Annotated in this window: 57 protein-coding genes and 2 pseudogenes (1 of these 59 running past the window's edge); 34 read left to right on the top strand and 25 right to left on the bottom strand. The window is 69.6% G+C overall.

The features are described from left to right. The 3 genes and pseudogenes from FFK22_RS20535 to FFK22_RS20525 form a co-directional block, all read right to left on the bottom strand. Positions 1-191, bottom strand: a pseudogene (locus FFK22_RS20535) (type II toxin-antitoxin system RelE/ParE family toxin); its annotated part reaches 34 nt to the left of the window's first position; the annotation flags it as partial. Between the two features lie 80 nt (positions 192-271). Further along, entirely contained in the window at positions 272-544 is a 273-nt protein-coding gene (locus FFK22_RS20530) for a CopG family ribbon-helix-helix protein (protein WP_138889669.1), read from the bottom strand. A 64-nt stretch (positions 545-608) separates the two neighbouring features. After that, entirely contained in the window at positions 609-2,000 is a 1,392-nt protein-coding gene (locus tag FFK22_RS20525; protein WP_138889668.1) for an MFS transporter, read from the bottom strand. A 354-nt stretch (positions 2,001-2,354) separates the two neighbouring features. Here FFK22_RS20525 and FFK22_RS20520 point away from each other — a divergent pair, with 354 nt between their 5' ends. The 4 genes from FFK22_RS20520 to FFK22_RS20505 all read left to right on the top strand — a co-directional run bounded on the left by FFK22_RS20520 (position 2,355) and on the right by FFK22_RS20505 (position 7,315). After that, entirely contained in the window at positions 2,355-3,182 is an 828-nt protein-coding gene (locus FFK22_RS20520; RefSeq protein WP_138889667.1) for an FAD binding domain-containing protein, read from the top strand. Continuing rightward, complete coding sequence (locus tag FFK22_RS20515; protein WP_138889666.1) at positions 3,179-5,881, top strand: molybdopterin-dependent oxidoreductase; 2,703 nt, start codon at positions 3,179-3,181, stop codon at positions 5,879-5,881. The genes FFK22_RS20520 and FFK22_RS20515 overlap by 4 nt, the downstream gene beginning before the upstream one ends. Further along, a complete protein-coding gene (locus FFK22_RS20510; RefSeq protein ID WP_138889665.1) occupies positions 5,878-6,846 on the top strand; it encodes an antibiotic biosynthesis monooxygenase in 969 nt (322 codons plus the stop codon). Before FFK22_RS20515 ends, FFK22_RS20510 begins: the two co-directional genes overlap by 4 nt. Before the next feature lie 76 nt (positions 6,847-6,922). After that, complete coding sequence (locus FFK22_RS20505) at positions 6,923-7,315, top strand: hypothetical protein (RefSeq protein ID WP_138889664.1); 393 nt, start codon at positions 6,923-6,925, stop codon at positions 7,313-7,315. A 76-nt stretch (positions 7,316-7,391) separates the two neighbouring features. Here FFK22_RS20505 and FFK22_RS20500 read toward each other — a convergent pair whose 3' ends face one another. Next, entirely contained in the window at positions 7,392-7,826 is a 435-nt protein-coding gene (locus FFK22_RS20500; RefSeq protein ID WP_186002560.1) for a response regulator, read from the bottom strand. Between the two features lie 387 nt (positions 7,827-8,213). On the opposite strand from FFK22_RS20500, the gene FFK22_RS20495 reads away from it, so the two are divergent. From FFK22_RS20495 to FFK22_RS20485, 3 genes are all read left to right on the top strand, one after another. Beyond that, positions 8,214-8,702: an AAA family ATPase gene (locus FFK22_RS20495; RefSeq protein ID WP_138889662.1), complete on the top strand. Its 489-nt coding sequence runs from the start codon at positions 8,214-8,216 to the stop codon at positions 8,700-8,702. Between the two features lie 96 nt (positions 8,703-8,798). Further along, positions 8,799-9,329: a dihydrofolate reductase family protein gene (locus FFK22_RS20490; protein WP_138889661.1), complete on the top strand. Its 531-nt coding sequence runs from the start codon at positions 8,799-8,801 to the stop codon at positions 9,327-9,329. Between the two features lie 231 nt (positions 9,330-9,560). Continuing rightward, complete coding sequence (locus tag FFK22_RS20485; RefSeq protein WP_138889660.1) at positions 9,561-10,616, top strand: agmatinase; 1,056 nt, start codon at positions 9,561-9,563, stop codon at positions 10,614-10,616. Positions 10,617-10,897: 281 nt separating this feature from the next. On the opposite strand, the gene FFK22_RS20480 is transcribed toward FFK22_RS20485, so the two are convergent. The 4 genes from FFK22_RS20480 to FFK22_RS20465 form a co-directional block, all read right to left on the bottom strand. Further along, positions 10,898-11,146: a DUF2312 domain-containing protein gene (locus FFK22_RS20480; protein WP_034834984.1), complete on the bottom strand. Its 249-nt coding sequence runs from the start codon at positions 11,144-11,146 to the stop codon at positions 10,898-10,900. Positions 11,147-11,449: 303 nt separating this feature from the next. Continuing rightward, the gene (locus FFK22_RS20475) at positions 11,450-11,767 is read right to left on the bottom strand and encodes a DUF1244 domain-containing protein (RefSeq protein ID WP_138889659.1); all 318 of its coding nucleotides are present in this window, start codon (positions 11,765-11,767) and stop codon (positions 11,450-11,452) included. Positions 11,768-11,806: 39 nt separating this feature from the next. Then, on the bottom strand, positions 11,807-12,949 hold the full coding sequence (locus FFK22_RS20470) for a carboxylate-amine ligase (protein ID WP_138889658.1): 1,143 nt from the start codon (positions 12,947-12,949) through the stop codon (positions 11,807-11,809). Continuing rightward, positions 12,946-13,734 (bottom strand): N-formylglutamate amidohydrolase, encoded by a 789-nt coding sequence (locus tag FFK22_RS20465; RefSeq protein ID WP_221938729.1) that lies wholly within the window; start codon positions 13,732-13,734, stop codon positions 12,946-12,948. The genes FFK22_RS20470 and FFK22_RS20465 overlap by 4 nt, the downstream gene beginning before the upstream one ends. 127 nt (positions 13,735-13,861) lie before the next feature. Between FFK22_RS20465 and FFK22_RS20460 the strand changes: the two genes are divergently transcribed. Beyond that, positions 13,862-14,647: an SDR family NAD(P)-dependent oxidoreductase gene (locus FFK22_RS20460; protein WP_138889656.1), complete on the top strand. Its 786-nt coding sequence runs from the start codon at positions 13,862-13,864 to the stop codon at positions 14,645-14,647. Between the two features lie 41 nt (positions 14,648-14,688). Here FFK22_RS20460 and FFK22_RS20455 read toward each other — a convergent pair whose 3' ends face one another. After that, positions 14,689-15,588, bottom strand: a complete 900-nt coding sequence (locus FFK22_RS20455; protein WP_138889655.1) for an alpha/beta fold hydrolase — start codon at positions 15,586-15,588, stop codon at positions 14,689-14,691. A 102-nt stretch (positions 15,589-15,690) separates the two neighbouring features. Next, on the bottom strand, positions 15,691-16,623 hold the full coding sequence (locus FFK22_RS20450) for a DUF6454 family protein (protein ID WP_138889654.1): 933 nt from the start codon (positions 16,621-16,623) through the stop codon (positions 15,691-15,693). 131 nt (positions 16,624-16,754) lie between these two features. On the opposite strand from FFK22_RS20450, the gene FFK22_RS20445 reads away from it, so the two are divergent. The 5 genes from FFK22_RS20445 (at position 16,755) to FFK22_RS20425 (ending at position 20,636) form a co-directional block, all read left to right on the top strand. Further along, complete coding sequence (locus tag FFK22_RS20445) at positions 16,755-17,243, top strand: cupin domain-containing protein (RefSeq protein ID WP_138889653.1); 489 nt, start codon at positions 16,755-16,757, stop codon at positions 17,241-17,243. A gap of 82 nt (positions 17,244-17,325) precedes the next feature. Next, positions 17,326-18,210 (top strand): DMT family transporter, encoded by an 885-nt coding sequence (locus FFK22_RS20440; protein WP_138889652.1) that lies wholly within the window; start codon positions 17,326-17,328, stop codon positions 18,208-18,210. Further along, positions 18,210-18,599, top strand: coding sequence for an ACT domain-containing protein (locus tag FFK22_RS20435; protein WP_138889651.1), 390 nt, complete (start codon positions 18,210-18,212; stop codon positions 18,597-18,599). Before FFK22_RS20440 ends, FFK22_RS20435 begins: the two co-directional genes overlap by 1 nt. Before the next feature lie 197 nt (positions 18,600-18,796). Further along, the gene (gene pyk, locus FFK22_RS20430) at positions 18,797-20,236 is read left to right on the top strand and encodes a pyruvate kinase (protein ID WP_138889650.1); all 1,440 of its coding nucleotides are present in this window, start codon (positions 18,797-18,799) and stop codon (positions 20,234-20,236) included. A 10-nt stretch (positions 20,237-20,246) separates the two neighbouring features. Continuing rightward, positions 20,247-20,636, top strand: a complete 390-nt coding sequence (locus FFK22_RS20425; protein WP_138889649.1) for a nuclear transport factor 2 family protein — start codon at positions 20,247-20,249, stop codon at positions 20,634-20,636. Positions 20,637-20,658: 22 nt separating this feature from the next. Here the strand turns inward: FFK22_RS20425 and FFK22_RS44480 are convergent, their stop codons facing one another. The 7 genes and pseudogenes from FFK22_RS44480 to FFK22_RS20395 form a co-directional block, all read right to left on the bottom strand. Next, entirely contained in the window at positions 20,659-21,654 is a 996-nt protein-coding gene (locus FFK22_RS44480; RefSeq protein WP_306770141.1) for a xanthine dehydrogenase family protein molybdopterin-binding subunit, read from the bottom strand. After that, complete coding sequence (locus tag FFK22_RS44475) at positions 21,543-22,856, bottom strand: xanthine dehydrogenase family protein molybdopterin-binding subunit (RefSeq protein WP_306770140.1); 1,314 nt, start codon at positions 22,854-22,856, stop codon at positions 21,543-21,545. Before FFK22_RS44475 ends, FFK22_RS44480 begins: the two co-directional genes overlap by 112 nt. A 7-nt stretch (positions 22,857-22,863) precedes the next feature. Further along, positions 22,864-23,846: pseudogene (locus tag FFK22_RS20415) on the bottom strand (xanthine dehydrogenase family protein subunit M). A 3-nt stretch (positions 23,847-23,849) separates the two neighbouring features. Next, entirely contained in the window at positions 23,850-24,473 is a 624-nt protein-coding gene (locus FFK22_RS20410; RefSeq protein ID WP_138889648.1) for a 2Fe-2S iron-sulfur cluster-binding protein, read from the bottom strand. Between the two features lie 105 nt (positions 24,474-24,578). Then, positions 24,579-25,313, bottom strand: a complete 735-nt coding sequence (locus FFK22_RS20405) for a helix-turn-helix domain-containing protein (protein WP_138889647.1) — start codon at positions 25,311-25,313, stop codon at positions 24,579-24,581. Positions 25,314-25,408: 95 nt separating this feature from the next. After that, positions 25,409-25,966, bottom strand: a complete 558-nt coding sequence (locus FFK22_RS20400; protein ID WP_138889646.1) for a tetratricopeptide repeat protein — start codon at positions 25,964-25,966, stop codon at positions 25,409-25,411. 40 nt (positions 25,967-26,006) lie between these two features. After that, on the bottom strand, positions 26,007-26,570 hold the full coding sequence (locus tag FFK22_RS20395; protein ID WP_186002559.1) for a tetratricopeptide repeat protein: 564 nt from the start codon (positions 26,568-26,570) through the stop codon (positions 26,007-26,009). 250 nt (positions 26,571-26,820) lie between these two features. Here FFK22_RS20395 and FFK22_RS20390 point away from each other — a divergent pair, with 250 nt between their 5' ends. From FFK22_RS20390 to FFK22_RS20365, 6 genes are read left to right on the top strand one after another with little or no spacing between them, the layout of a single operon-like run. Next, positions 26,821-28,779: a glycoside hydrolase family 15 protein gene (locus FFK22_RS20390; RefSeq protein ID WP_138889644.1), complete on the top strand. Its 1,959-nt coding sequence runs from the start codon at positions 26,821-26,823 to the stop codon at positions 28,777-28,779. A gap of 52 nt (positions 28,780-28,831) precedes the next feature. Next, on the top strand, positions 28,832-30,115 hold the full coding sequence (locus tag FFK22_RS20385) for a glutamate-5-semialdehyde dehydrogenase (protein WP_138889643.1): 1,284 nt from the start codon (positions 28,832-28,834) through the stop codon (positions 30,113-30,115). Between the two features lie 38 nt (positions 30,116-30,153). Further along, entirely contained in the window at positions 30,154-30,819 is a 666-nt protein-coding gene (locus tag FFK22_RS20380; RefSeq protein WP_138889642.1) for a nicotinate-nucleotide adenylyltransferase, read from the top strand. After that, positions 30,800-31,249: a ribosome silencing factor gene (gene rsfS / locus FFK22_RS20375; RefSeq protein ID WP_306770139.1), complete on the top strand. Its 450-nt coding sequence runs from the start codon at positions 30,800-30,802 to the stop codon at positions 31,247-31,249. The genes FFK22_RS20380 and rsfS overlap by 20 nt, the downstream gene beginning before the upstream one ends. Before the next feature lie 21 nt (positions 31,250-31,270). Beyond that, on the top strand, positions 31,271-31,729 hold the full coding sequence (rlmH, locus tag FFK22_RS20370) for a 23S rRNA (pseudouridine(1915)-N(3))-methyltransferase RlmH (RefSeq protein ID WP_138889641.1): 459 nt from the start codon (positions 31,271-31,273) through the stop codon (positions 31,727-31,729). A gap of 26 nt (positions 31,730-31,755) precedes the next feature. Next, a complete protein-coding gene (locus tag FFK22_RS20365; protein ID WP_138889640.1) occupies positions 31,756-32,166 on the top strand; it encodes a DUF2306 domain-containing protein in 411 nt (136 codons plus the stop codon). 5 nt (positions 32,167-32,171) lie between these two features. On the opposite strand, the gene FFK22_RS20360 is transcribed toward FFK22_RS20365, so the two are convergent. Next, on the bottom strand, positions 32,172-32,648 hold the full coding sequence (locus FFK22_RS20360) for a hypothetical protein (RefSeq protein ID WP_138889639.1): 477 nt from the start codon (positions 32,646-32,648) through the stop codon (positions 32,172-32,174). Between the two features lie 27 nt (positions 32,649-32,675). Continuing rightward, positions 32,676-33,077 carry a hypothetical protein gene (locus tag FFK22_RS20355; protein WP_138889638.1) on the bottom strand — a complete coding sequence of 134 codons (402 nt, stop codon included), beginning with the start codon at positions 33,075-33,077 and terminating at the stop codon, positions 32,676-32,678. A 92-nt stretch (positions 33,078-33,169) separates the two neighbouring features. Between FFK22_RS20355 and gpmI the strand changes: the two genes are divergently transcribed. The 4 genes from gpmI to FFK22_RS20335 all read left to right on the top strand — a co-directional run bounded on the left by gpmI (position 33,170) and on the right by FFK22_RS20335 (position 37,207). Further along, a complete protein-coding gene (gpmI, locus tag FFK22_RS20350) occupies positions 33,170-34,717 on the top strand; it encodes a 2,3-bisphosphoglycerate-independent phosphoglycerate mutase (protein WP_138889637.1) in 1,548 nt (515 codons plus the stop codon). Between the two features lie 190 nt (positions 34,718-34,907). Then, complete coding sequence (locus FFK22_RS20345) at positions 34,908-36,335, top strand: S41 family peptidase (protein ID WP_138889636.1); 1,428 nt, start codon at positions 34,908-34,910, stop codon at positions 36,333-36,335. 12 nt (positions 36,336-36,347) lie between these two features. Beyond that, positions 36,348-36,836: an RNA pyrophosphohydrolase gene (locus FFK22_RS20340; protein ID WP_138889635.1), complete on the top strand. Its 489-nt coding sequence runs from the start codon at positions 36,348-36,350 to the stop codon at positions 36,834-36,836. After that, a complete protein-coding gene (locus tag FFK22_RS20335; RefSeq protein WP_138889634.1) occupies positions 36,833-37,207 on the top strand; it encodes a VOC family protein in 375 nt (124 codons plus the stop codon). Before FFK22_RS20340 ends, FFK22_RS20335 begins: the two co-directional genes overlap by 4 nt. A 10-nt stretch (positions 37,208-37,217) precedes the next feature. Here the strand turns inward: FFK22_RS20335 and FFK22_RS20330 are convergent, their stop codons facing one another. The 3 genes from FFK22_RS20330 to FFK22_RS20320 all read right to left on the bottom strand — a co-directional run bounded on the left by FFK22_RS20330 (position 37,218) and on the right by FFK22_RS20320 (position 40,050). Then, a complete protein-coding gene (locus FFK22_RS20330) occupies positions 37,218-37,496 on the bottom strand; it encodes a type II toxin-antitoxin system RelE/ParE family toxin (RefSeq protein ID WP_138889633.1) in 279 nt (92 codons plus the stop codon). Then, positions 37,493-37,753, bottom strand: coding sequence for a CopG family ribbon-helix-helix protein (locus FFK22_RS20325; RefSeq protein ID WP_138889632.1), 261 nt, complete (start codon positions 37,751-37,753; stop codon positions 37,493-37,495). The genes FFK22_RS20330 and FFK22_RS20325 overlap by 4 nt, the downstream gene beginning before the upstream one ends. A 77-nt stretch (positions 37,754-37,830) precedes the next feature. After that, positions 37,831-40,050 carry a primosomal protein N' gene (locus tag FFK22_RS20320; protein WP_138889631.1) on the bottom strand — a complete coding sequence of 740 codons (2,220 nt, stop codon included), beginning with the start codon at positions 40,048-40,050 and terminating at the stop codon, positions 37,831-37,833. A 79-nt stretch (positions 40,051-40,129) separates the two neighbouring features. Here FFK22_RS20320 and fsa point away from each other — a divergent pair, with 79 nt between their 5' ends. The 3 genes from fsa to FFK22_RS20305 all read left to right on the top strand — a co-directional run bounded on the left by fsa (position 40,130) and on the right by FFK22_RS20305 (position 42,781). After that, a complete protein-coding gene (gene fsa / locus FFK22_RS20315) occupies positions 40,130-40,822 on the top strand; it encodes a fructose-6-phosphate aldolase (RefSeq protein WP_138889630.1) in 693 nt (230 codons plus the stop codon). 10 nt (positions 40,823-40,832) lie between these two features. Continuing rightward, positions 40,833-41,543 carry a DUF484 family protein gene (locus FFK22_RS20310; protein WP_138889629.1) on the top strand — a complete coding sequence of 237 codons (711 nt, stop codon included), beginning with the start codon at positions 40,833-40,835 and terminating at the stop codon, positions 41,541-41,543. A gap of 275 nt (positions 41,544-41,818) precedes the next feature. Further along, a complete protein-coding gene (locus FFK22_RS20305; RefSeq protein ID WP_138889628.1) occupies positions 41,819-42,781 on the top strand; it encodes a tyrosine recombinase XerC in 963 nt (320 codons plus the stop codon). 197 nt (positions 42,782-42,978) lie between these two features. Here FFK22_RS20305 and glyA read toward each other — a convergent pair whose 3' ends face one another. After that, on the bottom strand, positions 42,979-44,337 hold the full coding sequence (gene glyA, locus FFK22_RS20300; RefSeq protein ID WP_138889627.1) for a serine hydroxymethyltransferase: 1,359 nt from the start codon (positions 44,335-44,337) through the stop codon (positions 42,979-42,981). A 114-nt stretch (positions 44,338-44,451) separates the two neighbouring features. Here glyA and FFK22_RS20295 point away from each other — a divergent pair, with 114 nt between their 5' ends. Further along, positions 44,452-44,949, top strand: a complete 498-nt coding sequence (locus FFK22_RS20295) for an Lrp/AsnC family transcriptional regulator (protein ID WP_138889626.1) — start codon at positions 44,452-44,454, stop codon at positions 44,947-44,949. Positions 44,950-44,953: 4 nt separating this feature from the next. Here FFK22_RS20295 and FFK22_RS20290 read toward each other — a convergent pair whose 3' ends face one another. Together FFK22_RS20290 and FFK22_RS43090 are read right to left on the bottom strand one after the other, a co-directional pair. After that, complete coding sequence (locus FFK22_RS20290) at positions 44,954-45,205, bottom strand: TetR/AcrR family transcriptional regulator C-terminal domain-containing protein (protein WP_306770142.1); 252 nt, start codon at positions 45,203-45,205, stop codon at positions 44,954-44,956. A 342-nt stretch (positions 45,206-45,547) separates the two neighbouring features. Then, positions 45,548-45,718: a hypothetical protein gene (locus FFK22_RS43090; protein WP_186002558.1), complete on the bottom strand. Its 171-nt coding sequence runs from the start codon at positions 45,716-45,718 to the stop codon at positions 45,548-45,550. A gap of 381 nt (positions 45,719-46,099) precedes the next feature. Between FFK22_RS43090 and FFK22_RS20285 the strand changes: the two genes are divergently transcribed. The 7 genes from FFK22_RS20285 to FFK22_RS20255 all read left to right on the top strand — a co-directional run bounded on the left by FFK22_RS20285 (position 46,100) and on the right by FFK22_RS20255 (position 53,849). Further along, positions 46,100-46,447 carry a hypothetical protein gene (locus FFK22_RS20285; protein WP_138889624.1) on the top strand — a complete coding sequence of 116 codons (348 nt, stop codon included), beginning with the start codon at positions 46,100-46,102 and terminating at the stop codon, positions 46,445-46,447. A gap of 88 nt (positions 46,448-46,535) precedes the next feature. Beyond that, entirely contained in the window at positions 46,536-47,351 is an 816-nt protein-coding gene (locus FFK22_RS20280) for a hypothetical protein (protein ID WP_138889623.1), read from the top strand. A 71-nt stretch (positions 47,352-47,422) separates the two neighbouring features. After that, positions 47,423-48,073 carry a hypothetical protein gene (locus FFK22_RS20275; RefSeq protein WP_221938728.1) on the top strand — a complete coding sequence of 217 codons (651 nt, stop codon included), beginning with the start codon at positions 47,423-47,425 and terminating at the stop codon, positions 48,071-48,073. Between the two features lie 132 nt (positions 48,074-48,205). Beyond that, positions 48,206-50,374: a DUF3604 domain-containing protein gene (locus tag FFK22_RS20270; RefSeq protein ID WP_221938727.1), complete on the top strand. Its 2,169-nt coding sequence runs from the start codon at positions 48,206-48,208 to the stop codon at positions 50,372-50,374. Further along, the gene (locus FFK22_RS20265) at positions 50,371-51,360 is read left to right on the top strand and encodes a peptidyl-prolyl cis-trans isomerase (RefSeq protein WP_138889621.1); all 990 of its coding nucleotides are present in this window, start codon (positions 50,371-50,373) and stop codon (positions 51,358-51,360) included. The genes FFK22_RS20270 and FFK22_RS20265 overlap by 4 nt, the downstream gene beginning before the upstream one ends. After that, complete coding sequence (locus FFK22_RS20260) at positions 51,357-52,376, top strand: HupE/UreJ family protein (RefSeq protein ID WP_221938726.1); 1,020 nt, start codon at positions 51,357-51,359, stop codon at positions 52,374-52,376. The genes FFK22_RS20265 and FFK22_RS20260 overlap by 4 nt, the downstream gene beginning before the upstream one ends. A gap of 363 nt (positions 52,377-52,739) precedes the next feature. Next, entirely contained in the window at positions 52,740-53,849 is a 1,110-nt protein-coding gene (locus tag FFK22_RS20255; RefSeq protein ID WP_138889620.1) for an HlyD family secretion protein, read from the top strand. Positions 53,850-54,113 lie beyond the last annotated feature (264 nt).

Genomic DNA, 54,113 nt, shown 5'->3' with positions numbered 1-54,113 from the left:
GCCCCGTGGATCACATGCAGGATGGTCACCACCTCACCGCCCGCCGGGTACGGGCCGATGGCGTAGGCGATGATGTAGGGCAATCCGGTCACGACCTTCTCATAGGTCCCGACGATGCGTCCTCGGCGGCCGGTCGGCAGTCGACCGAGCCGCAGCGCAGCCGCATCCAGCCGCTCCGCGACTGAGTCCGCGGCGAAAGGGTCGTCCTAGGAGATGTATCGCATGATGTCGAGATAGTCGCGACGGGCGGCGTCCGACCAGACGACAGTCCTCACCCGCGCCCGGCCTTCCTCGCCGCCTTTGCGGCATCGATGATGGCACGGCCCTCCGCCATGACCTGCTCATGCGGCACGACCCGGCCGGCCTCCATATCAGCGAGGCCGCGCCGAATACCCTCGATGATCTTCAGCTCACGGTCGACGAAGGCGGCGACGGCCTCCGCCGCCAGGAACGACCGGCTGCGGCGGGTGTCCCGGGCGATCCGGCCCAGCTTTTCCTTGACCTCGGGATCGAGCCGAATGGTCATGGTGGTGCTCTCGGCCATCATTCGCTCCTGTGTGCGATTGTGTACATCCTAGCAGAGAAGCCGCATCGCATCGAAGCCCGCCTCACCGCCCCCCCGGCCGCACCCCGAAGCTGGCCAGGAACCCGAGCGTTCCCAGCAGTGCTGCGATGCCGAACACCCAGGTGGCGGCGTGGACGATCGCGTCCGGCGCCAGCGCCGCGGCCATGCCGGCCTCGTTGGCGATCAGACCGGCCACCGCGGCGCCGACGGCATAGCCGCCGGACTGCAGCGTCGGCAGCAGGGCCGAGGCGGAATCGCGCTCGCCCGGCCGCGCCGCCTCCATCACCGCCTGACTCAGGAAGGCCCAGGAGATGCCGAAGCCGGCGCCGATCAGCACCTGGCACAGCATCAGGAGCCAGGGCTGGCCCGTCGCCAGCGCCGCCATCACCCCGAGCAGGCCGAGCGCCAGCAGGAAGGGCCCGATCCGGATCAGCCGGCGCTGCATCTCCGGCCGGACGGTGCCGGCGACCAGCACGGCCGAGCCGCTCCAGGACAGCGCCATCAGCGCGCTGACATAGCCGGCCATGGTCGGGCCGTAGCCCCAGAGATGCTGGACGGTGATGTTGAGATAGACCGTGGTCGCGGCCTGGGCCACCGGCATCAGCAGCACCACCCAGAGCCCCGCCCCCACCGTCGAGCCGAAGGTGAAGGCGTCGGACGGGAACAGCCGGTCGCGGCTGCGCCGGTCGGCCAGCACCACCGCCGCCAGGACCAGCATCGCAATCGCGACGCACAGCCCCGCCTGCCAGCTCTCCGGCACGATGCCGGCGACCGAGACCAGCATGATGCCGGCGGCGCAGCCGAGCAGGCGCAGCACCGGCACCGTGCCGCCGCCGCCGCGGCTGCCCTCGGCCGGTACCACGACCCCGACCAGCAGGGCGAAGATCGCGATCAGCGGCACATTGATCAGGAAGGCGGCACGCCAGGACACGGTCTCGGTCAGCACGCCGGACAGGAGCGGCCCGCCGAAGGCGGCGGCGGCCCAGACGATCGCCTCGGCCCCGAACACCTTGGGGATCAGCCGCGACGGGAACATCTCCGGGATCAGCGCGTAGCAGACCGCGGCGATCACCCCTTCCCCCGCACCCTGGGCCAGGCGGCCGACCAGCACCATCGGCATCGATGTGGCGAAGCCGCAGACCAGCGTGCCGGCCAGGAAGGCCAGCGCCGCCAGCAGCAGCGCCGGGCGGGTGCCGAACCGCTGCTTCAGCGTCGCCGCGGCGGCGCCGCCGACGATGGCGGCGACGAGGAAGACGGTGAAGGCCCAGCTGATCAGCCCGACGCCGCCGAGCTCGACCACCGCGGTGGGCAGCGAGGTCGAGACCAGGAAGGCGTTGAGCGCGTACAGCGCCACGCCCAGGCACAGCGTGGCGACGGTCGCAGCATAGCGCCGGCCCAGCAGCTCGCCCCACCTTCCGTCGATCGTTTCCTCCATGACCCATCCTTTTTTACAAGTTATCTCTTGCTATATCGGTGCCATTAAAAAAGCAACGGCTTTGAAAATCGACGCCCGCTTCTGCTCCCGCATCCTCAAGCCGCGACCCGGCATCGGGCAAGGGCCGACGCAAACGGGTCAGGATACAAGCATAACTAGCCATGCGGGCCCGATCCGTGCAGGATCCCGTTATTGACCGACGACACTATTCGTCTCGAACAGCCGAAGGGAAACCACAGACCGGCACCGCGTTTCCAAGACACCGACCGCGTTTCATAAAATAGTATTCAGGGAGAGTTCAGTGTTTGCGGCAAGAAACCGGCGCCCGGGCGCCGCGCTGGTCTGAGGCGCGCCATGGATATCGGCACCATCACCACCATCCGCCGGCCACAGACGGCCGGGGAGATCGCCGGGTGGCGGCCCTCCTGGGCCTGGCTCGCCGGCGGCACCTGGCTGTTCTCCGAACCGCAGCCGGACACCGACACGCTGATCGACCTGCATGGCCTCGGCTGGCCGGAGCTGGAGGCCGGGCCCGACGGGCTGACCATCGGCGCCACCTGCCGCATCGCCACACTGTACCGCTTCGCGGCGCCCGCGGGCTGGGCCGCGGCGCCGCTGTTCCGGTCCTGCTGCGAGGCCTTCCTGGCCGGGTTCAAGATCTGGAACGTCTCTACCGTCGGCGGCAATCTCTGCATGTCGCTGCCGGCCGGGCCGATGATCTCGCTGACCGCGGCGCTCGACGGCATCTGCACGCTGTGGCCGCGCGACGGCGCCCCGCGGCAGGTGGCGGTCAGCGACTTCGTCACCGGCAACCACGCCAATGTGCTGCGGCCCGGCGAGCTGCTGCGCAGCATCCACCTGCCGGCGGCGGCGCTGGCGCGGCGGGCGGCGATGCGGGTGATGTCGCTGACCAAGCTCGGCCGCTCCGCCGCCCTGGTGATCGGCACCAGCGGCGATGGCGGCGACCTGCATCTCTGCCTCACCGCCGCCACCGACCGCCCGGTCCATCTCCGCTTCGCCGCGATGCCCGACGCCGCCGCGCTGCAGGCAGCGCTCGATAAGCAGATCCCCGAGGCCCGCTGGTTCGGCGACGTCCACGGCTCCGCCCCCTACAAGCGCCACGTCGCCCGGCACCTCGCCGAGGAGGTGCGCCGCGAGCTCGCCGAAGGAGGCCGGGCATGAGCTGCATCATCGACGGACATCCGGTCGACGCTGCGTCGCTTCCGGGCCAATGCCTGCGCACCTTCCTGCGCGACCAGGGCGCCTTCGGCGTCAAGAAGGGCTGCGACGCCGGCGATTGCGGCGCTTGCACGGTGTGGCTGGACGGGGAGCCGGTGCATTCCTGCCTGCTGCCCGCCTTCCGCGCCGAGGGCCGCACGGTCACCACCATCCAGGGCCTGGCCGAGGGCGAGGCGCTGCACCCGGTGCAGCAGGCCTTCCTCGACTCCGCCGGCTTCCAGTGCGGCTTCTGCACCGCCGGGATGATCATGACCGTCGCCGCGCTGGACGAGCACCAGCGCGCCGACCTGCCCCACTCCCTGAAGAACAACCTGTGCCGCTGCACCGGCTACCGCGCCATCGCCGACGCCATCCACGGCGTCCCGGCGGCGGAGGAGGACGTCGCCGGCGAAGCCTGCGGCGCCAGCCTGCGCAACCCGTTCGGCCGCGACATCGTCACCGGCCACGCCGCCTACACCATGGATGTGGCGATGGACGGGCTGCTGCATCTGAAGGTGCTGCGTTCGCCCCACGCCCATGCCCGGATCCGCGGCATCGACCGCAGTGCCGCCGCCGCCATGCCTGGCGTGGTCGCGATCTTCACCTGGGAGGACGTGCCGCGCCGGCTGTTCAGCACGGCGACGCATGAGGACCATCTGGTCGACCCCGACGACACCTATATGCTCGACGACGTCGTCCGCTTCGTCGGCCAGCGCGTCGCCGCGGTGGTGGCGGAGAGCGAGGCGATCGCCGCCGCCGCCTGCCGCGCTTTGGTGGTCGACTACGAGCCCCTGCCCGCCGTGTTCGACCCCGAGGCGGCGATGCGGCCCGACGCGCCGGTGCTGCACGACCGCGGCGTCACCGGCGGCAGCAATGTCTATGCCCGCATCAAGGGCGAGGTCGGCAGCGTCGCCGAGGGCTTCGCCGAGGCGGATGTGGTGCAGGAGGCGACCTATTCCACCTCGCGCGTCCAGCATGCCCATCTCGAGACCCATGGCTCGATCGCCTGGCAGGATGCGGATGGCCGGGTGCATGTCCGCACCAGCTCGCAGGCGCCGTTCATCGTGCGGCAGAAGCTGAGCCATGTCTTTGCCCTGCCGGTACAGGACCTGCATGTCTTCACCGGCCGCGTCGGCGGTGGCTTCGGCGGCAAGCAGGAGATGATCACCGAGGACCTGTGCGTCCTCGCCGCGCTGCGCACCGGCCGGCCGGTGAAGTGGGAGTACACGCGCGAGGAGCAGTTCACCGCCGCCACCACGCGCCACCAGATGACCACCCGGGTGAAGCTGGGCGCCCGGCGCGACGGCACGCTGACCGCGATCGAGCTGCGCGTCGTCTCCAACACCGGCGCCTATGGCGGCCATGCCGGCGAGACGCTGGCGGCGGCGCTGGGCACCCCGATCTCGGCCTATCGCCCGGCCCATAAGAAGGCCGACGGCGCCGTGGTCTACACCAACATCGTCCCGGCCGGCGGCTTCCGCGGCTATGGCGCCTCGCAGACCACCTTCGCGGTGGAATCGGCGATCGACGACCTCGCCCGCAGCCTGCGCCTCGACCCGTTCGCGATGCGCCGCCGCAACATGATCCGCCCGACCGACTGGATCGAATCGATCTGGTCGGAGACGTCCGACGTGGATTTCGGCAGCTACGGCCTCGACCAGTGCCTCGACCTGGTCGAGCAGGCCCTTTCCAGCGGCCGCGGGGCGCCCCGCCCCGACAGTCCGGACTGGGCCGAGGGCACCGGCGTCGCCATGGCGATGCTGGAATGCGGCCCGCCGACCGAGCACCGGTCGGGCGCGGAGATGAGCCTGACGGCGGCCGGCGGCTACCACCTCGCCGTCGGCTCCACCGAGATGGGCAACGGCTCGGCCACCGCCCACCGCCAGATCGCCGCCGGGCTGCTGCAGTGCCGGGCCGGCCAGATCGGCATCGCCATCGCCGACACCGACCGCACGCCCTACGACACCGGCACCTTCGCCAGCACCGGCACCGTGGTCGCCGGCCAGGCCGTGGCCCTGACCGCCGCGACGCTGCGCGACTCGATCCTCGACTATGCCGGCCGGCACCTGCAGATGGATCGCGCCGACTGCCGGCTGGAGGCCGATGCCGTGGTCTGCGGCAACCACCGGATCGCGCTGGCCGATCTCCACGCCGCCGGCACCGCCGACGGCCACCGCTTCGTCGCCCGGCGCAAGGCCTATCTGTCGCCGCGCAGCGTCGCCTTCAACGTCCAGGGCATCCGCCTCGCCGTCCATCGCGCCACCGGCGAGGTCCGCATCCTGCACAGCGTCCACGCCGCGGATATCGGCCGGCCGATCAACCCGATGCAGTGCCGCGGCCAGATCGACGGTGCCATCGGCATGGCGATCGGCTGGGCGCTCTGCGAGAACATGGTCCATGACGGCGCCGGCCGGGTGGTCAACCCCAGCCTGCGCAACTACCGCATCCCGTCCTTCGCCGACATCCCGGCCAGCGAGGTGATGTTCGCCGACACCTATGACCGGATCGGCCCGCTGGGCGCCAAGTCGCAGGGCGAATGCGCGATCAACCCGGTGGCGCCGGCCATCGCCAACGCCCTGGCCGACGCCACCGGCGTGCGCTTCGCCCATCTGCCGCTGACGCCGGACCGGATCTACGACCGGCTGGGGGGCGCCGCCCGATGACCGCCGCCGCCGCGGCCGAGGCCGACGCCCCGGTCACCCTGATGGTGCAGACCCGCATCCGCGACGGGCAGGAGGATGCGTTCGGCCGCTGGCAGGCGCGGATCAGCGCCGCGGCGGCCGGGCAGCCGGGCTTCCTGGAGCAGTCGGTGATGCCGCCCAACCCGCCAGCCCAGCCGGACTGGGTGATCCTGCAGCGCTTCAGCAGCCAGTCGGGCGCGGTGGCCTGGCTGCGGTCGGACCGGCGCCAGGCCCTGGTGGCCGAGGCACAGGGCCTGTTGGCCGGGCTGGACGACGTGCATCTGGTGCCCGACGGCGCCGGCGGCGCCCTGCCCGCCCCGGCCTCGGCGGTGATCGCCACCAAGGTCAAGCCGGGGCAGGAGGCCGCGTTCCGGCGCTGGGAGCAGCGCATCGCCGCCGCCCAGGCCCGCGCCCCCGGCTTCCAGGGCTACCGGTTCCAGCCGCCGGTGCCGGGGGTGCAGGAGGATTGGCTGGCGATCCTGCGCTTCGACAGCGACCGCACGCTGCAGGGCTGGATGGAGAGCCCGGAGCGTCAGGCGCTGCTGGCCGAATCCGCCGCCTTCACCGAGGCGTTCCACGCCCGCATCGTCCGCACCGGCTTCGAGCCCTGGTTCGCGAGCGCCGGCGGCGCCGGCCCCGCGGTGCCGCCGGCGTGGAAGCAGAACATGGTGGTGATCGCGCTCCTGTACCCGGTCGTGTTCCTGTTCGGCGCCGCGGTGCAGACCCCGTTCCTGATGCAATACGAGGGCCTGCCCTTCTGGCTGGCGCTGTTCATCGCCAATGTCGTCAGCGTGCTGCTGCTGGCCCGGCTGGTGCCCTGGTTCGGCAAGCTGCTGGGCTGGTGGCTGACGCCAGGCGGGCGAAGGGACTGGCGCCGGGACGTTGCGGGCGCAGGCTTGATGATCGGGATCTATGCGGCGTGCCTGCTGGTGTTCTCGCAGCTGTAGGGAAGCCGCGGCTCCCGCCACCCCCGCGAGGAGTCCATGAAATGAGGGAACCGGCTTCGGCACCCTGATGTAGAGTATGCGCCGGTCGCTGCTGTTGGACCAATTTCGGTCGCAAGACATCTGCCAGGCGGCGTTGCGGAGGAGCGTGATGAGCTCGGAGAGATATGCTTACCAACGGAATATCGACAACTTCCATTCTCGCCTCCTGATGGAAGAACACACCGATATTCGCAGCGTCCTGCTCCGCCTGCTCATAGAGGAGGAAAACAAATTTGGCAGCAAACGGGAACAGATCGATCTCGTAAAAAACAAGATTGAGAAAAGCAAAATATTGATCGAAAAACAAAGAAACATTGTTGACAATCTTATCAGAGAAAACGGCAATCTGGTTTACGCCGACAGGATGCTGAAGAACTTCATCGAGACTCAGAACGTCCTGCTGCAGCGCCTTGCCGTGCTCGAAAAGTAGCTGGGGCATCGTATGCGCGACAGGCGCGGTCGACCGGGCCTGGCAGCCCGCATCGACCGCGGCCAGCAGCCGGAGCCTAGGCCTCGAGAAGTATGCTGATGGCAGAGTGAAGAGCGCCCAATGAAACCGGCTTGTGGAAGACAGCAGCCGCCGGCATTGCACTGATCCGGTCCTCACCAAAGGCGGTCAAGAAGCAGAACGGTATTCGCCTACGCCATAGAATCTCGACCACCGGAAAGATCCGGAGGCCGCGCTGCAAGCGAATATCGAGCAGGGCTCCGTGCAGAGTCTCCGACGTTGCAAGCTCGATCGCAGCCTCCAGATTGCCGACCGGGCCGACCACCTCCAGTCCTCTGGCGCGGATGGCATCCCTCATCTGGTCCGCCTGCACCAGTTCGTCCTCCACCAGCAGGATGCGAGCCCGCAAGGCTGCCGTCGGCACAAGGATCGCCCGGCCAGGCAACAGGGGCCCACCAGACTCGAGTGCGAGATGCCTTGCCTGCGCGGCCATATTCCGACAAGCCTCGGAGAGTGATGAACGAGAATAGCACGAATACAATAAAAAACACGGCATGAATTTTACGGAGCCTGGATCCAGGACGCCGAAGATTGACCAAGATCAGTCCGACTGAAAGAACATACACCTATTAAAGAAGCAAAGCATCCTGCCTTCGGCTACGGCTCACCCACTTTGACTGTTCTCGCTCAACCGAACCAGGGAGGTGGAGAAGCCTGTCGCGATCTGGCTCACATCCGGAGCCAGATCGGCAATGTAATCGAAGCGGCCTGCCATGATCAGCGCCCGCCGCCCGCTCTCGATTGCCTGACACCGGACGAGCGGCTTTACTGTCCTGCCCGCCCGGCCTGGCGCATCGCGCCAGCCAGTACGGAGACTTTGATGGGCGTCAGGAATTATCTGATCGAAGGTGTCTCCGGCACCGGCAAGACCTCGGTCTGCAACGAACTGCGACGACGCGGCTACCATTCCATCAATGGCGACAGGGAGTTCGCCTATCAGGGCGATCCGGAAACCGGTGCGGCCCTGGATGGCTTCGCCCACGAGCATCATATCTGGGATGTCGGGAGGGTCAGGGCCTTGGTGGCCAACCGCAGTCATCCGGCATCATTCTTTTGCGGCGGCTCCCGGAATTTCGACCGCTTCATCGATCTGTTCGATGGCGTTTTCATACTCGAGGTGGATCCGGACACGTTGAACCGGCGCCTTGCAGCCCGGCCTGCGAACGAGTGGGGTGGACGGCCAAGCGAACGGGACTTCATTGCCCGGCTATACGCAACGAAGGAAGATCTCCCCAAGATTGGTGTCGTGATCGATGCCACAGCGCCGATCGCCCGTATCGTCGACGAGATTCTAAGACAATGCGCGTAGGTCGCCGACAATGCGGCGCGCAGATCGTGCCCAACCGCACTTCTGCGCGACGGCGGTTCAAGCTATTCTGCAGAAGCTGGAATGGAGATTTGCAGCATGGCGAAGCTCGTCTTCGGAATGAACCAGTCCCTGGACGGCTACGTCGACCACCAGGAATTTCAGACCGGCCCCGCGCTGTTTCATCACTGGATCGAGCACGTGCGCGACCTGACCGGCAGTGTGTACGGTCGCCGCATGTACGAGATCATGCGCTATTGGGATGAAGACGACCCCAAATGGGACGCGGAGCGACGCGACTTCGCGGCGGCGTGGCGGAGCCAGCCGAAATGGGTCGTGTCGCGCTCGTTGAAGTCCGTCGGCCCCAACGCCACGCTTGTCGAGGATGACCTCGAGACGGTGGTCCGTGGGCTGAAGGCTCGGCTCGCTGGGGAGATTGCAGTCTCCGGACCGGACCTGGCGCAAAGCCTGACCGACCTTGGCCTCATCGATGAGTATCGACTCTATCTACACCCCGTCGTGCTGGGTCGCGGCACGCCATTCTTCGCCGGCTCGCGGTCGTCGCTCCGCCTTGTGGCCAGCGATCTGCTTGGCGAGGACGTCATCAGGCTGACCTACGTTCCTGCCTGATCGCGCCGCTCGCCCGACGGGCTGCGCCGACACGCCGGGTCCGCGGAGGGTCGCACGCGGCCAGCGGATCTGCTGGCCGCGCTGGCCCGGACGCTGCCGTCGGATGACGCGGACCGGCGGTCGCCGGGGAAGTCAGAAAACCATCGACCCGACCGTATCTCGATCGCGTTCCATGAAGCTGTCGGCGCCGGACGTGCGATCCTCGACCCGAAGCGCCGACAGGAGGACAGGATGGGCACACGGAAGCTCGAGGCCCTGCGCACCCGTTACGGCTCCGCCGGTGGCGCGGACCTGGACGACCCGGATTTCCGCAAGGCGGCGTCGCTGCAATTCGGCGATGGCGACCGGCGCAGGCTGCCCTTCGCCGACCCGTCGACCCTGCTCGACGCGCCCTTCCGGCCGGATGCCGCGAAAGCCGGCTTCGATGGGATCGATGTCGCCCTGATCGGCGTGCCGATGGATCTCGGCGTCACCAACCGGGCCGGTGCGCGCCTCGGCCCGCGGGCGGTGCGCGGGATCGAACGCATCGGGCCCTACGAGCATGTGCTGCGCATGACGCCGATGGCCGATTGCCGTGTCGCCGACATCGGCGACGTGCCGTTCCGCAGCCGCTTCAGCCTGGAGGAGTGCCATGCCGACATCGAAGCCTTCTTCACCAGGGTCGTGGCGGCGGGCGTCATCCCGCTCGCCGTGGGCGGCGACCATTCGATCAGCCGCGCGATCCTGGCGGCGGTCGGCCGCGATCGGCCGGTCGGCATGATCCACATCGATGCGCATTGCGATACCGGCGGCAGCTTCGAAGGCGCCAAGTTCCACCATGGCGGCCCGTTCCGGCATGCGGTCCTGGAGGGCACGCTGGACCCGGACCGGACGATCCAGATCGGCATCCGCGGCGGCGCCGAATATCTCTGGGAGTTCTCCTACGCCTCCGGCATGACCGTGATCCATGCCGAGGAGGTGCCGAAGCTCGGCCTGCCCGCGGTGATCGCCCGGGCGCGGGAGGTGGTCGGCGACGGCCCCACCTATGTTTCCTTCGACGTCGATGGCCTGGACCCCGGCTTCGCCCCCGGCACCGGCACGCCCGAGGTCGGCGGCCTCCAACCGCGCGAGGTGCTGGACCTGCTGCGGGGCCTGGCCGGCATCGATTTCGTCGGCGGCGACGTGGTCGAAGTGGCGCCGCAATACGACGCAACCACCAACACCGCCCAGTGCGGAGCCCAGGTGCTGTTCGAGTTGCTGTGCCTGGCGGTCAAGTCGAGGTCGGACGCGGCCGCAGGAACCCGGTGACGGAATTTGGTTTTAGCGGTCTTCCGCCCGCTGCTGGCCGTGCCAATGGGCAGTTGCCCTCGCGCTTCAGCCGATCTGGAACGCGAGGGTCTGGAGCCAAAGCCGTCTTCCGCCAGCCCGGCCGGCGCCAGCACGCTCGGGTAATAGTAGCGGTGGACCTCTGGATCGGCGTTGATCGCCGAAAACCCGCCCGATCGCGGCCCTCCCAGGGACGCAGCAGCAGCCGGGGGGTCGAGCCGGATGATCCGTCGCTCCGCCCGGCCGGAGACCAGGGCGGCCTCTTACTCGAGCATGCCGAGAGCCTGCTTGTAGAGATCGAGCAGCTCTTCCTGCTCGCGGCGGTCGTCCTGCTCCATCTTCCGCAGACGGATGATCTGGCGGATGATCTTGGCGTCGAAGCCGGTGCCCTTGGCTTCGGCGTAGACATCCTTGATGTCGCCCGCGATCCCCGCCTTCTCCTCCTCGAGCCGCTCGATGCGCTCGATGAACGACTTCAGGCGATCCGCGGCGATACCACCGACATCCGACATGGCTGGTCCTCAACAGGGTCTTTCAGGGCGCGGGACCATAAAGCGGCCGGGCCGGCCCGGCAAGCAGGCTGTCCCGGCCCAGCACCGGCGCGGGAGTCCGGCCGGCGGCGAGTGCGTTCGGCCGGCCCGATTCGGCCATGGGCGACTTGTCTCGCGTTGCCTCTCCCGCCTGGCGGGAGAGGTCGACAGCGCGCAGCGCTGGCGGGTGAGGGCTGGTCCCGGCCTCGACGTCCTCCCCTCACCCGGAGCCGCTTCGCGCCTCCGACCTCTCCCGTAAACGGGAGAGGCAAAAGGAAACGATCCTCAGTGCTTGTTGGCGGCGTCGAACGCCTTCTTCTGGCCGGCCGAGGCCTCCTTCTGGTGCTTGGCCTTCCAGCTGTCATAGGGCTCGCCATAGACGACCTCGCGCGCCTCGGCATCCGGCAGCGGGATGCCGCGCTGCTCCGCCGCCTCACGGTACCAGCGCGACAGGCAGTTGCGGCAGAAGCCGGCGAGATTCATCAGGTCGATGTTCTGCACGTCGGTGCGCTGGCGCAGATGCTCGACCAGGGTGCGGAAGGCGGCGGCCTCCAGCTCCGTGCGGGTCTTGGCGTCGATTTCAGTCTTGGGGGGCTCGGTCATGACGGTGTCCACGGGTTCCGGAACTCGGGATGTGGTGTCTCAGGACGAGGGCTGCAGCCCCTCCTTGGTCTCCAGGATCAGCCGGTCGACCACGCGGCGCAGCGCCTCGGCCTCGTCGGCGCCCCCGGCCAGGGCCTGGTAATAGGCGGCGAGCTGGCGGTGGGCCGAGGTGCCTTGCGCCAGGATATTGCGCGTATGGGCGATCTCCGCCTCGCAGCCCAGCGCCGCCGCGTCCTCCGCCACCATGGCCAGCACCTCCTCCAGCAGCTCGGCATAGGGCACCAGCTTGCCCTTGCCCCAGTCGATCAGCCCTTCCTCGAAGCCGTAGCGCATGGCGCGCCAGCGGTTCTCCTCGATCAGCACGCTGCGGTAGCGGCGCCAGGCGATGTTCTGGGCGCGCAGGCGCCACAGCATCCGCAGCAGGCACTGGTACAGCGCGGCGACGGCCAGCCCGTCCTCGACCCGGGTGCAGACGTCGATGACCCGCATCTCCAGCGTCGGGAAGCGGGCGGAGGGGCGGATGTCCCACCAGATCTTGCTGCCGTCCTCGATCACCCCGGCCTGGACCAGCGCCGCCAGCGCCGCCTCGTATTCGCCATAGCTCTGGAACTCCTCCGGCATGCCGGTGCGCGGCAGCTCGGAGAACACGGCCAGGCGGTAGGATTTCAGCTTGGTGTCGGTGCCCTGCCAGAACGGCGAGGAGGTGGTCAGGGACAAGAGATGCGGCAGGAAGTAACGTACCTGCCGCATCAGGTCGATGCGCAGATTCGGATCCTCGATCCCGGCATGGACATGGGTGCCGCAGATCAGCAGGCGCCGCACCGGCACGCCGAGGTCGCGCGCCAGCTGGTCGTAGCGGCTGCGGTCGGTGTGCTTCTGCGGCCGCCAGGTGCCGAAGGGATGGGTCGAGGCGGCGATCAGCGCCAGGCCGTGCCGCTCCGCCTCCTCCACCACCGACCGGCGCAGCCGGGTCAGCTCGGCCCGCGCCTCGGCGATGCTGCGGCAGACCGGGGTGCCGACCTCGACCTGGCAGCGGAAGAACTCGCGGGCGACGGCGCCCTCGTGCCGGTGCTCCAGCGCCTCGACCAGCTCGGCCGGCGGGTCGGGCACCAGGTCGCGGCTGACCGGGTCGACCAGCAGGTACTCTTCCTCGATGCCGAGGGTCAGCGCGGGTTCGGTCATGCGACGGCCTGCAGGGGCTGGTACAGGGCCGGGTCGGCCAGGATCGGGGCGAACAGCTCGGCCATCCGGTCGGCCCAGGCCTCGGCCGCGGCGTCGACCGCGATCAGGTCCTGCCGCATCTCGATCAGCACATGCGGCAGGCCGCGCGGCTCGGCGTGGTGGTGGATGGTGTAGCCATGCTCGTTGCGGCCGGAATAGGGCTGGTTGTCGCCGACCGTGATCTCCGGGTCGCGGCGCAGCGCCTCCATCAGCGGCAGCGGGATGCGGCCGTCGTCGCGCCACAGCACCCCGACCTGCCAGGGCCGGGCGAAGCCGCGCATCACTGGCGTGAAGCTGTGCAGCGACAGCAGCGCCGGGGCCGGGCAGCGCGCCGCGATCCGGTCCATCTGTGCCGCGACCGCGTCGTGATAGGGGTGGAAGAAGGCGGCGGCCCGCGCCGCCTCGTCCTCCCGCGTCAGCTTGGCATTGCCGGGCACGATCACGCCGTCGCTGATGGCGCAGATCGAGGTCGGGTCGTCGAGCTGCCGGTTCGGATCCAGGATCAGCCGCGAATAGCGGTGCAGCACCAGCGTCGCGTCCAGCCGCTCGGCCAGGCGGCGCGAGAAGGCCGCGATGCCGATGTCGTAGGCGACATGGCGGTCGAGCGCCCCCATGTCGACACTGAGCGTGCCGAGGGATTTCGGGAAGGCGCGGCCGGCATGGTCCGCGACCAGCAGGGCGCAGGCCTTGCCGTCGGGGTTCACCAGCTCGAAGGGCGGCGGGTCGTCGGGTCCGAGAAGCGTCATCGCCGAGACCCTAGCAGGGCGCCGCGGCGCTGTGGAGGGCGCGACGCAACGCCAGGTGCGTGCGGCGAACTTGTCGGACATGATAGGACCGAGACGATCGACCGATCACGCCATTCGAGGTGAGACCATGACCAGCCCCCTGCCCGTCTTCCCGGATCTCGCCGGCAAGGCCGTCCTGATCACCGGCGCCAGCACCGGCATCGGCGCCGCCGCCGCTCGCGCCTTCGGCCAGAACAAGGCCAGGGTGGCGGTGAACTACAACTCCAGCCGCGAGGCCGCCGAGGCGGTGGTCGCCGACATCAAGGCCGCCGGCGGCGAGGCGATCCTCGCGGCCGGCGACGTCACCAAGCCGGAGACGGCGCAGGCCCTGATCGAGCAGACCGTGGCCGCCTTCGGCCGGCTGGATGTGCTGATCAACAATGCCGGCGCGCTGGTCAAGCGCACCCCGATCGCCGAGTACAGCGACGACTTCGTCGACGCGGTGCTGGACGTCAATGTCCGCCACGTCATCCGCTTCATGCGCGAGGGCTCGGCCCAGATGCGTCGGCAGGGCGGCGGCGGGGCGATCATCAATCTCAGCTCGATCGCCGCGCGCAGCGGCGGCGGCCCCGGCTCGGTGATCTACGCCGCGGCCAAGGGCTTCGTCGCCGTCGCCACCCGCGGCTGGGCCAAGGAGCTGGTGAAGGATGGGATCCGGGTCAACGCCGTCTCGCCCGGCGTCATCACCACCCCGTTCCACGAGCGCTTCTCGACCCCGGAGCAGCTGGCGGCGATGCAGGCGACGATCCCGATGAACCGGCTGGGCGCGTCCGAGGACTGCGCCGCCGCCTTCCTCTATCTCGCCTCCGAGGCCGCCAGCGGCTACGTGACCGGCCAGATGGTCGAGATCAACGGCGGCCAGTCGATGCCGTAAGGCACCAGGGAGGCCATCCGCCGGATGGCCTCCCGCCCCCGTCACTTCCAGTCGGTGCTGCTGCTCTCGCCGTTCAGGAAAGGCATCACCGTTGCCGGCAGCTGCGGCGACAGGAAGATGTCGTAATGGGTCGCGCCGGGCAGGATGGCCAGGCGGTTCTGCGACATGTGCTCGCGCTGCCAGCCGGCGTCGCGCAGCCCGCCGCCGAGCAGCTGGTAGAACTTCACCACATGCTCCGGCCGGTACATGTCGCTGTCGCCGAAGACCAGCATCACCGGCATGGTCAGCTTCGGCACATCCCCCGAGAAGTCGTAGGGCTTGCGCATCAGCGCGCCCATGGCGTCGAGCAGCCGCGGGAAGTCCTCCGGCTTCGGCGCCACCGCGACATACGACGTGTACATCGGCGTGCCCTTCATCATCTCGGCCATGCCGGCGCCGACCGCGGCCTGCTGCGGCAGCATCTCCGGATAGAAGCCGTCCGACGCGTAGCCGGCCGAGACCAGGGCCAGGCGCCGCACCATCTCCGGATGCTGCACCGCCAGCTGGAAGGCGACGCCGCCGCCCAGCGAATAGCCCAGCACATCCGCCTTCTGGACGCCGAGCTGCTGCAGGATCGTCGCCATGTCGGCGCCCATCGCCACCAGGTCGATCGGCCGGTCGCCCAGCGGCGTGCGGCCATGGCCCTGCAGGTCGACGGCGATGACCTGGCGCTTCGCCGCCAGCGTCGGCAGCAGCGGCGCGAACATGTCGATCGAGCCGAGGCCGCCATGCAGCAGCAGCAGCGGTTCGCCCTGGCCGCGGACCTCGTAATAATAGCTGATGCCGCCGGCCTCGGCATGGCCGCTGCGGACGGCCGAGGCCGGGGTCTGGGTCTGGGCGGCGGCGGGCACGGCGGCCAGCGTGGCGGCCGTGAGAACACCGGTCAGGATCGTCTTCAGCATGTCGGGCTCCATCCCCTGGCTGGCGGCTCGCTGTCCGCCATGATGCGATGGCCCAAGGACGCCGCCGCCCGGACGGCCCCGACATCCTGCCCCGAAAAAGATTCAGGGAGTCTCGTAGACGAAGATCCGCGACTGGCCATCCTCCGGCATCGCGGTCAGACGCAGGCCGCCCTGCGTCGCCTCGACCAGCACCGGGTTGCGGGTCATGGCGGTGCCGTCCTCGGTCCACAGCAGCACCGGCACCTGGAAGGTCGGCCGGCCGCTGACGAGGTCGACGATCTCGATCCCGCCCAGGCCGAACACCGGCGCATCCGGCGTGCGGCGGAACTCGGTGATGCCGGTGCAGATGGCACGGCCGACCGGCAGATAGGCGCAGTCCTGGTAGTCGAGATAATGCTCCGGGTTCGGCGTCACCACCGGCGGGACGGAGGCGTCGACCTTGCCGTCGGCGTCCAGGCGCCAGGTGTAGAAGCGGCGCGAGCCCCAGCTGACGCCGTGCAGCGTGTTGTGGTCGGTGTCGTGCACCAGGCCGCCGATATGGTCGTCGACGCGGCCGACCGCGACCGCCTCCAGCGTCTGCGGATCGACCCGGTACAGGATCGAATGGCTGTTCGGCCGGTACTCGGCGACCGGCACCCACAGCCAGCGCCCGTCGAAGTCGATGCCGCCGGGATGATAGATCGAGTCCTCGCCCAGGGTGACGTGGCCGATCTGCCGGCCCCGGGCGTCGAGCTTGAACAGATGGCCGGTGCCCTGGCCGGCGTCGCGGTCCATGCCGTCCTGCGGCTGGGCATAGCGCTTGGTCGGCGCGGTGATCTCGACCGAGGAGGCGAAGATCGCGTCGCCGGCCCGGGCGAAGCCCTGCGGGTGATAGGTGTCGAACGGCACCGGGATGGTCTCGACCAGCCGCCACGGGGTCGAGCGCGACAGCCCCTCGATCCGCTGGCCCAGATCGTCCGGGCCGGCCGCGACGGCGGCGCTGGAGACGGTGGCGGCCAGGAGGATCCCGGCGACCGGAGCGGCGAAGCGATGCATGGCGAATCTCCCGGTTGCGGCGCGCGCATCCTGCCGCCGCGCCGTGACGGTTTGATGATGGCGCCCATTGACCGGAGCCGGCCAGGCACCCAATAGTAAATCATACGGTAAACCAATCCACGCGACCCGCCATGGCCACGCCGCCGCTCGAGCTTCCTGCCCTCGATCCCGCCACCGTCGCGCCGTCGCGGGGCGACCCCGACTATCCGAAGCAGTTCTGGTCGGCGGTGATCGGGGGCGACCGCCGGCGCCTGGGCGACGCGCTGGGCCTGACCAATTTCGGCGTCAACCTGGTGCGGATGCCGCCCGGCCTGCAGACCGCGCTGCGCCATTGGCACACGAAGCAGGATGAGTTCGTCTTCGTCCTGTCGGGCGAGGTGACCGTGATCTCCGACGCCGGGCCGCAGCTTCTGACCGCCGGCATGGCCGCGGGCTTCCCCGCCGGCAAGCCGGACGGCCACCACATCGTCAATCTGAGCGACAGCGACGCCGTGATCCTGGAGATCGGCGACCGCGCCCCTGCCGACGAGGGCGAGTTCCCGGATGTCGATATGGTCTGGCGCAATGTCGACGGCGACCAGCGCTACATCTATCTGCACAAGGACGGCACGCCCTACTGACGGTCCCGCGCGGCGCGCCGGTCTCCCCTGCGCCGCCCGCCATGGCCCGCGAAGGGCCGGCCAGATTAAGCTCCGGCCCATTATGAGCGAGGCCGTCCTGTCCCCCTCTCCCGCCCAGCGCCTGGCGCTGCCCGCCCTGATCCTGGGCGGGCTGGCGATCGGCAGCTCGCCGATCTTCGTGCGGCTGTCGGAGGTGGGGCCGATCGCGACGGCGGTCTGGCGCGTGGCGCTGGCGCTACCGATCCTGTTCCTCTGGTACCGGGCCGAGCAGGCGAAGGGCGCGGCGGCACGGCCACGGAGCTTGGCCGATTGCGCCGCCCTGGCCCTGCCCGGCCTGTTCATCGCCGCCGACCTGATGGCCTGGCACTGGGCGCTGGCCATCACCTCGGTCGCCAATGCCACGCTCTTGGCCAATCTGGCGCCGATCTTCGTCACCCTCGGCGCCTTCGTCCTGTTCCGCACCCCGATCCGCCCGGTCTTCGCGGCGGGGCTTGCGGTGGCCATCGCCGGCGTCGTGGTGCTGAAGGGCGGCGACTTCGGCGACGGCGCGTTGGCCGGCGACGCCTTGGCCGCCCTCGCGGCCGTGTTCTATGGCGGCTACATCCTGGCGGTCGGCCGGCTGCGCGACCGCTTCTCCGTCGCCACGGTGATGCTGTGGACCAGCGCCGTCGCCGCCGCGGCGACGCTGCCGCTGGCGCTGCTGATGGAACCCTCCCTGCTGCCGCCGACCCTCTATGGCTGGGCCATCCTGATCGGCCTGTCCTGGGTCTCGCAGGTCGCCGGGCAGAGCCTGATCACCTATGCGCTGGCCTGGCTGCCGCCGGCCTTCTCCTCCCTCACCCTGCTGATCCAGCCGGTCGCGGCCGCGGCCCTGGCCTGGATCGTCCTGGCCGAGCCGCTGGGCCCGGCCCAGGGCCTGGGCGGCGCCCTGGTGCTGGCCGGCATCCTCTTGGCCCGGAGGGCCTGATGACCGAGGCCCGCCTCACCCTCAGCCTGCTGCCGGAGACGCTGGCCGTTGCCCGGCTGCCGGCGGCAACGGCGCTGCCCGGCTGGGTCGACTGGTCCGATCCCTTCGTTACCGTCAGCCGCACCCGCGACGAGCTGTCGGTCGTCTGCCCCGAGGCGCGGCTGCCCGCGGACGCGCAGGCCGAGCGCGGCTGGCGTGGCTTCAAGGTCGATGGTCCGCTCGACTTCGCCGTGACCGGCATCCTGGCCCGACTCGCGGCGCCGCTGGCCGAGGCCGGCATCAGCATCTTCGCGATTTCGACCTACGACACCGACTACCTGCTGGTCCGCGCGGCCGAGCTGGACGCCGCGACCACGGTGCTGCGGCGGGAAAACACGGTGCGTGTCTGACCCGCCACACCGGTCCCGAAGGCCGGCATTTCCGCGGCAATCCGGGCCAAAACGGAATATTAAGTCCGCGTAATATCCGAATCTCCGCGCACATTCGACGTTGGCGAAGCGCCGCGGATGTGATTTCTTCCCGCCCGTCGGCGTAGTCGGGTCTGCCTGGGCTCAGCGATGCCGGCACGTGATACGGGAGTCCAGCCATGCCCAAGAAGCGCCCGTCGTTCCGCCGCACGCGCCAGACCAAGATCGTCGCCACGCTGGGCCCCGCCACCAGCTCGGCCGAGGCGATCCGCAAGCTGTTCGAGGCGGGCGTCGACGTCTTCCGCCTGAACTTCAGCCACGGCAAGCAGGAGGACCATGCCGCCCGGCTGGCCCTGATCCGTGAGGTCGAGCGCGACTTCGACCATCCGATCGCGGTGATGGCCGACCTGCAGGGGCCGAAGCTGCGCCTCGGCACCTTCGGCGACGGCCCGGTGAAGCTGACCGAGGGCCAGAGCTTCCGCCTGTCGCTGCAGCAGCGCCCGGGCGACGCCACCGGCGTCACCCTGCCGCATCCCGAGATCTTCGCCGCGATCGAGCCCGGGCAGGCCCTGCTGCTGGATGACGGCAAGGTGCGGCTCAAGGTCGTCGATTGCGGCCCGGACTTCGCCGACACCGTGGTCGAGGCCGGGTCGCGCCTGTCCGACCGCAAGGGCGTCAACGTGCCGAACGCGGTGCTGCCGCTGTCACCCCTGACCGACAAGGACCGCGACGACCTGCGCTTCGCCCTCGACATCGACGTCGACTGGGTGGCGCTGTCCTTCGTGCAGCGGCCGGAGGACATCGCCGAGGCGCGCAGGCTGATCGCCGGCCGCGCCCAGGTGATCGTGAAGCTGGAGAAGCCGGCGGCGATCCAGCATCTGGACGAGCTGGTCGAGCTGACCGATGCGGTGATGGTCGCCCGCGGCGACCTCGGCGTCGAGATGCCGGCCGAGGACGTGCCGTCGCTGCAGAAGCGGATCATCCGGGCCTCGCGCCAGGCCGGCAAGCCGGTGATCGTGGCGACCCAGATGCTGGAAAGCATGATCATGGCCCCGACCCCGACCCGGGCCGAGGCCTCCGACGTCGCCACCGCGGTGTTCGACGGCGCCGACGCGGTGATGCTGTCGGCCGAGACCGCCTCGGGCGAATACCCGGTCGAGGCGGTGACGATGATGGACCGCATCGCCCGCCGGGTGGAGCAGGACCCGATCTACCGCACCATCCTCGACGCCGTGCATTACGATCCGGAGAACACTGCGGCCGACGCCATCACCGCGGCGGCGCGGCAGGTGGCGCACACCATCGGCGCGGTGGCGATCGCGACCTACACCACCTCGGGCTCGACCACGCTGCGCGCCGCGCGCGAGCGCCCGGAAGTGCCGATCCTGTGCCTGACCTCGAACCTGCAGACCGCGCGCCGCATGGGGCTGTGCTGGGGCGTGCACGCGGTCCACACCGAGGACGTCAACAACTTCACCGAGATGGTCGGCAAGGCCTGCCGCCTGGCCAAGCATGACGGCTTCGGCGGCTCCGGGCAGCGCATCGTGGTCACGGCCGGCGTGCCCTTCGGCACCCCCGGCAACACCAATGTGCTGCGCATCGCCTGGATCGAGGATTGACCCGCCGCCGATGACCAATTCCCCGATCGCCGCCAACCAGGCCTTCTACGCCGCCCTGGCGCAGGGCGACGCGGCCGCCATGGACGCGCTGTGGTCGCGCCGCCAGCCGGTCGCCTGTATCCATCCCGGTTGGCCGATGCTGGCCGGGCGCGAGGCGGTGATGAAGAGCTGGGCGGCGATCCTGCGCGACCCGCCGCGGATCGCGGCCGAGGCGGCCCGGGTGCTGGATTACGGCGACACCGCCATCGTGCTGTGCATCGAGAAGATCGGCGACAACCGGCTCGCGGCCACCAACGTGTTCAGCCGCGAGCCCGAGGGCTGGCGCCTGGTGCACCACCAGGCCGGCCCGACCCGCGAGACCGCCCCCGCCCCTGCCAAGCCGACCGGCACCATCCACTGACGGGCGGCCGGCCCACGGCCGGTCACACATCCGCCAGGGGCAGGCCAGGCAGCAGCTTGTCGAGGGTGATCGGGAAGTCGCGCACGCGCACGCCGGTGGCGTTGTGGACGGCGTTGGCGACCGCGGCGCCGGCGCCGCAGACGCCGAGCTCGCCCAGGCCCTTGGCGCCGAGCGGGTTCGCGCGTTCGTCGGGCTGCCCCAGGAACACGACCTCGAGCTCCGGCACATCGGCATGGACCGGGACGTGGTATTCGGCGAGGTCGCGGTTGACGAAGCGGCCGTGGCGCGGATCGAGATGCGTCTCCTCCATCAGCGCCGCGCCGAGGCCCCAGGTCATGCCCCCGATCACCTGCGAACGCGCGGTCTTGGCGTTGAGCAGGCGGCCGGCATCGATCACCGCCAGCATGCGGCGCAGCCGGACCTCGCCGGTGTCGATGTCGACCGCGACCTCGGCGAATTGGGCACCGTGGGAGTGCTGGGAATAGGCCTTGTAGTCGGGATTCGCGGTCATCGCACCGACCGAACCCTCGGCCTCGAGCCCGTCGGGAGCGATGCGGGCGAGGAGATCGGCCGACAGCGTGCCGTCGCCTGTCCCTGCGGCTTCGGCGATCCTCGCTCGGAGAGCGAGGCAGGCCTGGTGCACGGCGGAGCCGGAGCTCGCTGCACCCCAGGACCCGCCGGATCCCGCGGTGCGCGGGAAACGACTGTCGCCGAGCTCGACCGTCACCGCCGACAGCTGCACGCCGAGCCGTTCCGCCGCGATCTGGGCCAGGATCGTGTAGGTGCCGGTGCCGATATCGGTCATATCGAGTTGCACGGTCACCCGGGCGCGGGCGTCGATCGCCACCCGGGCGGTGGCGGCGCCGAGATAGTTGGGCCGGATCGCCGCCGCCACGCCCATGCCGATCAGCTTGCGGCCCTCGCGGCGCTGCCCCGGCAGGGCGCTGCGGCGTCCCCAGCCGAAGCGGCGTGCGCCCTCGCGCAGGCAGCCGACCAGGTTGCGGCTGGCGAAGGGCACGCCGCTTCGGGATCCTCGGCCGGTTCGTTGCGGATGCGCAGCTCGATCGGGTCGAGGCCGAGCCGTTCGGCCAGCTCGTCCATGCCGCATTCGAAGGCCATCAGCCCCGGCGCCTCGCCGGGCGAGCGCATCCATTCGCCGCGGCGAAGGTCGACCGGCACCAGACGGTGCCGGGTCAGCCGGTTCGGGGCGGCGTAGAGCGACCGGGTGACGACCGCGGTCTGCTCGCAATACTCCTCGAAGCGGCAGGTGGCCGAGCAGACATCGTGCCCGAGCGCGGTCAGCCGCCCGTCCCGATCCGCGCCGAGGCGCACCAGATGCATCATCTCCGCCCGATGCCCGGCATTGCCGAACATCTGCTGCCGGGTCAGCGCGATCTTGACCGGTCGCCGCAGCACCCGCGCGGCCAGGGCGGCCAGCACCGTGTCGGCATGCACCGTCAGCTTGGCGCCGAAGCCGCCGCCGGTGAAGGGGCTGACGATCCGGACGTTCTCCGGCGGGATGCCCAAGGTGTTGGCGATGCCGGCCCGGAAATTCGCCAGGGTCTGCGCCCCGGTGCGGATCGTCACTGTGTCGCCGGACCATTCGGCCAGCGTGGCGTGCGGCTCCATCGGGTTGTGGTGCTCATAGGGCGTCCGGTAGAGGGCCTCGACCTTGACCGGCGCGGCGGCGAAGGCGCCGTCGAAATCGCCGACGGCGCTGTCCGTCTGCAGCCCGGCATTCGCCCGCGGCGGCGCATAGGCCTCGGCCAGCCGGCCGGCGAGAACGAAGGCTCCGGCCTGTTCCTCATAGCGGACCCGGATCAGGCCGGCGGCGGCGCGGGCGGCCTCGAAGCTCTCGGCCACCACCAGCGCCACCGGCTCGTCGTGGAAACGCACCCGGTCGTCGGCGAGCATGGGCCGGGCCCGGGAGAACACCTCGGGCGGCGTCGGCGTGACCGGAGGGCCGAAGGCGGCCTGGGCCGGCGCGTTGCGATGCGTCATCACATGCAGCACGCCCGGCGCCCGCTCCGCCTCCGCCGTGTCGGTCGCGGCGATCCGCCCACGGGCGATGGCCGCCCCGAGGATGACTCCGTAGGCCGGCGCCTCGTCCGGCACATGCTCATAGGCGTAGGTTGCACGGCCGGTGACCTTGAGCGGGCCGTCGACCCGGTCTACCGGCTTGCCGATCACGGCCCCGTCTCCCGCGATATCGTTTGCCATCGTTTCCTCATGCGCGCTCGACGGCCGCGGCCAGGGTGTGCCGCAGCGTCCGTTGGGCCAGCTGGATCTTGAACGCGTTCCCGGGCCGCCCCCGCGCATCGGCCAGGGCAGCCGCGGCGGCATCGCGATAGCTGTCGTCGCCTGCAGCCGCGCCGGCCAGGTCCCGCTCCGCGGCCTCCGCTCGCCAGGGCTTCGGCGCCACCCCGCCGAGGGCGATGCGGGCGTCCCGAATGCGGCCGCCCTCTACCTCGACGATGGCGGCGACCGAGACCAGGGCGAAGGCATAGGAGGCCCGGTCCCGCACCTTCCGGTAGAGCTGCCGGCCCGGCGGCGGCGGGGGCAGGACCACCGCCGTGATCATCTCACCGGCATCGAGCGCGGTCTCGACATCCGGGGTCGTGCCGGCCGGTGCAGCCCACCGACCGGGATCGCGCGCGTCCCGCCGTCAGGCTGGATGGTCTCGACCCGGGCATCGAGCGCGGCCAGGGCCACAGCCATGTCGGAGGGATGGACGGCGATGCAGTCGTCGCCCGCTCCAAGCACGGCGTGCATGCGGTTGAAGCCGTCCAGCGCGGAGCAGCCGGAACCCGGGCTGCGCTTGTTGCAGGGCAGCGCAAGGTCCTGAAAGTATGGGCAGCGGGTGCGCTGCAGCAGGTTGCCGCCGGTCGACGCCTTGTTGCGGATCTGGCCCGACGCCCCCGCCAGCAGCGCCTGCGCCAGCAGCGGGTAGCGCTGCCGCACCGTCGGGTCGGCCGCGAGATCGCTGTTCCGCACCTGCGCCCCGATGCGCAGGCCGCCCTCGGGCGTCGGCTCGACCCGGCCGAGCGGCAGCCAGCTGATGTCGACCAGATGGGTCGGCCGCTCGACCCCCAGCTTCATCAGGTCGAGCAGGTTGGTGCCGCCGGCGATGAAGCGCGCCCCGGGCCGGGCCGCCACCGCCGCGGCCGCCCCCCGCACATCCGCCGCGCGCTCATAGGTGAAGGGCTGCATCGGTCAGGCCTCCGCCACGTCGCGGATCGCTGCGACGATGTTGGGATAGGCGGCGCAGCGGCAGATGTTGCCGCTCATGCGCTCGCGGATCTCAGCGTCGCTGAGCTCGGCGAAGCTGGCGACGTCGGCGCCGGCGTGGCTCGGCCAGCCGGCCGCGGCCTCGCCCAGCATGCCGACGGCGGAGCAGATCTGCCCCGGCGTGCAGTAGCCGCACTGGAAGGCGTCGCGGGCGACGAACGCGGCCTGCATCGGGTGCAGCGCGTCACCCTGCGCCAAGCCCTCGACGGTGGTGATCTCGTCGCCCTCATGCATCACCGCGAGGGTCAGGCAGGCATTGATGCGCCGGCCGTTCACCAGCACGGTGCAGGCACCGCACTGGCCATGGTCGCAGCCCTTCTTCGACCCGGTGAGGCCGAGCGTGTTGCGCAGCGCGTCGAGCAGCGTCGTCCGCGTGTCCAGCTCGACCGCCCGCTCCTGCCCGTTGATCGACAGGCGCAGCGCCGCCGTTGGGATCGGCGCAGGTTGCGCTGCGGCGGGCGCGGCGGCGGTGAAGACCAGGCCGGCCGCGGCGCCAGCCTCCAGCACGGAACGGCGCGTCGGCCCGGTGTTGCCGTCAGCTGCGGCCATGGGACATCTCCGTCTGCGGGACGAGGCGGCCGAAGCCGGTCCCCATCGATGACGGAGAGTTGGGGGCGCTGGCGTCCGGCCGCTGTCAGGAAGCCGGCCGGACTGTCAGGATTCGGGAAGTATCCGCATCCGGTAGGCCCGGGGGCTGGTGCCGCGGAGGCGCCGGAAGGTCGCGGTGAAGTGGCTCTGGCTCGAGAAGCCGAGGCGGATGGCGATGGTCCCGATCGGCAGGGTGGCGTCGGCGATATGGGCGTCGACATAATCCCGGATTCGGGCCAGGGTGCAGCGGCCGAGCCGCCCGTGCGACGACGACGGCGGCAGGGCGTGATCCAGCGCCGCCAGCCGGAATCCCAGCAGGGCCACCAGATGCTCGACATAGGCGGCGTCGGGGCGGCAGCCGAGCGCGATCTCGGCCTGCAGCGCGCCGATCAGCGCGCCGATCACGGCGTCGCTGCGGTTCACCAGGATCGGCAGATCGGCCAGGCGGTCGGCGCGATCCCAGGCAGGGTCGATCCACAGGGCGGAATAGGAGAGGTCGGCATCGCGGTAGACGCCGGTGCGCTCGGCGCCGGCCGGGACGAAGGTGAAGACGCCCGGGCGGTCGGGACCGTCGAACAGCAGCCTGCCGTTGGCCTGGACGCGGGTGCCGGCGGTCCGGCCGGCATCGGTCAGGACCAGGAGGTGCCGCGGCGCGGCCCATCGCATCTCGACCTCGCGGCACACCCACCGCCGGTGGTCGAACAGCACCTGGGAGTCGAACCACGAGGCCCGGTGCAGCAGGACCGTCGCGTCCCCGCAGGCCCGGAGCTGCCCGTCGCCGAAGATGGGGCGGATCGACATCGCGGCTGGATCTCCCATGGCGGCGCGGATCTTCCCGATGTGGGGGCCGCGGCCACAGGTTGCACCGGTCGCGTCGGATCGCCGCGCCGGGCGGCTCAGATCGGATCCCCGGCCTGGAGCTTCTTCAACTGCTCTATCTGGGCGTGGGCGGTGGCCATCTGCGGGTCGATCGCCAGCACCCGCTGATAGGCCTCGATCGCGCCCTTGGTGTCGCCGAGCTTGATCCGGCACAGTCCGAGGCCCGACAGCGCGCCGAAATGGCGGGGCTCGCGCGCCAGCACCTGGTCGATATCGGCGATCGAGCCCTGGATGTTGCCGCGCAGGTAGCGCACCGTGGCCCGGCGGTTCCAGCCCTCGGCATAGGCCGGGTCGTTCTCGATCACCGCGGTGAACGCGGCCTCGGCCACGGCGTAGTCGTCGGTCGCCATCGCGGTGTTGCCGCGCTCCATCAACCCCGGAACGTCCGCGTTCTTGCCGTCATAGGCGAACCAGAGCTGCCAGATCTGGATCTGCAGCCCCGGCTCCTCCTCCGGCGCCGCGATCTTCAGCTGGGCGAACAGCGCATCCAGCTGCGCCGCCCGGTCCTGGGCCACGGCCGGGCCGGCCAGGACGAACAGCAGCATCATCAGCAGCAGGGCGAGGATGCGGCGCATGAGATGAAGATCGGTCCGGCCCGGCCGCTCGGCAAGTGGCTCAGAGGGGGTAGCCGGCGAGATACTTGCGCATCAGCGCCGCCTGGCTTTGGGCCGGGGCGTAATGCGGGTCCAGCGCCAGCACCCGCTCGAAGGCATTCAACGCGGCCTGATGGTCGCCCTGCACGGTCCGGCACAGGCCGAGGCCGAACAACGCCCCGAAATGTCGCGGCTCCAGCGCCAAAGTGCGGTCGATGTCCTGGACCGCGCCGTCGCAATCGCCGCGCAGGAAACGCACCACCGCCCGGCGGTCCCAGCCCTCGGCGAAATCCGGCGCACGCTCCACGACCGCGGTGAAGGCGGCTTCCGCCACGGCGTAGTCGCGCTGCAGCAGGGCGGCGTTGCCGCGTTGCAGCAGGTCCGGCACCAGCGGGTCGGCCCCCTCGTAGTTCAGCCACCGGGTCCAGATCTGCCGCTCCAGCCGCTGCGCCTCCGCCGCGTCCTCGGTGGTCCGGAGCTGGTCCAGGAGAGTGTCGAGACGAATCGGCGCGTCCGCCGCCGAGAGGGTCCCGCACGGCGCCGCGAGAACGGCCATGACCACGGCCAGGATGCGCAACGCCTTCATAATCAGAAGATTGGGACCCGTTCCTGAGAAGACAACATCAAAGATTGCAATAACCGGGAGGCGGCTGCGCGTCCGATGCAAGGAGTCGGGCGGTGCATTATTCGACATCGCGATCGGGACCGCTATGGTGATCGGCTCGTCGTAGTCGGCCGGGCGCGCGGCGTTCCGTCGCGGTGTATGGTAACAGCGCAGCGGAACAAACCGGCCGTCTCCACCCTTCCCCGGCATGACGACACCAGCGGAGATCGACATGGCGTCACTGACAGGGCATCCGGACGCAGTGCCCACCCCCGCCGCCGACGGCACCGAAGGACGCGCCACCGGCAAGCAGCCGAAGGTGCGCACCGAGGGGCGCTTCACGGGCCCGGCGGGTCGGATCGAGGACTATGCCATCATCGGCAACTGCCGCACCGCGGCCCTGGTCGGGCGCGACGGGTCGATCGACTGGCTGTGCCTGCCGCGCTTCGATTCCGAAGCCTGCTTCGCCCGGCTGCTCGGCGATTGCGACAACGGCCACTGGCAGATCGCGCCGGACGACCAGTTCACCGCCCGCACCCGCCGCCGCTACCGCGGCAACACGCTGGTGCTGGAGACCGAGTTCGAGACCGACACCGGCACGGTCGCGGTGATCGACTTCATGCCCCTGCCGCACCGCGAGGACGAGCTCTCGATCATCCGGCTGGTCGAGGGCCGCAGCGGCACGGTGTCGATGCGGCTGGAGGCGGCGTTCCGCTTCGACTACGGCCGCATCGTGCCCTGGGTGCGGCACCGGCCGGACGGCATCGTCGCCATCGCCGGGCCCGACGCGCTGCGCTTCCGGTCGCCGATCGCGCTGTATGGCGAATCGATGAAGACGGTCGGCGACTTCACGGTCGAGGCCGGCGACCGCCTGCCCTTCATCCTGACCTGGTACCCGTCGCATCTGCCGGAGCCGGGGGTGATCGACCCGTTCCGGTCGCTGATCGACACCGAGACCTGGTGGCAGGGCTGGGCCCACAGCTGCACCTATGACGGCCCCTATCGCGAGGCCGTGCTGCGCTCCGCCCTCACCCTCAAGGCGCTGACCTATGCCCCGACCGGCGGCATCGTCGCCGCTGCCACCACCTCGCTGCCCGAGGAGCTCGGCGGCGAGCGCAACTGGGACTACCGCTACTGCTGGATCCGGGACGCGACCCTGACCCTCTACGCCCTGCTCGGCGCCGGCTTCACCGAGGAGGCGGCGTCCTGGCGCGACTGGCTGCGCCGGGCCGCGGCCGGGCGGCCCGAGCAGCTGCAGATCATGTACGGGCTGGCCGGGGAGCGCCGGCTGACCGAGCTGGAGATCCCCTGGCTCGCCGGCTACGAGGGCAGCAAGCCGGTCCGGGTCGGCAACGGCGCCCATGCCCAGCTGCAGCTGGACGTCTATGGCGAGCTGCTGGACGCGATCCATGTCGCCCGCAAGAAGCGCCTGACCCATCCGCACGATGCCTGGCGGGTGCAGCGGGTGCTGCTCGGCTACCTCGAGAAGATCTGGCACAAGCCGGATGAGGGGCTGTGGGAGATCCGCGGCCCCCGGCGCCACTTCGTGCACAGCAAGGTGATGGCCTGGGTCGCCTTCGACCGGTCGATCAAGGCGGTCGAGCAGTTCGGGCTGGAGGGGCCGGTCCGCGCCTGGCGGGCGCTGCGCGACCGCATCCATGCCGAGGTCTGCGCCCAGGGCTTCTCCGAGCACCGCAACAGCTTCGTCCAGTCCTACGGCTCGGAGATGCTGGACGCGGCGCTGCTGCAGATCCCGATGGTCGGGTTCCTGCCGCCGGACGACCCGCGGGTGATCGGCACCGTCGAGGCGATCGAGCGCGAGCTGACCGTCGACGGGCTGGTCCGGCGCTACGAGACGGATTCGGGCGTCGACGGCCTGGTCGGCGAGGAGGGCACCTTCCTGGTCTGCAGCTTCTGGCTGGCCGATGCGCTGGCCATGATCGGCGCCGTCGACCGGGCCACCGCCCTGTATGAGCGGCTGATCGGCCTGGCCAACGACGTCGGGCTGCTGGCGGAGGAGTACGACCCGATCGTCAAGCGCCAGCTCGGCAACTTCCCGCAGGCCTTCAGCCATATCGGGGTGATCAACACGGCGCTGAACCTGGCCGAGTTCCGCGGCCCGTCCGAGGATCGCAGCCATAACGGGCATGGCGCCGGCGAGCATGGCGCCCCTGCGGCCGAAGCGAAGTGAAACCGGCGGAACTCTGCGCTAGGCTGCGGCATCGCGCTTGAGAGACTTCGTGATGACCGCCCTGTTCGACGCCGAGACCGAGACCACCGCCGAGCTGATGCGCCGCCTGGGCGCCGCCGCGCGCAGCGCCGCTGCCGCGCTGGCCCTGGCGCCGCGACCGCAGAAGGACGCGGCGCTGGCGGCGGCGGCGGCGGCGATCCGCGACGACCGCGCGCTGATCCTGGCGGCCAATGCCGAGGACATGGCGGAGGCGCGGCGGAACGGCGTCGCCGGATCCTTCCTCGACCGGCTGGCGCTGGACGACAAGCGGATCGAGGCGATCGCCCAGGGGCTGGAGGCGGTGGCCGACCTGCCCGACCCGATCGGCGATGTGCTGGCCGACTGGACCCGGCCGAACGGGCTGCGCATCCAGCGCGTGCGGGTGCCGCTCGGCGTCGTCGGCGTGATCTTCGAGAGCCGGCCGAACGTCACCGCCGACGCCGCGGCGCTGTGCCTGAAGGCGGGCAATGCCTGCATCCTGCGCTGCGGGTCGGAAAGCTTCCGCAGCTCCAGCGCCATCGCCGCCGCGGTCGGCCACGGGCTGAAGAAGGCCGGGCTGCCGCGCAGCGCGGTGCAGCTGGTGCCGACCCGCGACCGCGCCGCGGTCGGCGAGCTGCTGGGCCTGACCGAGTTCGTCGACGTGGTGATCCCGCGCGGCGGCAAGTCGCTGACCGCCCGGGTGGCGGCGGACAGCCGGATCCCGGTGCTGTGGCACCTGGACGGCATCAACCACACCTATGTGCACGAGGCGGCCGATCCGGAGATGGCGCGGCGGGTCGTCTACAATGCCAAGATGCGGCGCACCGGCGTGTGCGGCGCCACCGAGACGCTGCTGATCGACCGCAGCGTCGCCGGGTCGATGCTGCGGCCGATCCTCGACGACCTGATCGAGGCCGGCTGCGAGATCCGCGGCGACACCGTGGTGCAGGCGATCGACCCGCGCGTCCTCGCCGCCTCCGACGACGACTGGGACACCGAATATCTCGACGCCATCCTGTCGGTGAAAACGGTGGACGGGCTGGACGCCGCGATCGAGCACGTCAACCTGCACGGCAGCCACCACACCGACAGCATCGTCACCGCCGACGAGGCGGCGACCGAGGCGTTCCTGGCCCGGGTCGACAGCGCCATCGTGCTGGTCAACGCCTCGACCCAGTTCGCCGATGGCGGCGAGTTCGGCATGGGGGCAGAGATCGGCATCGCCACCGGCCGGCTGCACGCCCGCGGCCCGGTCGGCACCGAGCAGCTGACGAGCACGAAGTACCTCGTCCGCGGCACCGGCCAGACGCGCCCTTGAATGAAGGCTCCTGTTCGTAGCGGTGCCCGGACGTCGCCATGCTGACCCCGCCCAATCCCCGGCATGGCCGGATCTGGGACGGCTGCCGCGTCGGGCTGCTCGGCGGTTCGTTCAACCCGGCCCATGACGGGCACCGGCACATCAGCGTCGAGGCGATGAAGCGGCTGGGCCTGGACGCGGTGTGGTGGCTGGTGTCGCCGCAGAACCCGCTGAAGCCGGCCGACGGCATGGCGCCCTTCGCCGAGCGGATCGACTCCGCCCGCCGCGCCGCCCGCCACCCGCGCATCGTCGTCACCGGCATCGAGGCCGCGCTCGGCACCCGCTATACCGCCGACACGCTGAAGGCGCTGACCGCCCGCTTCCCGCGGACCGAGTTCGTCTGGCTGATGGGGGCCGACAACCTGGCGCAGATCCGCCACTGGCAGCGCTGGACGAAAATCTTCGAGACCGTGCCGGTTGCCGTCTACGACCGTCCTACCTATTCTCTAAGAGCGTTGTCGGGATTGGCGGCGCGGCGGTTCGCGCGGGCGCGGATCGACCAGGATCACACCCGGGCTCTGGCCGGAACGGCCGCACCGGCCTGGGTGTTCTTCCTGGCGAAGCGTCATCCGGCCTCGGCCACGGCGCTGAGGGCCGCGCGGCAGCTTCGCCCCAGCCCCGTCGACGCCGCGGCGCCCAAGCGCCGTGCCGCCGCACAACCATGAGGTGAACGCCATACGACCGAACACCGAGACGCCCCGGGCCGAAGCCGGGCGTCTGCCGCCGGGCCTCGCAGCCAGCCTTGCCCGGCCTCTGCTTGAGACTGCTCTGACGTCGCTCGACGACGACAAGGCCGAAGATCTGGTCGTGATCGACCTGACCGGCCGGTCCTCCATCGCCGACAGCCTGATCATCGCCACCGGCCGCTCCTCGCGCCAGGTCGCCGCTATGGCCGACCATCTGCTGGAGAAGCTGAAGCCGCTGGCGCCCGGCCCGGTCCAGGTCGAGGGCCAGGCGCGGGGCGACTGGGTGCTGATCGATGCCGGCGACGTGGTCGTCCATCTGTTCCGCCCCGAGGTGCGCGATTTCTACGCCCTCGAGAAGATGTGGGACGATGACGCCGAGCGGGTGACCCGCATCGCCGGCACGGCTTAGGCCGGTCCCGACGGTTCCGCGATGCGGCTGACAATTGCCGCGGTCGGCCGCGGCCGCCCGGGCCCGTTGCGCGAGCTGTTCGACGACTATGCCGGCCGCTCCGCCTGGCCGCTGACCCTGCGCGAGGTCGAGGCCCGCAGGGGTCTGTCCGGCCTCGCCCTGAAGCGCGAGGAAGCGGCGCTGCTGCTAGCCGCGGTGCCGGCCGGGGCCGCCGTGGTGGCGTTGGACGAGCGCGGCCGCGACCTCGACAGCGCCGGCTTTGCCCGCCTGCTCGGCCGCTGGCGCGACGAGGGCCGGGCCGAGGCGGCCTTCCTGATCGGCGGCGCCGACGGCCATGACGACGCGGTGCGCGACCGCGCCGAGCTGCTGCTGTCCTTCGGCCGACTGACCTGGCCGCACATGCTGGCCCGGGCGATGCTGGCCGAGCAGATCTACCGCGCCCAGACCATCCTGAGCGGGCACCCCTATCACCGGGCGTGAGGGCATGACGAGGGGGCGGGAAGACCATGTCGCTTGCGCCGCTGCTGGACGCGCCGCTCGTCATCCAGCTCCACGTCGCCGCGGTCTGCATCGCGGTCATCCTGGCGCCGCTGCAGCTGATCCTGCCGAAGGGGACGCCCCGCCACCGCGCCATGGGCCGGGTCTGGGTCGCGGCGCTGACCGGCGCCTGCGTCAGCGCGCTGCTCATCCTGGACCGTCCCATCTCGCCGCATGTCGGGCCGGTGAGCTGGCTCCACCTGCTCGCCGTTCTGACCCTCGTCAGCGTGTGGCAGGCGGTCGCCGCCGCCCGGCGGCACGATGTCGAACGCCACCGCCGGATCATGCGCAGGATCGCCTATTTCGCCCTCGGCATCCCGCTGATCGTCGCCTTCGCCGTTCCTGGGCGCATCATGTTCCAGGTCCTGTTCGGACCCTGAGACCCTCACCCCAGCGCCGCGAAGTTGCGGTAGCTGCCGATCAGCTCCTCCACGGTGCCGGAGCGGCAGCCGCGCTCGCGGGCCAGGCTGGCGGCGTCGCGCTCATTCGCGGCCCGCCGGCTGCCGAGCTCCTGCCAGACCGCGGATTCATTGCCCGGTGCGCCCGAGGCGCCGGCGAGCTGGCCCGCCGCTTCGGATTCCGCCTGCGACAACACCTGTCCGAAGCGCTGCTCCTGCTGCGGGTCGAGCCGCACCCGGCAGGACCGGGCGGCGGATTCGGCCCGGATCATGGCGTCGTAGCGCTGCAGCGCATCGCCGGCGTGGCCCGCCGGCCGCGGCACCGCTCCCGCCCCGGAATAGTGGGAATAGCCGGGATAGCCGGAATTGCCGGGGTATCCGGGGTCGATATAGCCCTGTTCGTTGCAGCCCCCGAGGGCGAGAACCGCGACCACCGCGGCCGATCCGAGGCGCGTGATGCGCATCGCTGTCTCCGTCAAATCACCGTCAGGTCACGCCTGCCCGGCGGACAAACGCTCGGCGAGGCCGATCAGATCCATGATCTGCGGATCGGAGCAGCCGCGCGCTGCGACCGCATCGCGCACCACCCGCTCCTGCTGCGTGCGGTGGGCGGCGATGTCGCCCAGCACCTCGGGGTCGTTCGGCATCGTATCCTCGCGCTTCGCCAGCGCCGCTTCCGCCTGGTGCTGGGCCTCGACCAGGGTGTCGGCGAGCCGGCTCTCCCGCCCCTCCTCCAGCGGCGCGCCGCAGACATAGCGCGCGGCATTGGCCCGCAGCACCGCCTGCCAGCGGTCGACCGGATCCTTGGTGTCATAGGCGGCGCCGACCACCGGGCCGGCGCAGCCGGCGAGAAGCAGGGCCGGGAAGAGCCACCGGACGTCGAACCTTGCCATGCCGCCTCCGTTCCAGGCCGGCCGGGCGAAACGCCCTTGTGCCGGCGGCGCCAATCGATACATGAAGGGCGGATTCCGAGAAAGGACATGCGATGAGCGCAGCTGCCGCGACCCCACCCCGTCCCGTCGTCCTGTGCGTCCTCGACGGCTGGGGCTGGCGCGAGGAGGAGGCGGACAACGCCGTGCGCCTGGCCGATACGCCGAATTTCGACCGGCTGTGGGCGGAGGAGCCGCACGCCTTCCTGCAGGCCAGCGAGGAGGCCGTCGGCCTGCCGCACGGCCAGATCGGCAATTCCGAGGTCGGGCACATGAATCTCGGCGCCGGCCGGGTGGTGTTCCAGGACCTGCAGATGATCTTCAACGCCATCGCCGACGGCTCGCTGGCCAAGGCCAAGGCGCTGCAGAAGCACATCGCGGCGCTCAAGGCCTCCGGCGGCACCTGCCATCTGATGGGGCTGCTGTCGCCCGGCGGCGTGCACGCCCATCAGGACCAGATCGCGGCGCTGGCCAGGATCGTCGCCGACGCCGGCGTGCCGGTCGCGGTCCATGCCTATACCGACGGGCGCGACACCCCGCCGCGCGCCGGTGCCGACTATCTCCGCCAGTTCCTGAAGGACATCGACGGGCTGCCGAACGCCCGCGTCGCCACGGTCGACGGCCGCTACTACGCCATGGACCGCGACAAGCGCTGGGAGCGGGTGGAGAAGGCCTATCGCGCCGTCGCCGAGGCCAAAGGCGAGGCGGCGCCGGACCCGGTCGCCGCGGTCGAGGCGGCCTACAAGGCCGACACTGGTGACGAGTTCATCCTGCCGAGCGTGATCGGCGACTATGCCGGCATGACGGATGGCGACGGCGTGCTGTGCGCCAATTTCCGGGCCGACCGGGTGCGCGAGATCCTGCAGGCGCTGCTGGACCCGGCCTTCGACGGCTTCGCCCGCACCCCGGTCCGCTTCGCCGATGCCTGCGGCCTGGTCGAGTATTCCGATCAGTTGAACGGGTTCATGTCGGCGATCTTCCCGCCGAAATCGATCGCCAAGGGGCTGGGCGAAGTGGTGTCGGCGGCCGGCAAGACCCAGCTGCGCACCGCCGAGACCGAGAAATACCCTCACGTCACCTTTTTCTTCAACGGCGGCGAGGAGACGCAATTCCCCGGCGAGGACCGCATCCTGGTCCCCTCGCCCAAGGTCGCGACCTACGACCTGCAGCCGGAGATGTCGGCGCCGGAGGTGTGCGCGAAGCTGGTCGCGGCGATCGACAGCGCCAAATACGACCTGGTGGTGGTCAACTTCGCCAATCCGGACATGGTCGGCCACACCGGCATCCTGGCGGCGGCGATCAAGGCCTGCGAGACCGTCGACACCTGCCTCGGCAAGGTCGAGGCCGCCGTCCGGCGCCAGGGCGGCGCCATGATCGTCACCGCCGACCATGGCAATGCCGAGCTGATGCGCGATCCCGTCACCGGCGGCCCGCACACCGCGCACACGCTGAACAAGGTGCCGGTGATCCTGGTCAATGAGCCGGGCCCGCGCCGCAGCCTGCATGACGGCAAGCTGGCCGATGTGGCGCCGACGCTGCTGGAGCTGATCGGGCTGGCGCAGCCGGAAGAGATGACCGGGCGCAGCCTCATCGACGCCGCCTGACGGCCATATTCGGGGTCGACCTTGTGACGCGAAACCGCAAAGATGGACGTCAGGTAACTTGATCCCGCCGAAACCCGGCAGATATCATCGATGGGCGTCCACCCTGGCCAGCCACCCCTCCGGTTCCGGAGACGGCCGGTCGGCCGATTGACTCGAGCGCCTGGCGGCCCTGCCGCCAGCGAGGGCAAGCATGAAGAAGCACCTGAACGCCGTCGCCATCGGGGCCCTGCTGGGCCTGGCCTTCGTCGGCGGGCATACCTTGACCTTCGAAGGCTGGGCGCAGGACAAGGCGCCCGACAAGGCCGCGACGAGCAATGACTCCACCGACACCTACAAGCAGCTCGATCTGTTCGGCGAGGTGTTCGAGCGGGTGCGCGCGGAATATGTCGAGCAGGTCAGCGACAAGCAGCTGATCGAGGCCGCGATCAACGGCATGCTGACCTCGCTGGACCCGCACTCCAACTTCCTGAACTCCGACGAGTTCCAGGACATGCAGTCCCAGACCCGGGGCAGCTTCGGCGGCCTCGGGATCGAGGTGACGATGGAGAACGGGGTGGTGAAGGTGGTGTCGCCGATCGACGACACCCCCGCCGCCAAGGCCGGGGTCCAGGCCGGCGACCTGATCATCGCCATCGACGGCAAGCCGATCGTCAATATGAGCCTCAACGAGGCGGTCGATAAGATGCGCGGCCCGGTGGGCAGCAACATCGTCATCACCGTCCGCCGCGGTGACCAGGAGCCCTTCGACCTGACCCTGGCGCGCGCCACCATCCCGGTGGAATCGGTGCGCTGGCGGACCGAGGGCGACGTCGGCTACATCCGCATCACCAGCTTCACCGAGCGCACCGAGGACGGGCTGAAGCGCGGCATCGCCGACATCAAGAAGAAGCTCGGCGACAAGCTGCAGGGCTATGTCCTCGACCTGCGCAACGATCCGGGCGGCCTCTTGGACCAGGCGATCGCCGTCTCCGACGCCTTCCTCGACAAGGGCGAGATCGTCTCGACCCGGTCGCGCAAGGCTGACCAGGCGCAGCGCTACAACGCCACCCCGGGTGACCTGGCCGACGGCCTGCCGCTGGTGGTGCTGATCAATGGCGGCTCGGCCTCGGCATCCGAGATCGTGGCCGGCGCGCTGCAGGACCACCACCGCGCCGTGCTGATGGGGACGCAGAGCTTCGGCAAGGGATCGGTCCAGACCATCATCCCGCTGCCGGGCCATGGCGCGATGCGGCTGACCACGGCGCGCTACTACACGCCGTCCGGCCGGTCGATCCAGCAGCTCGGCATCACCCCGGACATCGAGGTGCAGCAGGCCCGGATCGAGGAGATCGCGCAGATGCGCGGCTATCGCGAGGCCGACCTGAAGGGCGCGCTGAACAACGACAACAAGCAGAACGTCCCGGGCCAGGGCGGCGCCGACGAGAAGGCCCCGACGCCGCCGACCGGCGGTGGTGCCCAGACCGACAAGCCCGCCACGCCGGGCCAGGACAAGGCGGCGTCGCCGCCCTCCGACGGCGCCGCCGACGCGAACAAGCCGGCGGATGTCGACTACCAGCTGTCCCGCGCGCTCGACCTGCTGCGCGGCCTGGCGCTGTTCCAGAAGGGGCAGGCGGGCTAGTCCCGCCGCACCATGGCAACGCCGGAGAAGCCAAAGGACACCCTGCCCTACCGGCCCTGCGTCGGCATCATGCTGCTCGACCGCGACGGCCGCGTCTTCGTGGCGCGCCGCCGCGATACGCCCGACGGCTGGCAGATGCCGCAAGGCGGCATCGACAAGGGCGAGACGGTGCGCGAGGCCGCCTTCCGCGAGCTGAAGGAGGAGATCGGCACCGACCGGGCCGAGTTCCTGGCCGAGGCACCGGAGGCGGTGCGCTACGACCTGCCGGACCATCTGGTCGGCAAGGTCTGGGGCGGCCGCTACCGCGGCCAGGAGCAGCGCTGGGTGGCGCTGCGCTTCCTGGGCGAGGACGGCGACATCGACCTGGAGACCGAGCACCCGGAGTTCGACGCCTGGCGCTGGTCGGCGCCGGACCGGGTGCTGGCCGAGATCGTGCCGTTCAAGCGCGACGTCTACGCCACCGTGCTGGCCGCCTTCGCCCGGTTGCTGGGGCGTTCGTGACGATCCTTGCCCTGCACCACGTCAACCTGACCTTCCCGGCCGAGCTGGAGGCCGAGACGGTGCGCTTCTATGTCGAGACGCTGGAGCTGGAGGCGCTGCCGAAGCCGCAGGGCCGGCGCAGCCAGGGCGCCTGGCTGCGGGTCGGCGCCGCCGAGATCCACCTGTCGCCGGACGCGCCGGGCCGGGCCGAGCAACTGGCGGCGGACCGCCATCTGTGCCTGGTCGTCGCTGACCTGGACACAACCGAGGCCCGGCTGCACGCCGCCGGGACGCCGATCGAGCACGACCCGCGACCCCCGGTCGGCTACCGCCGCCTGTTCACCCGCGATCCGGCGGGCAACCGGCTGGAGCTGAGCGAACCGCCGTGCTGACCTCCTTGGCCTAACGATCCTCGCGGGTGTGCCAAAGGCGCAGGATATAGATGGTCGAGCCCTGGATCTCGTAGCGCATCTCGTAGCGGCCGATGAGGATGCGCCGGACCTCCCGCGGCTCGAACTCCTCCAGCTTCTCACCGATGCGGGGATGCTCGCGCAGTCGTGCCGGAGCGGCCGTCAGCGACCTCACGGTCCGGATAGCGGCCTGGCGGTCGACCGGCGCGAGGAATTCATAAAGGCGCATGAGATCCGACAGCGCCCGGCTGGTCCATTTCAGTTCGGTCAACGCGGGATCGGCAGCGGCGTGTCGCTGTCGAGGCTGTCGGCCCAGGCCTGCACGGACTGATGATCGATGACATGGCCCGCATCCACATCGGCCAGAGCCTCGAGCGTCAGGCGACGGCGTTCTTCCTCCTGGTCGACCCAGGCCGCCAGGGCCTGCCGGACGATCCATCCGCGCGAACGCTCCAGCCGGACGGCAAGCTCGTCCACTTTCTCGGCCAGAGGCAGCGGCACATGCGCGGTCAGCACCTTGGTTTCCATCGGCACCTCCTCTAATCAAATATAATCATGCCGATTGGATTCGATTAGATCTGAATCATCGGGGCTGGCGACACCGCTCAGAGGAAGCTGTACGGGTCGATGTCGACCTGCACCCGGACGGTGCCGGGCACCTGCACCCGTGACACCCAGTCCGCCACCAGCGGCTGCACGCCGATGCGGCGGTCGGCTTTCAGCAGCAGGCGGCGGCGGTGGCGGCCGCGCAGCATCGCCAGCGGGGCATCGGCCGGCCCCAGCACCAGCAGCCCCTCGCCCTGCGGCGCCGCCCGGCCCAGATCCTGCGACACCCGGTCGACCGCGCCGCGGTCGGGGCCGGAGACGATCAGCGCCACCAGCTTGCCGTAGGGCGGCAGGCCGCGCGACCGCCGCGCCTCCGCCTCCGACGCCAGGAAGCCGTCGCGGTCGTCGGCCACCAGGGTCTGCATCACCGGGTGATCCGGCATGAAGCTCTGCAGCAGCACCCGGCCCGGCTTCTCGCCGCGCCCGGCCCGGCCGCCGACCTGGTGCAGCAGCTGCCAGGTCCGCTCCGCCGCCCGCAGGTCGCCGCCGGCGAGGCCGAGATCGGCGTCGACCACCCCGACCAGGGTCAGGCCGGGGAAGTTGTGGCCCTTGGCCAGGATCTGGGTGCCGATCAGGAGGTTGACGGCGCCGCTGTCGAGATCCGCCGTGAGGTCGGCGATCGCCTGGGGCCCCGAGAAGGTGTCGGAGGCGACGATCTGCCAGCGCGCCTCCGGCAGGGTCGCGTCGACCTCCTCGGCGATCCGCTCCACCCCCGGGCCGCAGGCGGCGAAGCTGCCCTCGGCGTGGCAGGACGGGCAGGCCTTGGGCAGCGGCGCGCGGTGGCCGCAATGATGGCATTCGAGGCGCCCGGCCAAGCGATGCTCGACCAGCCAGGCGGTGCAGTGCGGGCATTCCAGGCGATGGCCGCAATGCCGGCACAGGGTCAGGGGCGCGTAGCCGCGGCGGTTCAGGAACAGCATCGCCTGTTCCCCCGCCGCCAGCGTCTCGACCACCGCCTCGCGCAGGGTCGGCGACAGGAAGCGGCCGCGCGGCGGCGATTCGCGGCGCATGTCGATCGCGCTCACCGCCGGCAGCCGCGCCGCGCCGTGCCGGGACGGCAGCTCCAGCGCGCCGTAGCGCCCGGCCTCGACATTGGCCAGCGTCTCCAGCGACGGGGTGGCCGAGGCCAGCACCACCGGGAAGTTGCCGAGATGGCCGCGCAGCACCGCCATGTCGCGGGCCTGGTAGACGACGCCGTCCTCCTGCTTGAAGGCGCTCTCATGCTCCTCGTCGACCACGATCAGGCCGAGCTCGGGATAGGGCAGGAACAGGGCCGAGCGGGCGCCGACCACGACCCGGGCCTCGCCGAAGGCCACCGCCCGCCAGTTGCGCCGGCGCTGGGTCGGGCCCAGCTCGGAATGCCATTCGGTCGGGCGCACGCCGAAGCGGGCGGCGAAGCGGTCGAGCCAATGCGCCGACAGCGCGATCTCCGGCAGCAGCACCAGCACCTGCCGGCCGGCCGCCAGCGCCGCCGCCACCGCCTCGAAATAGACCTCGGTCTTGCCCGAGCCGGTGACGCCGTCGAGCAGCGTGGTCGAATAGCCGCCATCGGCGACGGCATCGATCAGCCGGTCCGCCGCCTCGCGCTGGGTCTCGCCCAGCACCGCCCGCGGCCGGGCCAGGTCCGGCTGCGGCACCGGATCGAAGCCCGGCAGCAGCACGGTCTCCAGCAGCCCGGCCTCGGCCATGCCCTTGATCACGGCGCTGCCGCAGCCGGCCTCGCGCGCCAGCTCGGCCGGCAGCCGCGGCGGCCCGTCCTCGAGCACCGCCAGCACCCGCCGCCGGGCAGCGCTGAGCTTGGCCCCCTCGGGCGGGAGATCCGCCCGGCGATAGGCCGTGATCGGCTTCGGCGGCTCCAGCGCCCCGGTCGAGGACAGGGTCATGCGCAGCACCGCGCCGGGCGGCGACAGGGTGTAGCGCGCGACCCGGTCGATGAAATTCCGCGCCACCTCCGGCAGCGGCGGCAGGTCGAAGCGGTGCGCGACCTGCTTCAGCCGCGCCCGGGCGACCTGGCCGGTGCCCGGCCCCCAGACCACGCCGATCCGCCGCAGCCGGCCGAGCGGCACCTCGACCACGCTGCCGGGCGCAAGATCCATTCCCTCCGGCACCGCGTAATCGTAAGCTTCTGCCAAGGGCAGCGGCAGCAGCACCCGCACCGTGGCGATCGCGCCACTCTCCTCATCGACCGGCGTCGCTGCTGTGGCCTCGGAGTCCGCCATGGGCTAGACTTGCTCCCGCGGACCGACACCGGTGCCGCGCATCGGCCCGAAGCGACCGCTGGCCATTGGAACGAGGCCCATGAAGTTCTTCATCGATACCGCCGACTTCAACGAAATCCGTGACCTGGCCTCCACCGGCCTGGTCGATGGGGTGACCACCAACCCCTCCCTGATCGCCAAGTCCGGGGCCAAGTTCCTGGACCTGATCCCGCAGATCTGCGAGGTGGTGAAGGGGCCGGTCTCGGCCGAGGTCGCCGCGACCGACTTCGACACCATGATGGCCGAGGGCCGCAAGCTGTCCAAGATCGCGAAGAACATCGCGGTCAAGGTGCCGCTGACGCCCGCCGGGCTCAAGGTCTGCCGCACCTTGTCCGACGCCGGCACCATGGTCAACGTCACGCTGTGCTTCTCGGCCGGCCAGGCGATCCTGGCGGCGAAGGCCGGCGCGACCTTCATCTCGCCCTTCGTCGGCCGGCTCGACGATGTCGGCGAGGACGGGATGGCGCTGATCGCCGACATCGTCCAGATCTATCGTCAGTACCCGGATATCAAGACCCAGGTGCTGGTGGCGTCGATCCGCGGGCCGCGGCACGTGATCGAGGCCGCCAAGCTCGGCGCCCATGTCGGCACCCTGCCGCCGGCCGCCCTGCGCGCCCTGTTCAGCCACCCGCTGACCGACAAGGGCCTGTCCGCCTTCGTGGCCGACTGGCAGAAGACCGGCCAGAGCATCCTCGACGAGCAAGAGCTCGCCGCCGTCAGGAAGACGGCGTGAGGGCGGTCCGTTGGCGCAGGAAGTGAAGCAGCCGGACGTCCCCGCGCTCACCGCGGCGGACGTCTCGGCCTGGCTGCTGGCCCATCCGGACTTCCTGGCCCAGCATCCGGATCTGCTGGGCCGGCTGGCCCTGCCGCCGCGGGACCGCGGCGACGGGGTGATCGACCTGCAGGGCTACCAGGCCGAGAGGCTGCGCGGCCAGGTCGACCGGCTGAAGGACCAGCAGCGCGCCTTCATCGGCGCCAGCCGCGCCAACCACAACACCCAGAACCGGGTGCATGCCGCGATCCTGTTCCTGCTCGACGCCGAAAGCTTCGAGCAGCTGATCCACACGGTGTCGACCGACCTCGCCGTGCTGCTGGATCTCGACGTGGTGACGCTGCTGGTCGAGGCGGCGGAGGGCGAGGAATCGCCGCCGCACAGCGCCGAGGTCCGCATCGTCGGGCCCGGCGAGATCGGACGCCGCCTCGGCGCGCAGGAGCTGCTGCTCGAATCGGACATGGCCGGCGAGGAGGCGCTGTTCGGCGCGGGCGCCGGGCTGGTGCGCAGCCAGGCGCTGATCCGCCTGAACGTGTCGCCGGAGGTCCCGCCCTGCGTCCTGGCGCTCGGCAGCCGCGACCCGGAGATGTTCCATCCCGGCATGCGGACCGAGCTGGTCGGCTTTCTCGGCCGGGTGCTGGAGCGCTGCATCCGCTCCTGGCTGACTCCCGGGCAGGACTAGCCGGTGGGCGGGCCGGGGCTTCTCCGACAGCAAGCTTCTCTGCTCGATCGGCCTTCCACAGAAGCTGGTTTCTTTCCCTTGTCCCCCCTCCCCTCGCGGGAGGGGGTTAGGGGGAGGGGGTTGTCGAGGACAGGCTCGGCTCTGCCCTCCAATCCGCCAACCAGTAGCCGTTCAATCGCCTCTTGCCAGGCATCCGTCAGCTCGACGGCACGAACCCCCTCCCCCTACCCCCCCTCCCGCAGGGGGAGGTAGGACTCATCTGTGTGCATCGCTTCATGCCCCCTGATCCCGACTCCATGGCCGGCTGGCCGGCGGCGGCGGATCTGCGCGACGTCGCCGGCCGCTGGCGGGTCTGGCTGGAGGATGAGAAGCGGGTGTCGCCGCACACGCTGCGCGCCTATCTCGGCGATGTCGGCCGCTTCGTCGGCTTCCTGGCCGAGCATCTCGGCCGGCCGCCGAGCCTGAACGACCTCTCCGCCGCCGCGCTGCCCGACCTGCGCGCCTTCCAGTCGCGCCGGGCGGCGGGCGGGGCTGGCGCCGCGACCCGGGCTCGCGGCCTGTCCGGCGTCCGCAACTTCCTGGCCCATCTCGACCGCACCGGGGTGCTGCACAACGCGGCGATCGGATCGTTGCGCAACCCCAAGCTGCCGAAGCGCCTGCCCCGGCCGCTGGCCGTGACCGATGCCCTGGCCGCGGTCGACACGATCGAGACCCTGGCCACCGAGGAATGGATCGGGCTGCGCGACCGGGCGCTGCTGCTCCTGCTCTATGGCTGCGGCCTGCGCCTGGGCGAGGCGCTCGGGCTGACCCGGCGCGAGGCGCCGAAGGGCGACACGCTGGTGGTCACCGGCAAGGGCCGCAAGCAGCGCATGGTGCCGGTGCTGCCGGCGGTGCGCGAGGCGGTCGACGCCTATGTCGCCGCCTGCCCCTTCCCGCTCGCCGCCACCGGGCCGCTGTTCCTCGGCGCCCGCGGCGGCCCGCTGAACCCCGCCGTGGCCGAGCGTCAGATGCGCCAGCTGCGCGCCGTGCTGGGCCTGCCCGATTCGGCGACACCGCATGCGCTGCGGCACAGCTTCGCCACCCATCTCCTGGCCGGCGGCGGCGACCTGCGCACGATCCAGGAGCTGCTGGGCCACGCCGCTCTCTCGACCACCCAGCGCTACACCGAGGTCGACACCGAGCGGCTGATGACCGTCTACGCCGACGCCCATCCGCGCGCCCGGCGCAGCGGCGGCTGAGGCTTCCGCCCCTCACCGTCATTGCGAGGAGGCGAAGCCGACGAAGCAATCCAGGGGCCGGTGCGCACCGGCCCCTGGATTGCTTCGCTGCGCTAACAAGTAACTGACCGCTCAGGCGGCTCGTTACATCAAGGGCGGGTCGGCCGCCGGCCGGTGCTAAACTCGCAATGACGATCTTTATCGTAGCCGCGGCGGTCTTACACCGGCGGCAGCCCGTTCTCGAAGCAGTAGTGGATCGTCGGGAAGCTGTGGCGCAGGGCCACCGCGTCGCGCCGCACCGCTTCCGGCGACTCGCCGCGCACCAGCACCCGGGCGATCAGCTCGGCGATCGCTTCCATCTCGCGCTCGCGCATGCCGAAGCGGGTGACCTCGATGGTGCCGATGCGCAGGCCGCCGGGGAAATCCCAATCCTCCTTGCGGTCCGATGGCAGCAGGTTCTTGTTCACTATCAGGTTGGCCCGCTCCAGCGTCTGCGCCGCCGCCAGGCCGCGGCCGAAGCCGCGGGCGTCGGCGATCGCCTGATGCGTGGTGGTGAAGCCTTTGTGCGCGCCCAGCATCGGGATCCCGCGCTCCTGCAGCGCCCGCGCCAGGGCCCGGGCGTTGGCGACGATCTGCGCCTGCAGCGCTTCGCCGAATTCGATCGCCTCCGCCGTCGCCAGGGCCAGCGCCGCCACCCGGTTGACCTGGTGCGTCGCCGCCCAGACCGGGAACACCGCCGTCGTCACCGCCTCGGTGATCGTGGGATCGTCCCACAGCAGGATGCCGGATTGCGGGCCGGCGAAGGTCTTGCCGGCCGAGCCGGTGACAATGTCCGCGCCTTCCTTCAGCGGATCCTGGAACTGGCCGCCGCCGATCAGCCCCAGCTGATGCGCCGCGTCGAAGAAGAAGCGGCCGCCCCACTCCGCGATCACCTCGCGCATCGCCGCCACCGGCTGCGGGAACAGCGTCATCGACAGGCCGAGCGCGACCAGCTTCGGCCGGGCCAGCGGCGCCGCCCGGCGGAACAGGTCGAGGTCGACCACCAGCTCGTCCTGGTCCATCGGGATGTCGACGATGGTGCGGCCCATGGCGCCGGCCGGGCCGTCGTGCCGGTTCGAGGAATGGCCGCCGGTCGGCTGCGCCGCGGTCATCACCACATCGCCCGGCGCAGTCAGCGCGGTGTAGACCACGGCGTTGCCGATCATCGAGGCGCACAGCCGGTGGTCGGCGTAGTTGCAGCGGAAATGGCGCTTCAGCAGCTCGACGCACAGCGCCTCGACCTCGTCGATATGGCGGGTGCCGGCGAACCAGCGGTTGACCCGGCCGATATGGCCCTCCGCCGCCCGCGTCCCGATCTCGGCCGCCAGCAGCGCCCGCACGCCCGGGCTGGTCGGGGCCTCGGGCGCCAGCAGGTTGATGCAGTCCTCGCCGCGCCATTGCGCGTTGCGGCCGACCGCGGCCTTCACCGCCTCGCCCATCGCCGCCCCGTCGGCGCAGGCGTCGAGCACGGCCCGGGCCGTCGCCAGCGCCTCCCGGTCATGCACCTCGATGCGGTTCGACAGATCCGGTGAATCCATGGTCGCCTCCTGTTCGTTCCATCGAGGCTACGACGAAATCATCGGCAACGGATTTCGATTTGCGCGACCGGAATTTCCGTTATGGAATGCTATGGCACCGCTTGGGAGAAATCCATGAAAAGCCCAGACCGCAATCGTCCGGCCCCAATCGAGCTCGACGCCATCGACCGGCGCATCCTCGACGCCCTGCAGGAGGACAACCAGGTCACCAACCTGGCCCTGGCCGAGCGGGTCGGCCTGTCGCCGCCGGCCTGCCTGAAGCGGGTGCGGCGGCTGCGCCAGGAGCGGGTGGTGGTGCGCGACGTGGCGCTGGTCGATCCGGAGCGCGTCGGCCAGACCATCGTCGCCTTCGTCGGGGTCGAGCTGGACCGTCAGCGCGAGGACGTGCTGGCCGCCTTCGAGCGCAAGATCGCGGCCGAGCCCGAGGTGCAGCAATGCTATTTCGTGTCCGGCGAGACCGACTACCTGCTGGTCGTCACCTGCCGCGACATGGAGGCCTACAACCTGTTCTGCCGCCGCGTCCTGGCGAACGAGCACAACATCAAGCGCTTCCGCACCAGCTTCAACCTCTCCCGGGTGAAGTACGAGACCAAGGTGCCGATCGGGGCATAGAGGCTCAGCCTGGCCATGGCCCGTAGAGCCTGAGGAACAGCTCCGCCGCCGCCGCCGCGCGCCGCCGCAGCGCCTCGCCGTCCGGCGGGACGGCCGCCCCGACCAGCACCTGGACCTGCAGGTCGCGCAGCAGCAGGCCGAGGAAGACCGAGAAGGCGTCCTCCGGATCGGCAGCCTCGATCTCGCCGCGTGCGGCCCGGTCTCCCGCAGCAGGGCCACCATCCGGCCGCCCGTCGCCGCCCGGCCGACTGGGCAGTCGACCGGTTGCGACCCGAAATGGACCAGAGGCCCGGCGTTCTCGCCAGGCGCGGCCTATGGTCTGGAATCGGCTCGATGCGGACGCTCCCGTGAGCGTCGACGAACGTCCGCTCCTGGAGGCCGTTGCGGACGATACGGCGGCGGTTGATGAATTTCCGCACCCGACCCTGAGCGGACGATTGCGGGCCCTTCAGGCACCCCTGAAGCGGACGTCTGCAGCGATCCATCTGTGCCTCAAAGCTGACGCACCGCGCGGAGGGCGGACCGTCAGTGCTCCCTCCGGGTGGTGGGTGTTATGAACATCAAGGGGAGCAACCCAGTGGCGGCTTTCGGGCGCCGCTCAGTCGGTCTGGCCGACCGGGATGGCGGAAAGGGGACGATTTCCCCTTTTGCTCTCAGCGGCCGGATCGGCACCGGTTCCGGACCTTCCGCCGCCTGCTGGAAGCAGACCTTCGATCGCCAGCTCGAAGTGATCCTCAGACGGTTTGCGATCATCGTCCTTGATCTGCATAGACGGACCTCGACCGCACTCAAAAACGCCGAATGCTTGCCCGAATTTCACCGATAGCTCAGGATCGCAAGGGCTTATCTAAGGCCTTCAGCGTTAGAAGCGACGCCTAACGGAATGATCCTCAGGTTCTAGTAGAATATCCCGGCAGAACTTGGTAGAGTGCAAAAAATAGGACGCTCATGCCATAATAAGACTGCATTGAGGATTGGTAAGGGGAGGCCAATCATGGGATATATAAAATCGAATGAGGGCCATAAAACGGGCCAAGTGCACAGTCGATGCATTAAATACTATGCCGCGGCGCTGTTGCTTGCAGCGTGTTCCGGCCAGGGAGCCGGGAGCGGCCCCGCGACGGTCCAGGGCCAGGCGCCGGACGGTACCGTGGAGATGCACGAGGTCCAGGCCGCCTATATCGGCAGCGGCAGTGCCGGTGGCGGGACCCTGAACTTCCGCGGCCGCAGCTACCTGTTCAAGGTCGGCGGCGTCGGCATCGGCGGCATCGGCCTGTCGACGATCGAAGCCCGCGGTGAGGTCTACAAGCTTCAAAGCATCGAGCAGTTCCCGGGGACCTATGCCCAGGGCCGCTACGGCTTCGCCATCGGCACCGCCAGCGGCGGCGATCTCTGGCTGCAGAACGAGAGCGGCGTCGTCATGCACCTGGTCGCCAAGCGGGAGGGGCTGATGCTGAGCCTCGGTGCCGACGCGATCGAGATCACCATGGGCCAGTGACGGCCCGGGACGCGCGGCGGGCAAGAAGCAACGCTGAAGACGGTACCCGCCGATCCAACGGCAGGCCGACACGGGGAGGACAATCACGATGGCGGCAATCTTCACAGGGCCCGTCCGACACGTCCTCACCATCGGCGTCGCCGCCCTTGCCCTGTGCTGCGCAGGGTCCGCAACCCCAGCAGCGGCCCAGGATGTAGCCGCGCCGTCGCCCTCGAGCACGGCCGCCGGGCCGTGGTTTGTCCGGATCACGCCCTATGCCTGGCTGCCCTCGGTCAGCGGCAGCACCCGCGGCACCCGTCGCGTCCCCTCGCTGTCGATCGACAAGGACTTCTCCGACATCCTGAGCGATCTCGATTTCGCCGGCATGATCGTCGGCACGGTCCGCTACGAGCGGATCGGCCTGCTGGTCGACCTCGACTACGTGTCCCTCAGCGCCAGCGGCAACCTGTCCGGCCCCTTCAGGACCAGGTACCACACCAACCTGGAGGCGCTCGTGGCAACCGTCGGCGCCACCGCCCGGCTAGTCGACGAGCCGAAGCTCGGTGTCGATCTCGTGGTCGGCACCCGGATCCTGAGCCTGTGGGTCGACAGCGACTTCAAAGGCCAGGGCCCGTTCGGGCGTTCGCGCGGCTTCAGCGACAGCGCCACGATCATCGACGGCCTGGTCGGCGTCCGCGCCGGGGTGGAGCTCGGCGACGGCTTCTCGCTGATCGGCTATGCCGACATCGGCGCCGGCAATTCCGACCTCACCTGGCAGGTGCTCGGCGCCGTCGAATACTCCTTCAACAACTCGATCTCGGGCGCGATCGGCTACCGCTACCTCGGCTACGACTTCGGCGGCCACGCGCCGCTCGACGACCTGGCGCTCTACGGGCCGGTCCTCGGCGTCACCTTTCGGTTCTGATTGCGACCACCGCACCGTCAGCGGCCATGGCCATCTGGCAGACCGCGCGAAGAAACCAGGGAGACGACGTCATGCACAGTCTGCGTTCTGTCGACGGCAAGCGAGCCCGGATTGCTCAAGCCGCCTGCGTCGTCGCAGCCATGGTCGGATTGCTCTGCGCGCCAGCCCCGGCGCTGGCGCAGGATGCCATCACCGATCCCGCTGAGAAGACGATCGGCGCACCGACCAAGAAGGAGATCGTGCCCTCGCTGATCGTGATGAATTCGCGCGGCGCCAAACTGGAAGGGGCGACGCTGACTCTGACCGGCGTGTCGCCGAACTCGATCCTGTTCGCCGACCGCCCGGTCCGCGCGGCCGGGCACGCGCTCACTGCCCATCTGATGCGAGAGTGGACGCCGGGGAGCGGGACCTTCGACAGGGATCCGCCGAACGCCACGGTGTCGGTGCTGAGCAGTGACGCTTCGGGCGTGAGTGATGTCGTCCTCGTCCTGAAGGATCCGAAGCTCAACGGCGACACGCTGACATTCAATGTCGAGATCCTGGAGGGCGACCTGGCAGGAGCCGAAGGGCCGGCCTCGATCTTCATCGACATCTTCGGCGTCTGGCGCCGCGCCGCATATCGGGCCGCCTGGTATGGCGCAGCGGCGGCGGCGGCCGCGCCATATTACCATCCGTATTACCGACCACCCTGCGGGTACTACCCATACCCACCCTGTTACTAAGCGGAGTCTATGAAACAACTTTCGGCGCCAGGGCTATGAGGCGAGCCGCGCGATCGAGATGAGGGAGGCAATGCCATGCATGTTCTGCGATACGGAGTGCGAACTGGGCTGCTTGGGATCGGGCTCTCCAGCTTGGCGGCTCTGCCGGCGTTCGCTCAAGCGAACCCGCAGCGGGACGCCTATTTCGGCGAGACGCATGTCCATACCAGCTGGTCGTTCGACGCCTACATCTTCGGCAACCATGTGACCGGGCCGGCCGAGGCGTACAAATATGCGAGGGGTGAACCCATCGCTCACCCGCTGGGCTACACCATCAAGATCACGACCCCGCTGGACTGGATGGGCGTGACCGACCATTCGGAATATGTCGGCACGGTTCGCCTGGCGAACGACCCCCATTCGCCGATCAGCAAGCTGCCGATCGCGGAGAAGCTCAAGGTCCACAGCGCGGCCGACATCCAGAGGATCTATCTCTGGCTCGGCACGACCATGGTCGACAACGACCCGGTCAAGGAGCTGGTCGTCCCCGAGGTGGCGGGCACCGTCTGGAAGGAGACGGTCTCGACCGCCGAGAAGTTCAACGAACCCGGCCAGTTCACGGCCTTCTGTTCCTATGAGTGGACCTCAACGCCAAACAACCGGAACCTGCACCGCAACATCTTCTTCAAGGATTGCACGCATGTGCCGGAAATGCCGTTCAGTTCGCTCGATTCACAGCATCCGGAAGATCTGTGGACCTGGATGGATGCCCAGCGCGGCGCCGGCAACGAGCTGCTCGCGATCTCCCACAACGCCAATCTCAGCGACGGCATGATGTTTCCGACCGAGGTCGACAGCAAGGGTCGGCCCATCGACGCGGCCTGGGCGCAGCAGCGGGTCAACAACGAGCCTCTGTCGGAGATCAAGCAGATCAAGGGGCAGTCGGAGACGACGCCCGTGCTGTCGCCGACCGATGAGTTCGCCAATTTCGAGGTGCTGTACTACCTGCTGGGCGATCCGGCGGGGCGGGTGCCGCACATCCCCGGCAGCTACATCCGCGAAGCCTACAAGAATGGCCTCGCGATGCTGGAGGCGCGCGGCTACAACCCTTACAAGTTCGGCCTTGTCGGCGGCTCCGATTCGCATGACACCGGTGTGCCCTACCGGCAGGCGAACTTCTTCGGCGGCCACGGACTCAATGACGGCACGGCACAGCAGCGCATGGCCGGCCATGTCTTCGCCGGGCTCGACGTGCGGCGGGAGAATCCGGCCGGGCTCACTGGCGTGTGGGCCGAGGAGAACACGCGCGAGTCGCTCTTTGCCGCCATGCAGCGCAAGGAGACCTTCGGCACCAGCGGCGTGCGCATCAAGCTGCGGTTCTTCGGCGGCTGGGAGCTCGGCCCCGACGCGCTGAGCGGCGACGACTGGATCTCGACCGGCTATGCGAAGGGTGTGCCGATGGGCAGCGACCTCCCGCCAGCAAAGGGCGAGGCGCCGTCGTTCGTCGTCTGGGCGGTGAAGGATCCGGAGAGCGGCAATCTCGATCGCATCCAGATCGTCAAGGGCTGGACCCATAGCGGCCAGAGTTTCGAGAAGATCTACGACGTCGCCTGGTCCGGGGAACGGGCGATCGTTCCGGAGACGGGTGTCCTGCCGCCGGTCGGCAGCACGGTGAACCTGCAGGAGGCCAGCTACTCCAACACGATCGGTGCGGTGGAGCTGAAGACCGTCTGGACGGATCCGGATTTCGACCCCAGCCTGGATGCCTTCTACTATGCCCGGGTGCTGGAGATCCCGACGCCGCGCTGGACCACGATCCAGGCGAAGGAGGTCGGCGTCGTGCCGCCCGACGTCGTGCCGGCGACGGTCCAGGAGCGCGCCTGGAGCTCGCCGATCTGGTTCACGCCCACCGACGAGGCGCGCAGGAGTGCCCGGCGCGGGACGAAGGTGACCGATCTGCTGCAACAGGGCGCCGTGGCGCTCGACGACGCACAGCTGAACGCGCTGGCCGTCGGCAAGACGCTCAAGGTTCGCAATCTCGCGACCGGCCAACCCTTCGAGATCTTCTATGGCAGGGCGGGCCGGCGGCTGATCGTGAGCATGGACGGGAAGGCGCCCGTGCCGGGCGATATCGGCGACGTGCTGCACAGCGGCGAGTTGGGCTCGCCGGCCCTCTATGAGATCCGCGACGGGCACATCATCACGACGATCGGCAACACCCCGTTCGACGTGACCGTCTACAAGGTCGGCGACAAATACGTCGCCGCTCGCAGCAACGAATTCGGCTATGCCAACTACGAGATCGAGGGCGCCAGCCCATGATCGGCAGCGGTGCAGATCCAGAGAGGACCGGCCGGGCCCATGGCGTCGGTACAGAACCGGGCGGGTCCGCGCCGGCGCCCGCGCAGCCATCGAGCCGCCGGCGATGGCTGCGCGAGCCGCTGCTGCATTTCTTGCTCGCCGGGCTTGTGCTGTTCGTCGTTTATGGCGCTTTCAAGCCCGGATCGAGCCAGCCGGACGCACCGGACCGGATCGAGCTGACCAAAGACGATCTGCTGCAGCTGATCATCGGGTGGAGCGCGCAGATGAAGCGGCCGCCCACGCCCGACGAGATGCGTCAACTGGTGGAGAACTCGGTCCGCGAAGAGATCCTCTACCGCGAGGCCTTGGCGCTCGGCCTGGACAAGGAAGACACCATCGTCAAGCGCAGGATGGCGCAGAAGATGGGATTCCTCGCAGACGACTTGACCACCGTCCGCGATCCGACGACGGCGGAGCTCAAGGCCTGGTTCGAGGCGAATGCCGAGCGCTTCACGCTGCCGGGCCGGGTGTCGTTCCGCCACCTCTACTTCTCGCCCGACCGGCGCAGCGGACGGGCGCGCGACGCGGCCACTCGGATACGGGAGCAGCTTGCCGGTCGGTCCGCAGACCCCTCTGCCACGATGGGCCTCGCCGATCGCTTCATGTTCCAGGATTACTATGGCGACAGGACGCTGCTGCAGGTGGCCAACACCTTCGGGACGAGTTTCGCCCAGGCCCTGTTCAAACTCCAGCCGGGTGCTTGGCAAGGGCCGATCGAGTCCGGGTATGGCTGGCATCTCATCTGGGTGGACTCGATAACGCCAGACCGCGTGCCTGCCTTCGAGGAGGTGGAACCGGCAATCAAGGACGCCTGGACGGACGAACAGCGGGCCGAGTCGAAACGCAAGGCGTTCGACGTGATGCGGGCGCGCTACGAGATTGTTCTGCCGGCGCCTTCAGAGGTAATTGCGCCTGCCGCTTCAACGTTTGCAGGAGCAGCCCCGTGATCCGCCGACGGCAAGGCCAATCGTCGCTGTTGCTGGGCATCCTGGTGGCGGTGCTGGCGCATCTCCCGAGCGCATGGGCGCATGAAGCGCGTCCGGCCTATCTCGAACTCACGGAGACAGCGCCCGGCCGATACGATGTGCTCTGGCGCACACCGTTGCTCGCCGGGATGCGTCTGCCAGTGGTGCTCGTATTCCCGAAGGGCGTTCGCAACCTCACCGAGCCGACGCAGCGGGTACTCCCCGACTCGCTGCTGGAGCGTCAGGTGATCGAGGTCGACGGCGGGCTTGCCGGAAAGCGCATCGATTTCACGGGCCTGCCGGGCACGATCACGGATGTGCTGGTGCGGGTGCAGTTGGATGACGGCGCCTATTCGACCACACTGGTCCGCCCGTCCCGCCCGTGGATCGAGATCACGGCCTCACAAGGGCCCTTGGCCGTCATGGGCGCGTTCGTCATGCACGGGGTCGAGCACATCCTCTTCGGCTACGATCATCTGCTGTTCGTACTGGCCTTGATCCTCATCGTGCGCAGCGTTCGGAGCCTACTGCTCACGGTCACTGCGTTCACCGTCGCCCATTCCATCACACTGGCCCTCGCCACGCTGGGGGTTGTGCGTGTGCCGGGCCCCCCGGTCGAAGCGGCGATCGCATTGAGCATCCTGCTGCTGGCCTGCGAGATCATCCGGATGCGGCGCGGCGAAACCAGCCTGACCGCGCGCTGGCCCTGGGCCGTGGCCTTCGCCTTCGGCCTCCTCCATGGCCTCGGTTTCGCAAGCGCCCTGGCAGCGATCGGGTTGCCGCGCGGCGACGTCCCGCAGGCTCTGTTCGCCTTCAATGTCGGAGTGGAACTCGGCCAGCTCATCTTCATCGCCGCAGTGCTGGCAGCGATGTCGCTCGCAAGGCGCCTGGCTGCAACTCCAAGGATGGCAAGCATCGCCCGGCTGTCCGTCACATATGCGATCGGAGCCCTGGCCGCATTCTGGCTTTGGGAGCGGGTGGCGGCGTTCTGGGCGTGAGCGATGTCATCCTCGTCCCAAAGGATCCGAACATGAGACTCGCTCACAGCAATCGTCCGGCCCTGACGCTCATTCTCGCCGCAACCCTTGTCGCCAGTGGGCAAACCGTCGCACAGACTGGGCCCGTAATTCCCCGTCGCTCGCGACGCCGGACCGGGTCGAGACCCGCGTCGGCACGCTTCATTTCAAGGACGGCGCACCGACCGTGGAAACCGCGGAGACGGTCCGCGACACGTTGGACTTCACGCGGGCCCTGAACGTGTACAGAAGGGGCCGCGGACGGCCGATTGGGTCGCATCACGCGAGTCATGTGGGGCATGACGCGTCCGTGCCTCGATGCATGGCAGATACCGGAGGCCGGTCATGTTCATCATATTGACGCTCTACGTGATCCTGGTGTGGCTCGTTTTCTCGAAGCTCAAGCTCGTCAAGTGGGGATGGATTTCCGGCACCGTTACGGTTCTCGTCGGCGCGTTCATCCTTGCGGTGTTCCTGGCGCTGTTCAACTACCTGACTCCGTCGGGAAGCTTCGTCGTCATTTCGCGCGTCATGGAGGTCACACCCAACGTTTCCGGCCAAGTGATCGAGATCCCGGTCAAGCCGAACGAGCCGGTGAAATCCGAGACCGTTCTGTTCCGCATCGATCCGGCGCCCTTCCAGTACAAGGTCAATCAACTTGAGGCGTCGCTCGCTCAGTCGCGGCAGCAGGTCAAGCAACTCGCGGCCAACTATGAACAGGCGACTGCGAACGTCGCGGGGCTGGCCAAGCAACTCGCCTTTCACAGCCAGCGACTTGACGACTACCGCAAGCTCGCGGGTGAAGACGCGCAATCCGAGTTTCGCCTGCAAGACACGCAGGTCCAATACGAGACAGTGGAGTTCCAGCTGCAGGCGGCCAAGGCTGCACAACTGAACGCGCAGCTCGCCATGGACTCGGAGATCGGCGGCGTCAATACGACCGTCGCTCAAATCCAGGCCGAGCTCGACCATGCCAAGTGGGAGCTCGACCAGACGACCATCCGGGCGCCGGCCGACGGCACCGTTACCGTGATGGCCCTGACCGTCGGCGACCGCGTCGAGCGGACGCGCTCGGTGATGTCGTTCATCGTCGCGGACGAGATCGTCATCGTCGGCATGTTCTCGCCCAATGGGTTTAAGACCATCAAGCCCGGCGCGCGGGTCAAGCTCGTCTTCGACGACGACCCCGGCCGTATTCACGAGGCAGCGATTGCAGAGATCCCGCAGGGCGTGGGACAGGGCCAGATTGCGACCTCGGGGACGCTGGCGCGGGTGGGCTCGATTGGCGGCGTCGAGGTCTATCCGGCGGCCATCTCCATCCCGAAGGATATCGAACGCAGCCAACTCAGGCTCGGGATGCCCGGAAAGGCCACCGTGTTTGCAGAGAACGCCGGCGTTATCGGCTTGATCATGTCGATCCTGGTCTGGATCAGCTCGTACACGGCATATCTTTGAAACCACCGATCATCGATCGATTTCAGACCAGATATCCACATGTGACTATACCTCGCGCCCCTGACTAGAGCGGTGCTGCACGCGGTGATCTGAGGTTATCGACTGAAACGAGCGGTGGATGGACGCAGCATAGTCGCGCCTTATGACCGCAAAGGGTCGCGTGCGGTGATGTCCGCTTCAGAGTGCGGAGCCCGACGGCCGCATTTGTTTAGGGCTTCGGATGCCGGCCCCGGCGCAGTGGGTTGGGCCGGGAGCGGGGCCGGC

It is taken from the genome of Mycobacterium sp. KBS0706 (genome assembly GCF_005938675.2).
GTDB lineage: Bacteria > Pseudomonadota > Alphaproteobacteria > DSM-16000 > Inquilinaceae > Inquilinus.
The sequence above is the reverse complement of the archived record's forward strand: the minus strand, read 5'-3'. Positions and strand labels throughout refer to the sequence as shown.

Excerpts from the sequence above, each read along its gene's own strand:
- FFK22_RS20530 (WP_138889669.1), bottom strand. The coding sequence starts at position 544 with ATGGCCGAGAGCACCACCATGACCATTCGGCTCGATCCCGAGGTCAAG.
- FFK22_RS20525 (WP_138889668.1), bottom strand. The coding sequence starts at position 2,000 with ATGGAGGAAACGATCGACGGAAGGTGGGGCGAGCTGCTGGGCCGGCGC.
- FFK22_RS20520 (WP_138889667.1), top strand. The coding sequence starts at position 2,355 with ATGGATATCGGCACCATCACCACCATCCGCCGGCCACAGACGGCCGGG.
- FFK22_RS20515 (WP_138889666.1), top strand. The coding sequence starts at position 3,179 with ATGAGCTGCATCATCGACGGACATCCGGTCGACGCTGCGTCGCTTCCG.
- FFK22_RS20510 (WP_138889665.1), top strand. The coding sequence starts at position 5,878 with ATGACCGCCGCCGCCGCGGCCGAGGCCGACGCCCCGGTCACCCTGATG.
- FFK22_RS20505 (WP_138889664.1), top strand. The coding sequence starts at position 6,923 with ATGCGCCGGTCGCTGCTGTTGGACCAATTTCGGTCGCAAGACATCTGC.
- FFK22_RS20500 (WP_186002560.1), bottom strand. The coding sequence starts at position 7,826 with ATGGCCGCGCAGGCAAGGCATCTCGCACTCGAGTCTGGTGGGCCCCTG.
- FFK22_RS20495 (WP_138889662.1), top strand. The coding sequence starts at position 8,214 with ATGGGCGTCAGGAATTATCTGATCGAAGGTGTCTCCGGCACCGGCAAG.
- FFK22_RS20490 (WP_138889661.1), top strand. The coding sequence starts at position 8,799 with ATGGCGAAGCTCGTCTTCGGAATGAACCAGTCCCTGGACGGCTACGTC.
- FFK22_RS20485 (WP_138889660.1), top strand. The coding sequence starts at position 9,561 with ATGGGCACACGGAAGCTCGAGGCCCTGCGCACCCGTTACGGCTCCGCC.
- FFK22_RS20480 (WP_034834984.1), bottom strand. The coding sequence starts at position 11,146 with ATGTCGGATGTCGGTGGTATCGCCGCGGATCGCCTGAAGTCGTTCATC.
- FFK22_RS20475 (WP_138889659.1), bottom strand. The coding sequence starts at position 11,767 with ATGACCGAGCCCCCCAAGACTGAAATCGACGCCAAGACCCGCACGGAG.
- FFK22_RS20470 (WP_138889658.1), bottom strand. The coding sequence starts at position 12,949 with ATGACCGAACCCGCGCTGACCCTCGGCATCGAGGAAGAGTACCTGCTG.
- FFK22_RS20465 (WP_221938729.1), bottom strand. The coding sequence starts at position 13,734 with ATGACGCTTCTCGGACCCGACGACCCGCCGCCCTTCGAGCTGGTGAAC.
- FFK22_RS20460 (WP_138889656.1), top strand. The coding sequence starts at position 13,862 with ATGACCAGCCCCCTGCCCGTCTTCCCGGATCTCGCCGGCAAGGCCGTC.
- FFK22_RS20455 (WP_138889655.1), bottom strand. The coding sequence starts at position 15,588 with ATGCTGAAGACGATCCTGACCGGTGTTCTCACGGCCGCCACGCTGGCC.
- FFK22_RS20450 (WP_138889654.1), bottom strand. The coding sequence starts at position 16,623 with ATGCATCGCTTCGCCGCTCCGGTCGCCGGGATCCTCCTGGCCGCCACC.
- FFK22_RS20445 (WP_138889653.1), top strand. The coding sequence starts at position 16,755 with ATGGCCACGCCGCCGCTCGAGCTTCCTGCCCTCGATCCCGCCACCGTC.
- FFK22_RS20440 (WP_138889652.1), top strand. The coding sequence starts at position 17,326 with ATGAGCGAGGCCGTCCTGTCCCCCTCTCCCGCCCAGCGCCTGGCGCTG.
- FFK22_RS20435 (WP_138889651.1), top strand. The coding sequence starts at position 18,210 with ATGACCGAGGCCCGCCTCACCCTCAGCCTGCTGCCGGAGACGCTGGCC.
- pyk (WP_138889650.1), top strand. The coding sequence starts at position 18,797 with ATGCCCAAGAAGCGCCCGTCGTTCCGCCGCACGCGCCAGACCAAGATC.
- FFK22_RS20425 (WP_138889649.1), top strand. The coding sequence starts at position 20,247 with ATGACCAATTCCCCGATCGCCGCCAACCAGGCCTTCTACGCCGCCCTG.
- FFK22_RS44475 (WP_306770140.1), bottom strand. The coding sequence starts at position 22,856 with ATGGCAAACGATATCGCGGGAGACGGGGCCGTGATCGGCAAGCCGGTA.
- FFK22_RS20410 (WP_138889648.1), bottom strand. The coding sequence starts at position 24,473 with ATGGCCGCAGCTGACGGCAACACCGGGCCGACGCGCCGTTCCGTGCTG.
- FFK22_RS20405 (WP_138889647.1), bottom strand. The coding sequence starts at position 25,313 with ATGTCGATCCGCCCCATCTTCGGCGACGGGCAGCTCCGGGCCTGCGGG.
- FFK22_RS20400 (WP_138889646.1), bottom strand. The coding sequence starts at position 25,966 with ATGCGCCGCATCCTCGCCCTGCTGCTGATGATGCTGCTGTTCGTCCTG.
- FFK22_RS20395 (WP_186002559.1), bottom strand. The coding sequence starts at position 26,570 with ATGAAGGCGTTGCGCATCCTGGCCGTGGTCATGGCCGTTCTCGCGGCG.
- FFK22_RS20390 (WP_138889644.1), top strand. The coding sequence starts at position 26,821 with ATGGCGTCACTGACAGGGCATCCGGACGCAGTGCCCACCCCCGCCGCC.
- FFK22_RS20385 (WP_138889643.1), top strand. The coding sequence starts at position 28,832 with ATGACCGCCCTGTTCGACGCCGAGACCGAGACCACCGCCGAGCTGATG.
- FFK22_RS20380 (WP_138889642.1), top strand. The coding sequence starts at position 30,154 with ATGCTGACCCCGCCCAATCCCCGGCATGGCCGGATCTGGGACGGCTGC.
- rlmH (WP_138889641.1), top strand. The coding sequence starts at position 31,271 with ATGCGGCTGACAATTGCCGCGGTCGGCCGCGGCCGCCCGGGCCCGTTG.
- FFK22_RS20365 (WP_138889640.1), top strand. The coding sequence starts at position 31,756 with ATGTCGCTTGCGCCGCTGCTGGACGCGCCGCTCGTCATCCAGCTCCAC.
- FFK22_RS20360 (WP_138889639.1), bottom strand. The coding sequence starts at position 32,648 with ATGCGCATCACGCGCCTCGGATCGGCCGCGGTGGTCGCGGTTCTCGCC.
- FFK22_RS20355 (WP_138889638.1), bottom strand. The coding sequence starts at position 33,077 with ATGGCAAGGTTCGACGTCCGGTGGCTCTTCCCGGCCCTGCTTCTCGCC.
- gpmI (WP_138889637.1), top strand. The coding sequence starts at position 33,170 with ATGAGCGCAGCTGCCGCGACCCCACCCCGTCCCGTCGTCCTGTGCGTC.
- FFK22_RS20345 (WP_138889636.1), top strand. The coding sequence starts at position 34,908 with ATGAAGAAGCACCTGAACGCCGTCGCCATCGGGGCCCTGCTGGGCCTG.
- FFK22_RS20340 (WP_138889635.1), top strand. The coding sequence starts at position 36,348 with ATGGCAACGCCGGAGAAGCCAAAGGACACCCTGCCCTACCGGCCCTGC.
- FFK22_RS20325 (WP_138889632.1), bottom strand. The coding sequence starts at position 37,753 with ATGGAAACCAAGGTGCTGACCGCGCATGTGCCGCTGCCTCTGGCCGAG.
- FFK22_RS20320 (WP_138889631.1), bottom strand. The coding sequence starts at position 40,050 with ATGGCGGACTCCGAGGCCACAGCAGCGACGCCGGTCGATGAGGAGAGT.
- fsa (WP_138889630.1), top strand. The coding sequence starts at position 40,130 with ATGAAGTTCTTCATCGATACCGCCGACTTCAACGAAATCCGTGACCTG.
- FFK22_RS20305 (WP_138889628.1), top strand. The coding sequence starts at position 41,819 with ATGCCCCCTGATCCCGACTCCATGGCCGGCTGGCCGGCGGCGGCGGAT.
- glyA (WP_138889627.1), bottom strand. The coding sequence starts at position 44,337 with ATGGATTCACCGGATCTGTCGAACCGCATCGAGGTGCATGACCGGGAG.
- FFK22_RS20295 (WP_138889626.1), top strand. The coding sequence starts at position 44,452 with ATGAAAAGCCCAGACCGCAATCGTCCGGCCCCAATCGAGCTCGACGCC.
- FFK22_RS43090 (WP_186002558.1), bottom strand. The coding sequence starts at position 45,718 with ATGCAGATCAAGGACGATGATCGCAAACCGTCTGAGGATCACTTCGAG.
- FFK22_RS20280 (WP_138889623.1), top strand. The coding sequence starts at position 46,536 with ATGGCGGCAATCTTCACAGGGCCCGTCCGACACGTCCTCACCATCGGC.
- FFK22_RS20275 (WP_221938728.1), top strand. The coding sequence starts at position 47,423 with ATGCACAGTCTGCGTTCTGTCGACGGCAAGCGAGCCCGGATTGCTCAA.
- FFK22_RS20265 (WP_138889621.1), top strand. The coding sequence starts at position 50,371 with ATGATCGGCAGCGGTGCAGATCCAGAGAGGACCGGCCGGGCCCATGGC.
- FFK22_RS20255 (WP_138889620.1), top strand. The coding sequence starts at position 52,740 with ATGTTCATCATATTGACGCTCTACGTGATCCTGGTGTGGCTCGTTTTC.